The organism is Shimazuella sp. NTD248 (assembly GCF_059510395.1).
Genome location: NZ_JCAJZT010000002.1, coordinates 459,919 through 505,607 on the forward strand (window position 1 = coordinate 459,919; position 45,689 = coordinate 505,607).

The 45,689-nt window shown below is 36.9% G+C and carries 49 protein-coding genes, 4 tRNA genes and 1 pseudogene (1 of these 54 running past the window's edge); 21 read left to right on the top strand and 33 right to left on the bottom strand.

The window, feature by feature from the left end:
- Window positions 1-366 carry the final stretch of an alpha/beta fold hydrolase gene (locus tag AC5WOE_RS06970; RefSeq protein ID WP_496047917.1) on the top strand. It extends 417 nt beyond the left edge of the window, so only the last 366 of its 783 coding nucleotides appear in the window; its start codon lies off the left edge, out of view; the stop codon is at window positions 364-366.
- 227 nt (window positions 367-593) lie between these two features.
- On the opposite strand, the gene AC5WOE_RS06975 is transcribed toward AC5WOE_RS06970, so the two are convergent.
- The 4 genes from AC5WOE_RS06975 to AC5WOE_RS06990 form a co-directional block, all read right to left on the bottom strand.
- The gene (locus AC5WOE_RS06975) at window positions 594-1,841 is read right to left on the bottom strand and encodes a Glu/Leu/Phe/Val family dehydrogenase (RefSeq protein WP_496047918.1); all 1,248 of its coding nucleotides are present in this window, start codon (window positions 1,839-1,841) and stop codon (window positions 594-596) included.
- A 265-nt stretch (window positions 1,842-2,106) separates the two neighbouring features.
- Window positions 2,107-3,312: an S-methyl-5-thioribose kinase gene (gene mtnK, locus AC5WOE_RS06980; RefSeq protein WP_496052209.1), complete on the bottom strand. Its 1,206-nt coding sequence runs from the start codon at window positions 3,310-3,312 to the stop codon at window positions 2,107-2,109.
- A gap of 557 nt (window positions 3,313-3,869) precedes the next feature.
- Window positions 3,870-4,262 carry a RidA family protein gene (locus AC5WOE_RS06985; protein WP_496047920.1) on the bottom strand — a complete coding sequence of 131 codons (393 nt, stop codon included), beginning with the start codon at window positions 4,260-4,262 and terminating at the stop codon, window positions 3,870-3,872.
- A 120-nt stretch (window positions 4,263-4,382) separates the two neighbouring features.
- The gene (locus AC5WOE_RS06990) at window positions 4,383-5,033 is read right to left on the bottom strand and encodes a DsbA family oxidoreductase (protein ID WP_496047921.1); all 651 of its coding nucleotides are present in this window, start codon (window positions 5,031-5,033) and stop codon (window positions 4,383-4,385) included.
- 189 nt (window positions 5,034-5,222) lie between these two features.
- Between AC5WOE_RS06990 and AC5WOE_RS06995 the strand changes: the two genes are divergently transcribed.
- Window positions 5,223-6,089, top strand: coding sequence for a LysR family transcriptional regulator (locus tag AC5WOE_RS06995; RefSeq protein ID WP_496047922.1), 867 nt, complete (start codon window positions 5,223-5,225; stop codon window positions 6,087-6,089).
- A gap of 196 nt (window positions 6,090-6,285) precedes the next feature.
- On the opposite strand, the gene AC5WOE_RS07000 is transcribed toward AC5WOE_RS06995, so the two are convergent.
- Entirely contained in the window at window positions 6,286-7,116 is an 831-nt protein-coding gene (locus tag AC5WOE_RS07000; protein WP_496047923.1) for a carbon-nitrogen hydrolase family protein, read from the bottom strand.
- A gap of 216 nt (window positions 7,117-7,332) precedes the next feature.
- Between AC5WOE_RS07000 and AC5WOE_RS07005 the strand changes: the two genes are divergently transcribed.
- Window positions 7,333-7,935: a DUF1989 domain-containing protein gene (locus AC5WOE_RS07005; protein ID WP_496047924.1), complete on the top strand. Its 603-nt coding sequence runs from the start codon at window positions 7,333-7,335 to the stop codon at window positions 7,933-7,935.
- A 90-nt stretch (window positions 7,936-8,025) separates the two neighbouring features.
- On the opposite strand, the gene AC5WOE_RS07010 is transcribed toward AC5WOE_RS07005, so the two are convergent.
- Window positions 8,026-9,753: a sigma-54 interaction domain-containing protein gene (locus tag AC5WOE_RS07010; protein ID WP_496047925.1), complete on the bottom strand. Its 1,728-nt coding sequence runs from the start codon at window positions 9,751-9,753 to the stop codon at window positions 8,026-8,028.
- A gap of 107 nt (window positions 9,754-9,860) precedes the next feature.
- Window positions 9,861-10,982 (bottom strand): oxidoreductase, encoded by a 1,122-nt coding sequence (locus AC5WOE_RS07015; protein ID WP_496047926.1) that lies wholly within the window; start codon window positions 10,980-10,982, stop codon window positions 9,861-9,863.
- A 503-nt stretch (window positions 10,983-11,485) separates the two neighbouring features.
- Here AC5WOE_RS07015 and AC5WOE_RS07020 point away from each other — a divergent pair.
- The 6 genes from AC5WOE_RS07020 (at window position 11,486) to AC5WOE_RS07045 (ending at window position 17,939) form a co-directional block, all read left to right on the top strand.
- Window positions 11,486-13,009: a spore germination protein gene (locus AC5WOE_RS07020; protein WP_496052210.1), complete on the top strand. Its 1,524-nt coding sequence runs from the start codon at window positions 11,486-11,488 to the stop codon at window positions 13,007-13,009.
- Window positions 13,010-13,038: 29 nt separating this feature from the next.
- On the top strand, window positions 13,039-14,199 hold the full coding sequence (locus AC5WOE_RS07025; RefSeq protein WP_496052211.1) for a Ger(x)C family spore germination protein: 1,161 nt from the start codon (window positions 13,039-13,041) through the stop codon (window positions 14,197-14,199).
- A 22-nt stretch (window positions 14,200-14,221) separates the two neighbouring features.
- A complete protein-coding gene (locus AC5WOE_RS07030; protein WP_496052212.1) occupies window positions 14,222-15,316 on the top strand; it encodes a GerAB/ArcD/ProY family transporter in 1,095 nt (364 codons plus the stop codon).
- 265 nt (window positions 15,317-15,581) lie between these two features.
- On the top strand, window positions 15,582-16,466 hold the full coding sequence (locus tag AC5WOE_RS07035) for a polysaccharide deacetylase family protein (protein ID WP_496047930.1): 885 nt from the start codon (window positions 15,582-15,584) through the stop codon (window positions 16,464-16,466).
- A 77-nt stretch (window positions 16,467-16,543) separates the two neighbouring features.
- Window positions 16,544-16,894: a hypothetical protein gene (locus tag AC5WOE_RS07040; protein WP_496047931.1), complete on the top strand. Its 351-nt coding sequence runs from the start codon at window positions 16,544-16,546 to the stop codon at window positions 16,892-16,894.
- Between the two features lie 19 nt (window positions 16,895-16,913).
- On the top strand, window positions 16,914-17,939 hold the full coding sequence (locus AC5WOE_RS07045) for a CobW family GTP-binding protein (protein ID WP_496052213.1): 1,026 nt from the start codon (window positions 16,914-16,916) through the stop codon (window positions 17,937-17,939).
- A gap of 612 nt (window positions 17,940-18,551) precedes the next feature.
- Here AC5WOE_RS07045 and AC5WOE_RS07050 read toward each other — a convergent pair.
- The gene (locus AC5WOE_RS07050; protein WP_496047933.1) at window positions 18,552-19,031 is read right to left on the bottom strand and encodes a MarR family winged helix-turn-helix transcriptional regulator; all 480 of its coding nucleotides are present in this window, start codon (window positions 19,029-19,031) and stop codon (window positions 18,552-18,554) included.
- Window positions 19,032-19,182: 151 nt separating this feature from the next.
- On the opposite strand from AC5WOE_RS07050, the gene AC5WOE_RS07055 reads away from it, so the two are divergent.
- The 3 genes from AC5WOE_RS07055 to AC5WOE_RS07065 all read left to right on the top strand — a co-directional run bounded on the left by AC5WOE_RS07055 (window position 19,183) and on the right by AC5WOE_RS07065 (window position 22,389).
- On the top strand, window positions 19,183-20,793 hold the full coding sequence (locus tag AC5WOE_RS07055; protein ID WP_496052214.1) for an FAD-dependent oxidoreductase: 1,611 nt from the start codon (window positions 19,183-19,185) through the stop codon (window positions 20,791-20,793).
- 19 nt (window positions 20,794-20,812) lie between these two features.
- The gene (locus AC5WOE_RS07060; RefSeq protein WP_496047935.1) at window positions 20,813-21,196 is read left to right on the top strand and encodes a hypothetical protein; all 384 of its coding nucleotides are present in this window, start codon (window positions 20,813-20,815) and stop codon (window positions 21,194-21,196) included.
- A 62-nt stretch (window positions 21,197-21,258) separates the two neighbouring features.
- The gene (locus tag AC5WOE_RS07065) at window positions 21,259-22,389 is read left to right on the top strand and encodes an NADH:flavin oxidoreductase (protein ID WP_496047936.1); all 1,131 of its coding nucleotides are present in this window, start codon (window positions 21,259-21,261) and stop codon (window positions 22,387-22,389) included.
- 612 nt (window positions 22,390-23,001) lie between these two features.
- On the opposite strand, the gene AC5WOE_RS07070 is transcribed toward AC5WOE_RS07065, so the two are convergent.
- A complete protein-coding gene (locus AC5WOE_RS07070) occupies window positions 23,002-23,619 on the bottom strand; it encodes a flavin reductase family protein (RefSeq protein ID WP_496052215.1) in 618 nt (205 codons plus the stop codon).
- Window positions 23,620-23,684: 65 nt separating this feature from the next.
- The gene (locus AC5WOE_RS07075) at window positions 23,685-25,031 is read right to left on the bottom strand and encodes an MFS transporter (protein ID WP_496052216.1); all 1,347 of its coding nucleotides are present in this window, start codon (window positions 25,029-25,031) and stop codon (window positions 23,685-23,687) included.
- A gap of 840 nt (window positions 25,032-25,871) precedes the next feature.
- Between AC5WOE_RS07075 and AC5WOE_RS07080 the strand changes: the two genes are divergently transcribed.
- On the top strand, window positions 25,872-26,249 hold the full coding sequence (locus tag AC5WOE_RS07080) for a transporter associated domain-containing protein (protein ID WP_496052217.1): 378 nt from the start codon (window positions 25,872-25,874) through the stop codon (window positions 26,247-26,249).
- A 50-nt stretch (window positions 26,250-26,299) separates the two neighbouring features.
- Here the strand turns inward: AC5WOE_RS07080 and AC5WOE_RS07085 are convergent, their stop codons facing one another.
- Window positions 26,300-26,497 (bottom strand): hypothetical protein, encoded by a 198-nt coding sequence (locus AC5WOE_RS07085; RefSeq protein WP_496052218.1) that lies wholly within the window; start codon window positions 26,495-26,497, stop codon window positions 26,300-26,302.
- A gap of 471 nt (window positions 26,498-26,968) precedes the next feature.
- On the opposite strand from AC5WOE_RS07085, the gene AC5WOE_RS07090 reads away from it, so the two are divergent.
- On the top strand, window positions 26,969-27,214 hold the full coding sequence (locus AC5WOE_RS07090) for a hypothetical protein (RefSeq protein ID WP_496052219.1): 246 nt from the start codon (window positions 26,969-26,971) through the stop codon (window positions 27,212-27,214).
- A gap of 173 nt (window positions 27,215-27,387) precedes the next feature.
- Here the strand turns inward: AC5WOE_RS07090 and AC5WOE_RS07095 are convergent, their stop codons facing one another.
- On the bottom strand, window positions 27,388-28,227 hold the full coding sequence (locus AC5WOE_RS07095; protein ID WP_496052220.1) for a tyrosine-type recombinase/integrase: 840 nt from the start codon (window positions 28,225-28,227) through the stop codon (window positions 27,388-27,390).
- Window positions 28,228-28,593: 366 nt separating this feature from the next.
- Here AC5WOE_RS07095 and AC5WOE_RS07100 point away from each other — a divergent pair, with 366 nt between their 5' ends.
- The 4 genes from AC5WOE_RS07100 to AC5WOE_RS07115 all read left to right on the top strand — a co-directional run bounded on the left by AC5WOE_RS07100 (window position 28,594) and on the right by AC5WOE_RS07115 (window position 31,323).
- Window positions 28,594-29,328 (top strand): thermonuclease family protein, encoded by a 735-nt coding sequence (locus AC5WOE_RS07100; RefSeq protein WP_496052221.1) that lies wholly within the window; start codon window positions 28,594-28,596, stop codon window positions 29,326-29,328.
- A 78-nt stretch (window positions 29,329-29,406) separates the two neighbouring features.
- Entirely contained in the window at window positions 29,407-30,072 is a 666-nt protein-coding gene (locus AC5WOE_RS07105; protein WP_496052222.1) for a serine/threonine protein kinase, read from the top strand.
- A 38-nt stretch (window positions 30,073-30,110) separates the two neighbouring features.
- On the top strand, window positions 30,111-30,308 hold the full coding sequence (locus AC5WOE_RS07110) for a hypothetical protein (protein WP_496052223.1): 198 nt from the start codon (window positions 30,111-30,113) through the stop codon (window positions 30,306-30,308).
- A gap of 52 nt (window positions 30,309-30,360) precedes the next feature.
- Complete coding sequence (locus AC5WOE_RS07115) at window positions 30,361-31,323, top strand: sporulation protein (RefSeq protein ID WP_496052224.1); 963 nt, start codon at window positions 30,361-30,363, stop codon at window positions 31,321-31,323.
- A 192-nt stretch (window positions 31,324-31,515) separates the two neighbouring features.
- Here AC5WOE_RS07115 and AC5WOE_RS07120 read toward each other — a convergent pair whose 3' ends face one another.
- Both AC5WOE_RS07120 and AC5WOE_RS07125 read right to left on the bottom strand, forming a co-directional pair.
- On the bottom strand, window positions 31,516-31,767 hold the full coding sequence (locus AC5WOE_RS07120; protein ID WP_496052225.1) for a GNAT family protein: 252 nt from the start codon (window positions 31,765-31,767) through the stop codon (window positions 31,516-31,518).
- A 3-nt stretch (window positions 31,768-31,770) separates the two neighbouring features.
- Window positions 31,771-32,010 (bottom strand): hypothetical protein, encoded by a 240-nt coding sequence (locus tag AC5WOE_RS07125; RefSeq protein ID WP_496052226.1) that lies wholly within the window; start codon window positions 32,008-32,010, stop codon window positions 31,771-31,773.
- On the opposite strand from AC5WOE_RS07125, the pseudogene AC5WOE_RS07130 reads away from it, so the two are divergent.
- A pseudogene (locus AC5WOE_RS07130) lies at window positions 32,008-32,154 on the top strand (site-specific integrase); the annotation flags it as partial. The gene AC5WOE_RS07125 and the pseudogene AC5WOE_RS07130 overlap by 3 nt on opposite strands.
- A 137-nt stretch (window positions 32,155-32,291) precedes the next feature.
- Here the strand turns inward: AC5WOE_RS07130 and AC5WOE_RS07135 are convergent.
- The 12 genes from AC5WOE_RS07135 to AC5WOE_RS07190 all read right to left on the bottom strand — a co-directional run bounded on the left by AC5WOE_RS07135 (window position 32,292) and on the right by AC5WOE_RS07190 (window position 39,077).
- A tRNA-Val gene (locus tag AC5WOE_RS07135) sits at window positions 32,292-32,366 on the bottom strand.
- Window positions 32,367-32,379: 13 nt separating this feature from the next.
- Window positions 32,380-32,455, bottom strand: a tRNA-Ile gene (locus AC5WOE_RS07140).
- 36 nt (window positions 32,456-32,491) lie between these two features.
- A tRNA-Asp gene (locus tag AC5WOE_RS07145) sits at window positions 32,492-32,568 on the bottom strand.
- A 5-nt stretch (window positions 32,569-32,573) separates the two neighbouring features.
- A tRNA-Met gene (locus tag AC5WOE_RS07150) sits at window positions 32,574-32,650 on the bottom strand.
- 55 nt (window positions 32,651-32,705) lie between these two features.
- The gene (locus tag AC5WOE_RS07155) at window positions 32,706-32,888 is read right to left on the bottom strand and encodes a hypothetical protein (RefSeq protein WP_496047941.1); all 183 of its coding nucleotides are present in this window, start codon (window positions 32,886-32,888) and stop codon (window positions 32,706-32,708) included.
- A 338-nt stretch (window positions 32,889-33,226) separates the two neighbouring features.
- Window positions 33,227-33,763, bottom strand: coding sequence for a phosphatidylglycerophosphatase A family protein (locus AC5WOE_RS07160; RefSeq protein ID WP_496047942.1), 537 nt, complete (start codon window positions 33,761-33,763; stop codon window positions 33,227-33,229).
- Between the two features lie 97 nt (window positions 33,764-33,860).
- Complete coding sequence (locus AC5WOE_RS07165; protein ID WP_496052227.1) at window positions 33,861-34,700, bottom strand: PHP domain-containing protein; 840 nt, start codon at window positions 34,698-34,700, stop codon at window positions 33,861-33,863.
- Between the two features lie 68 nt (window positions 34,701-34,768).
- On the bottom strand, window positions 34,769-34,936 hold the full coding sequence (locus tag AC5WOE_RS07170; protein WP_240873712.1) for a hypothetical protein: 168 nt from the start codon (window positions 34,934-34,936) through the stop codon (window positions 34,769-34,771).
- 101 nt (window positions 34,937-35,037) lie between these two features.
- On the bottom strand, window positions 35,038-36,492 hold the full coding sequence (locus AC5WOE_RS07175) for a YecA family protein (protein ID WP_496052228.1): 1,455 nt from the start codon (window positions 36,490-36,492) through the stop codon (window positions 35,038-35,040).
- Between the two features lie 167 nt (window positions 36,493-36,659).
- Window positions 36,660-37,658: a 3D domain-containing protein gene (locus AC5WOE_RS07180; protein WP_496047945.1), complete on the bottom strand. Its 999-nt coding sequence runs from the start codon at window positions 37,656-37,658 to the stop codon at window positions 36,660-36,662.
- A 205-nt stretch (window positions 37,659-37,863) separates the two neighbouring features.
- The gene (locus AC5WOE_RS07185; RefSeq protein ID WP_496047946.1) at window positions 37,864-38,706 is read right to left on the bottom strand and encodes a VanW family protein; all 843 of its coding nucleotides are present in this window, start codon (window positions 38,704-38,706) and stop codon (window positions 37,864-37,866) included.
- 59 nt (window positions 38,707-38,765) lie between these two features.
- Entirely contained in the window at window positions 38,766-39,077 is a 312-nt protein-coding gene (locus AC5WOE_RS07190; protein WP_496047947.1) for a DUF1294 domain-containing protein, read from the bottom strand.
- 183 nt (window positions 39,078-39,260) lie between these two features.
- Here AC5WOE_RS07190 and AC5WOE_RS07195 point away from each other — a divergent pair, with 183 nt between their 5' ends.
- Both AC5WOE_RS07195 and AC5WOE_RS07200 read left to right on the top strand, forming a co-directional pair.
- Window positions 39,261-40,595 (top strand): cytochrome ubiquinol oxidase subunit I, encoded by a 1,335-nt coding sequence (locus tag AC5WOE_RS07195; RefSeq protein WP_496052229.1) that lies wholly within the window; start codon window positions 39,261-39,263, stop codon window positions 40,593-40,595.
- Complete coding sequence (locus AC5WOE_RS07200) at window positions 40,595-41,608, top strand: cytochrome d ubiquinol oxidase subunit II (protein WP_496052230.1); 1,014 nt, start codon at window positions 40,595-40,597, stop codon at window positions 41,606-41,608. The genes AC5WOE_RS07195 and AC5WOE_RS07200 overlap by 1 nt, the downstream gene beginning before the upstream one ends.
- Before the next feature lie 123 nt (window positions 41,609-41,731).
- Here the strand turns inward: AC5WOE_RS07200 and AC5WOE_RS07205 are convergent, their stop codons facing one another.
- The 7 genes from AC5WOE_RS07205 to AC5WOE_RS07235 form a co-directional block, all read right to left on the bottom strand.
- Entirely contained in the window at window positions 41,732-42,448 is a 717-nt protein-coding gene (locus AC5WOE_RS07205; RefSeq protein WP_496052231.1) for a gamma-glutamyl-gamma-aminobutyrate hydrolase family protein, read from the bottom strand.
- A gap of 83 nt (window positions 42,449-42,531) precedes the next feature.
- Window positions 42,532-42,753 carry a DUF378 domain-containing protein gene (locus AC5WOE_RS07210; protein ID WP_496047951.1) on the bottom strand — a complete coding sequence of 74 codons (222 nt, stop codon included), beginning with the start codon at window positions 42,751-42,753 and terminating at the stop codon, window positions 42,532-42,534.
- A gap of 139 nt (window positions 42,754-42,892) precedes the next feature.
- On the bottom strand, window positions 42,893-43,993 hold the full coding sequence (ispG, locus tag AC5WOE_RS07215) for a flavodoxin-dependent (E)-4-hydroxy-3-methylbut-2-enyl-diphosphate synthase (protein ID WP_496047952.1): 1,101 nt from the start codon (window positions 43,991-43,993) through the stop codon (window positions 42,893-42,895).
- Between the two features lie 263 nt (window positions 43,994-44,256).
- Window positions 44,257-44,433, bottom strand: a complete 177-nt coding sequence (locus AC5WOE_RS07220) for a YqzE family protein (RefSeq protein ID WP_496047953.1) — start codon at window positions 44,431-44,433, stop codon at window positions 44,257-44,259.
- A gap of 13 nt (window positions 44,434-44,446) precedes the next feature.
- Entirely contained in the window at window positions 44,447-44,980 is a 534-nt protein-coding gene (locus tag AC5WOE_RS07225) for a shikimate kinase (RefSeq protein ID WP_496047954.1), read from the bottom strand.
- Window positions 44,981-45,006: 26 nt separating this feature from the next.
- Window positions 45,007-45,381 carry a hypothetical protein gene (locus tag AC5WOE_RS07230; protein ID WP_496047955.1) on the bottom strand — a complete coding sequence of 125 codons (375 nt, stop codon included), beginning with the start codon at window positions 45,379-45,381 and terminating at the stop codon, window positions 45,007-45,009.
- The coding region (locus tag AC5WOE_RS07235) for a competence type IV pilus minor pilin ComGF (RefSeq protein ID WP_496052232.1) at window positions 45,374-45,689 on the bottom strand (316 nt) is incomplete at its 5' end. The genes AC5WOE_RS07235 and AC5WOE_RS07230, both read right to left, overlap by 8 nt.

Here is a 45,689-nt window from a genome sequence, read left to right on the forward strand (position 1 = left end):
AACGCTGGATTTTCCCCGCAAGACACGCTAAGTATGCTTTACTCCAAAGCCTATATCCAAAAGAATTCGGACTTAATCGCTTCGTTCGTGGAACGAATGCAGATCGCTCCTTCAAGCCCTAGAAGCATGGAAATTCATCGTGAGGCAAGCAAGAGTTTCGATTCGTACCATCGGATTGGAAGAATTTCGGCATCAACGCTTATTATTCACGGTAAGGATGATTGGGTCTTCAGCCCAAAGCATGCTAAAATCCTGAACCGTCGTATTCCAGATTCCGAGCTGATTCTATTTTCCCATTCCGGTCACGGGGTCTTTTCACAGGAGCATCGCAAGGTGTTGGGAGAGATCCATCGTTTCCTACATTGATCGGTATTAACGAAACAAAAAAACGACTCTTATTCATTTTGAATGAGTAGTCGTCTTTTCATTCAGTCCAACTTTCCTAGAGTTGGGAGTCTTCTTGTACAAATTATGACCGTTAATCTTATTTGAAGTCTGACAAAGGATGCACTATTCAACTTGCAAATTGGTGTTTGTTAAGTGGGAATCAATGAAAAAAGTACTACCATATTTATCAGTTCTTTCATACCCTTTTAAATCCAACCTCTCGCCTGCATTGCTTCCACTACTTTCTTAATTGACTTTATGTAGGCAGCAGTACGTAAATCGGTTTGATACCTTTTTGCAAGTTGACTTACTTGGTGATAGGAATCAACCATAATCACTTTTAATTTTCTGTTTACTTCTTCTTCACTCCAATAATAATTCATTGCATTTTGTACTCCTTCAAAATAGGAAACTGTCACACCCCCAGCATTTGCAAGAATATCTGGTATGACTAGCACCCCTTTCTCAAATAAGACTTTATCAGCATCCGGTATTGTCGGTCCATTTGCTGCTTCTGCCACAATTCTAGCCTGAATTCGATGAGCATTATCTAATGTAATTACATTTTCTAAAGCAGCAGGAACAAGGATATCCACATCCAGTTCAAACAGTTCCTCTGGGTTGATTTGATAATCAGCACCATAATCTCGAATATTTCCTTGCTCTTTCACCTTCATCAATCGTTGAAGGTTCAACCCTTTTGCATCATAAATAGCCCCTCTTGAATCACTAACAGCAACAACCTTACTTCCCAATTCGGTTAACAACTTAGCCACATTCCGCCCTGCATTACCGAAACCCTGAATAGCTACTGTTGCATTTTCTAATGGCTTTTTCAACTGCTTCATCGCTTCGATCACTGTAAATACAACACCCTGTGCAGTCGCTTCTCCTCGTCCTTTTGAACCTCCGATGCTCAAAGGTTTTCCTGTAATCACTCCTGGGGAGAACGAACCATTAAACCGACTGAACGTATCCATCATCCAACCCATAATCTGTGAATTCGTATATACATCTGGAGCTGGAATATCTTTATCTGGACCAATAATTTGGATAATTGCTTCAAAAAAACCCCGGCTGATCCGCTCTAGTTCATCTTGACTCAATGACCGAGGATCAACAATCACTCCGCCCTTTCCACCGCCGAGCGGTAAGCCAACAACACTGGATTTAAATGTCATCCACATAGACAATGCTTTCACTTCATCTTCATTCACATCTGGATGAAAACGAATCCCTCCTTTGGTTGGGCCCATAGCATCATTATGTTGCGAGCGGAATCCTTCAAAGACACGAATTGATCCATCATCCATTTTTACAGGAAATGCAACTTTTAGTACACGTTTGGGGTGCTTTAAGATTTCTATCACATGTCGTTCAAGTTCCAATTTCTGTGCTGCTGTTTCAATCTGTTTTTGTACTGTTAAAAATGGATTATTCTCTTTTGCCTTCATCTTCGGTTCCTCTTTTACTTTTTAGATTTTAGACATGTTCAAGGAATTTCAATCACACACTAGCTTTATTTCAAGGTATTGTTTTACATAATATATATATCTTAACGTCTTGTTTAAGTCTTTGTACAGCATATAATTTTAGACCTGTCAGTTGAGTTGAAATAAAAATACTTAAGGGCGGATTCAGCTGTTTTCTTAATCCTCCACCATTAAGTAGGCATTTCAAGGGTCACTTCAATCATGCATAAGTCATTCAAAGACTGGATTAGTTTACAACATTTAAAGCGATATCCAACACTTCCTCAATAGAGCGGGCGGAGCGATTCCGTTTGATCAACGCCACACCGATCTCCAATGCAATCCGCTGTGCTCGTTGGCGGGCATCCGCATCTTCGATGTGGTCGATGTCCGCAACATGGATAAAACCATAGACACGACACAACATTATCACCCCAGCAAATCCGATAGTGTCCTGCAGCAGTCCTGCCATATACAAATCTTGATATCCTCGGGTCTTCGCCATCCGGTCAGCAACATGCTCGTTCCAAAACTCGCGAAACTGAAACTCAAATTGTGTCCATAAGTTTTGTATGGTATCCAACAGGTAATCACGGTAATCGGTGCGCTCTAGCACATCCCGGCTCCAACCCTCTTGGCCTGAATAGTTCAACAGAAGATTGGCGATAACAGTCCCGATATCAAAGCCCATCGGACCGTAGTAAGCAAATTCGGGATCAATGACCTTTGTAGAATCCGGTCTGATAAAGATATTATCTGTATGCAAATCACCATGCAGCAAAGCCTGTGCTTTCGTCAGAAATTTCTCCCTCAGCAGCATGACCTCCAGATGCAGCTCCTCATCCGACCAAATTTGCTCAACGGCATCACGAATAGAAGGTTCCACGATATTCACCCGAGACTTTGTATAAGGAGCGTATAAGATGAGATCTTCGGTTATATTACAAAGCTCCGGATTGATGAACGATTTCACCCGCAGTTTCTTCTCCAGTTGGTCCATGGCCAGATCCGAGGTGAAGAACAACGTCCGCGCCAAAAATAATCCGATATGCGAGGCAAACAACGGATAACGCCCCAGCTCCATCAGTCCGTGGCGCATGACAGTGTGGTCGCCCAAGTCCTCCATGACCATCAGCGCTAAATTCAAATCATACGCATATACCTTTGGTGTCATATCAGGACAAAGCTCTCCGTGAATGCGTAATGCTTCACATTCGAGGCGTACTCTGTCCAGTGTCAAGGGAACCGATTCGCCAATCACCTTGACGTAAGGCAGCGCCTGCTTCAGAATCAAGGATCGCTCAGATACAGGGTCCGATATATGAAACACATGGTTAAGATTGCCGTCGCCGATGGCTCGAGACTTCAGCTGCACACCATCCGGGAATACATCCTCGATGCCGTGTACATACTCGACCGCTTCTGCTTGTGTTAAGGTGTGATAATTTGTCATTTTCGCATCCTTCCTAATACCAATTCTATCTAGCCTAATCGAACACCGGCTGATGGCGTTCCATAATGACAAGGATTTATTGGCGCACATTTGATATCTTGGCGACCGCCCACTAAGATAAACAGCGTAAACTCGTTAATGTTATTAATATGCTAAAAATATATACAAAGTGATTGTGGATTACCTAGACACTAGCTTTTCGATGGCTGCTTATTTAAGCAATTAGAGTTGGGCAGCGAAATTCGAATGATAGATTTGAGTTCCGAGGACGATTCTACCATTGAAGAAAGCAATTATTAATAAAGATCTGGAGAAGTGAAGTCTTGACATAGAACAAGGCTTAAAAGTTGCAGATTTTTTTAAAGGCACCGAATCCCTGTAAATCTAGCGATTCAGTGCCTTTTTTCTCTTCCTGAGAGATCATTTAAATTCCATCCAACAAAATTCCTACTTGTTCTGCTACTACTTGAGTTGGTTCTAGTATTTCAAAGTTCACCTGAGTTTACATGAACATGATACGTTTAGTAGTAGTATTGGTAGAATTAGAATTATGGTTATTAATCTTCATCCGCATGTGCAATAGCATCGATCTCAATCATTGCATCAGGCGAATAAAGAGAAGATACCTCAACGAGGGTGTCTGCTGGATAGGGTTGTGACCACCATTTGCGTCGAAGTTCTACGATTTTTTCAAAATGAGACATGGAAGTGAGATAAATGGTTACTTTAATCACTCGGTCAACACCTGATCCAGCAGCCTTTAATGCACGATCCAAATTCTGAAATGCTTGATCTGCTTGTTTATCGAAATCTCCAATGCCAACTAAATTTCCATCATCGCCGATCGCAGCTTGACCAGATACGAAAACCAATCCGTTAGCTTTGATCCCCTGTGAAATAAGAAATGGTGTGTATGGATCTGGTTGCGTGTGTACTTGTTTAAAAGACATGATCTTTCATCCTCTCCGTTATAAAAATATAATGTATCGAAATTTCCTATATTAGAATCGGGCATATACGTTTATGTGTTTATAAAATAGTTTATATGTCTATCCTTATCGTCGAGCGCTTTACTTACAATCATCAATTCCACAATATAATCCTTCCAAGTTACGTTCTGTTTTTTGTTTGTGTAATTCATCATTCATTACTTTTTCAAATGTGTCCTTCGAACGAACGCCTTTTACAACCGTTCTGCCTATTACGAGAGTGGGAACAGACCGAATATCAGCCTCCGTATAAGCATGATCAAGTATTTGTTGATGCACTTTTTTGTATTTTCTTGTTTCTAATGCCTTTCTATATTCTTGCCCATCCAGCCCAATTTCTTCTGCTAACTTAGTCAATACATCAATATCTCCAATATCTTTTTCTTCTTGAAAAAATGCACGAAACATTCGATGGTTGTATTGGTTTGATTTGTTATGTTCCTTAGCAAATTGATATCCTTCAAAGGCTAAATGTGTATATGGTTGAGGAGAAACTTTAGGTAATACAATGGGGATTCCCATCTTTTTAGCCATTGGATAAACCGCCTGCATCCAAATGTTTTGTAAATAATCACCTTCTGGTTTTAATGTCTCGTCAGGATATGGACGTAACTCGAAAGGCATCCACTCCACTTCGACATCTTTGCCTTGTATTGCTTCTTCAAGAGGTTTTTCTATTAACATACAAAACGGACATACATAATCAGAATAAATTCGGATTTTTAGTGACATAGTATCACCCCCAAATGATTGGTACTTCTTATCAAACATAAGCAAGGATATTTTTTCGATGATCTTCCTCCTTGTGTAGTTTTGTTTCTCCGTTGTCAGTAGCATTTTATCTCTCAAATGTTATATAGTAAAATGATCTATATTAATATATATATCAAAATTAATGATACCTAGAGGAGATAGATTGACATGGAGTTAGCAGATTTGCGAGTGATCAGGGCTATTATCGCTGAAGGTAGTATCTCTAAAGCGGCAAAAAAATTGGGTTATGTTCAATCGAATATTACGGCTCGTGTCCGCAAATTGGAAACAGAATTAGGAACCCCTTTGTTTCAACGACATCCAAAAGGTGTATTTCCTAACGAAAAAGGTCGCTTGTTAAATCAATATGCATCTGAAATCCTTCAACTTTCTCAAGAAGCCGTGATGGCAGTTAAAGAACCGAACTATCCAACTGGTGAGCTTAAAATTGGAGTCGTGGAAACAGTTAGTTCTTCTCAACTGTTTATCCAAGCCCTTTCTAATTTTCAACAACAGTATCCATCTGTTACTTTATCATTGGTAACAGGAACCTCACTACAAAATTACGAACGATTAGTAGATCAACAACTAGATGGTGCATTTTTTACAGGTGAACTAGAAAGTTCGAAGTTAGAAGTAGAATTGTTAATAGAGGATAAAGTCGTTCTCGTAAAAAGTGATGACAAGAACAAACCATGCGAATTTACAACTGCTCCTGCTACCACTTGGGTTGTATTTCCTAAAGGATGTCCGTTTCGAGCTATGATTGAAGAATGGGTTGAAAGAGATCGGGGAGAAAAAGCAAATATAATTGAAGTAAGTACAACCGAAACTATGCTAAATTGTGTGAGAGCAGGGATTGGATATACATTATTGCCAGAATCAACGCTTAAAGAAAAAGAAGGTATTCATACCCACATCATTCCTGAAAAGTATCGATATGCAACGACTCGGTTCGTCCGTCGATCAGAGAAATACTACAATAAATCATTCGCTGCATTTTCACAATGCTTGAAAGTCGTGGGTACTGTCTAATTGACACACCACACACGGCTGAAGCCGTGGAATTCTTGGAGTGATAGTCTTATAACTTCATTAGCGAGCTAACCCCATGAGCTCCACGGTTGAACCGAGTTTTTGTTGAAAGGCCAATCATTTGTTTTAAATATTTCTGCGGGTGTTGCATCATTATCAATCCATACATTCTAATAAATTGTCAGTAAAATACAGTTCAATCTTCATCTAAAATTTTTCTATATTCTTTGTGAAATAAGCTATGATCCAAATCTCGTATATATGGAATTTTTCTTCTTTGTTCTTGAACTTGTTTTAAATCGATAGTAGAAATAATCACCTCATCATCTTGAGAGGCTTCAGCCAATACCTGTCCTTTGGGATCAATAATTCGTGAATGACCAGCAAAAGTAGTTTCTCCCTTCTCTGTCCCACTTCGATTTGCCGCAATTAAAAAGACACCATTTTCAAGAGATCTGGCGCGAGTCGCCTGTTTCCAAGCATATAGTCTTTCTTTACCAAATGCTGATGGATAAAGTAATAAATTAGCACCTTTCATGCTAAGAATTCGTGCTCCTTCTGGAAACCCAACTTCATAGCAAATTTGCAATCCGATATGAAGTGATTCAATGGAAAATATCGGAATTTGATTCCCCGTTTTAAATCGATATTTCTCCTGATCCCATAATAAAGATTTACGGTAAGAACCGATGAATCCCTCAGGACCTACTATAACTGCAGTATCGTAGATGAAATCGGTTTCTATTTCTTTTTCTAAAATCGCCGCAACAAGTACTACTTGATATTTTTTTGCAACCGATTCCATCCAATCAGTGACAGGTCCAGGAATAGGCTGAGCTAACTCTGCATCTTGTTCTTCCACACGATATCCCGTATCAAATAGTTCGGGAAGCACGATGATCTTTGCTTTTTTCTCTGCTGCTTCCTCGATCAATTTACTTGCTTTTGCATAGTTCAGTTGTCGATTACCTAAAATGGTATTCATTTGAACTGCTGCTACATTTATATTTCTATCATCGTGAAACATGTTAAGGCCTCCAATTTACCTGTTTCTACCCTTATTTTGATTTTATCTATTTATAGCTTAGAAAAAAGTTTATGATTCAAAAAAGCTATGCTGATTCGCATAGGAGAATACAGCTCAATTCTTTTGTTTAAGTGGAAATCATCGTTATAATAAGTGTGATTTAAATGGGTAATTTTAATTGATAAAAATATAGATAACTAAATAAGGGGTATTCTCATGACGAAAAGAGAAATCTTAATACCAGGCGGAGAAGGGCGCTCATTTAGCGTATACAAAAACGAATTTATTGTGGTAACAGACGTAAAAGGAAAACAAGTGGCTGATTTCATTGCATTGAATAAAGACAAGAAAGAAGAGTATTTATCCACAGCTCATACTCGAACGATGAACGGTAGAGTTTCCATAAAGAAAGGAGACATCCTATACAGCAACTTGAGAAATCCAATGTTTGAATTAGTAGAAGATGTAGTGGGGGTGCATGATACCATGTTTCCTTGCTGTGATCCAATGCGATATCTATTGGATTTCGGAATTGAAAATCATAGAAATTGCAGAACAAACTTTGCTGAAGCTTTTAAGGAGTATGGAGTAGAATATGAAAAAATTCCCGATCCACTCAATTTGTTCCAAAATTCTCCGTTGAGGCCAGATGGTACTTTTGGTGAAGCACAAGAACCAAAATCCCATGCTGGAGATTATGTCATCTTTCAGGCATTGACTGATGTGATCGTAGGAGTCTCTGCATGCCCTCAAGATCAAACACCATTGTGTGGCTGGGTGATTACAGATATTAAAGCCACGATCGTTCAAGAAATTTAAACCTAAGTTGGACACTCGGAGACCTATCAAATTGAACAAGAAGAGATTCTTGAGGAGCAGAATCTCTCAACTCCTTTTTTGTCATACAACCTATTTTTCTGGAAATATATTTGCATTTAGTTGATATTGACGAAGTTTACGGCTAATAGTTGATTGATTTACACCAAGGATGTTAGCTATTCGGGTGGTAGAACCATATTTTTGTAGTGCCATTGCTAATAAATCTTTTTCTACCATTTCTACAGCCTCTTTTAATGGCATAATATTATTTACTTGAACTTCTTTGTATGGCATAGAAATACTTGTAATTTTTTTTGGCAAATCATAGGAACTAATTAGTTCATCATCAGAGGTTAAAAGCACACTTTCAATCGTATTTTGTAACTCTCTTATATTTCCTGGCCAATGATAAGCTTGTAATTTTTCAATAGAAGTATCAGTCAATTTCTTATTCAATTTATGTTTTTTGTTTGCTTTTTGCAAAAAATGAATAGCTAATACGAGAATATCATCTTTTCGTTGGCGTAATGGAGGGATGTTCATTTCAACCACATGTAACCGGTAATAAAGATCTGCACGAAACCTACCTGCAGCGATTTCTTCTTGAAGATCTCGATTGCTAGAAGCAATAATTCTTACATTCACTTTTGTATGTCTTCTTCCTTTTACCCGAACAACCTCCATTGTTTCTAAGACACGTAATAATTTTGCTTGTAATGAAAGAGACAAACTACTGATTTCATCTAGATATAATGTACCTTCATGAGCCATCTCAAAGAGACCTAACCTTGTTTTCTCAGGTTGATCTTCCTGTTCCTCGCCAAATAATTCTGTTTCAAGTAATTTTTCCGAGATAGAAGAACAGTGAAAAGTAACAAATGGTTTACTATGCCGTAGACTCCATTTATGAATAAAGGAAGCTAGAATTTCTTTTCCCACACCCGATTCACCAGTGAGTAAAACGGTCGTATCTGTTTTGGAGATTTTTTGAGCTAGATTGATGATCTTCTTCATGTGACTACTCCGATAAATGATATTGGTTTCAACCTCATCTTTTTTTCGTAATTCCATCAATTCTTGTTTATATCCATCGGATAATTTCTTAAGTGATTCCAGCTCCATCTGAAGTTGGCTTACTCTGGTAATATCACGAGAAGCATTTACAATACGAACAATATTTCCTTGGTCATCCTTGATCGGTGTACCTACTACCATCAGTTTACGTCCAGCTTTAGTTGTTTGGATTAATGACACCTTTTCTTTTTTTTCTAGTACTAATCTCGTAATAGATGGTTTAAAAACTTCTTTCTTCTCTAATTCATAGATACTTTTCCCTATTAAATCTCTTTTTTTAAGACCCCAGAGATTTTCACAAGCAGAACTTACTCGTAATGTAATACCATTTGCATCAGAAACATAGATCACATCATATGAAATATCAAAAATCGCTTGTAGATCAGCACTAAGATCTCGATAGTACTCGACTTCTTGCATTAACTCTTCAACTTCCATTGTTTTTTTGATAATAAATACAAAAGCCGTTTGTTCTTCTTTACTATACATAGGATGTATTTGTAAATGATAATTTATATTTCTATATTTAAATGGGAATATTTTTTGTTCCATTTGATGGATATCATTCGGAATGATCGAAGGAAACTTATTGAACCACATACGATGTAAAACTTGTTCTTTTGTACATAAAAGAGCTTCACAAGCATACTTATTCATATCTAAAATCGAAAAATATTTATCCAAAAAAACAATACCCAGAGGAATATCGTCCAAAGAAATAGTAGAAAACAAATTTTTATTCATTCCGTTCACATCCCTGCCTAGAATTAGATAATTGTCAAGGGTAAAAAGGAAAGACACAAAAAGCGTGCATTTATTTTTTGCACACTTTTTGTATTACATAAAGATTTTTATATTTTACTTAATTCTTCATCTTTGATAGTCGCGACTGGTTTAAAGAGATTTTCTAATGCATTTCCATCAAATGATTGAAGAACTTTTCCTTCCCGTACACGAATCGGCCAATCTCCATTGGTTAGAGCAGGTCTACCAAGTGCAATGAGATCTGTATCTCCATTGTTAAGGATTTCCTCTGCTTTTTTCGGATCACCTAAGTCTCCATTAGCGATAACAGGAACTTTGCCATATTTTTTGGCCAAAGCCGCAAAGGTTAGACCTGTTTCTCCAAATGCAGGTTTGGTAGCATCCAATTCTGTTGTAATATGAATGTAGTCTACACCTGCTTCTCCTAGACTTGAGAAAATTACAGCTGCATCTTTTTCTTCGCCAGCCCATTTATGATGAAAATCATTCACTTTTGATTGTGCGATCCGAATTCCAATCACAAATTTCGAATTAGCTTGGCGGCGCATTTCTTGGATCACTTCCACTAAAAGACGAACACGATTATGAACAGATCCACCATATTCATCCGTGCGTTGGTTTGTATAATCTGTTAAAAATTGATCTAACAAATAACCATTTGCTGCGTGAATTTCTACTCCATCAAATCCAGCTTCCATTGCCAGTTGCACAGATTTACCAAACGATAAGATGACATCATTAATCTCTTGTTTTGTTATTTCACGCGGTAAGGTCCACTTACTTTTGCCACCATGTGCAGCTAGTGGTTTTCCTTTTGGCATGATTGCTGAAGGGCCTACAGTTTCTTCTGTATAATAACTTCCCTGTGAAATTGCTCCAGCATGCATAATTTGTGCAAAAATACAGCCGCCTTCTTTATGAACTGATTCAGTTACTTTTTTCCATGCTTGTACATGTCTTTCATTCGTAAGTCCCGGTTGATTTGGATATCCTTGACTAAATGCTTCATCTGGATAAATTCCTTCTGTAATCAGTAATGCAAAATCACCACGAGCAAATTTTGTATAATATTGTGCCATTCGCTCTGTAGCTTGACCATCTTTTGTTGCACTGGTACGCGTCATCGGTGCTAAAGCAATCCGATTTTTCAAAGATACATTTTTCAATTTTATGTTTGAAAATAATTTTGTTTTAGATGCATTATTCATGAGTTATTTAGCTCCTTTAGGAATATGATTATTTATCTTAATTGAGATAAAAATATCACGGATCCATTCAAGCAAACAATACAGTCCCTTCACGAACTTATGCAAATTTGCATAAGTTCATCACGCTTATTTCTAAGGTTTAGCGGGATTGTTTGACACCTATGTTCAAATGAAAGGGAGTTGTACTAATCACAATCAAAAGAAAGCCTATCTTTTTCAATTACAAGATATACCTTCGCTTTGTTCTAATGCTATTCGTATCTAAAAACCTATCTAACAGAAAAAAACATCACTAATGTTGATAATCCAACAATAATCAGAAAACCAATTACCTTCCATACCATTCTTGTTCTTCCTTCAAATATACTAATTTAATTATTTTAGGTTACTAATAAAGAACTCTCCTTATACATCCAACCTCAGTTACATAATTTTTTTGCAACGAGGAGACACTTAGTCAAAGATATTGTTCTAAGAACTTTACTAGATCGATAGGTGAAACAATGATTTTCTTCAAAAAAAATTCAGAACAGATTTCGATTCCTCATCCAAACCTGTCTGAAAACCTTAGTCATTCACTAACAAAAAATGAAACACAAATTAAAAGTATATTATCTAACAGTTCAGATATCGTGATAAGAAAATTAAATTTAATGAATATGTATCCTTCATTGATTATCTATATCGACGGCATGACAGATACCAAACATCTCGATATGGTGTTACTAAAACAAGACAAGAGCAAAGAGATAAATGATAGTAAACCACTTAAATCGATTCATGATATTATCGATCAGCTAGAAACATCCTCAGAAATCAAAAAAATCCAGAAAATACAAGAGGTACTTCAATCCATTCTCAACGGAGAACTGGTGATATTACTGGATCAATTAAATGAAGCAATATCGATAAGCATGAAACAATGGCAAGAACGATCCGTTACAGAACCAAATACAGAAGCACTCATTCGAGGACCTCGTGAAGGCTTTATTGAAAATATCAGAGTCAATACCTCTTTAATTAGACGAAAATTACATACCCCGCTGCTCAAAATTCAATCGTTTACAATTGGTTCCATATCAAAAACGAGTATAGCGATGATCTATTTAGAGGGAATCGTTAACCAAAAAGTTTTAAAAGAACTGACCAAACGAATTAAAAAAATGGATATTAACAGTGTTTTGGAATCGAGTTATATCGATGAGATGATTCGCGATGCACCCTATTCCCCTTTTCCGTTAACACAAATAAGTGAAAGACCCGATACAGTTGTAGCATCACTACTTGAAGGGAGAGTCGCTATTCTGATCGACGGTACCCCTTTTTCAATTATTGTTCCTGTAACATTTTGGAGTTCGCTCCAAACTGCTGAAGACTACTATCAAGGTTTTTACATCACCATTTTGGTACGCTGGTTACGTTTTTTATTTTTCGGTTTAGCATTGATCTTACCTGCTTTTTATATCGCTGTTACTACCTTTCATCAAGAAATGATACCAACCAGTTTAATGCAAACCATCATTAGTTCAAGAGAACATGTACCATTCCCAACTATCATCGAAGCATTATTGATGGAAATCGTATTTGAAGCTCTAAGAGAAGCAGGGATTCGATTACCTCGCCCCATAGGTCAAGCAGTCAGTATTGTAGGAGCACTTGTACTAGGACAAGCAGCTGTTGAGGCAGGAATTGTCTCATCTCCTATGATTATTATTGTATCGATGACAGGAATAGCTTCCTTTGTTATCCCAAAAACAGAATTGACTGGAGCCATTCGATTGTTTCGATTTATTTTAATGGCCATGGCTAGTACTTTTGGACTTTTTGGTGTTGGCGCAGGTCTGATTGCATTATTAATTCATCTTGTTAGCTTAAAATCTTTTGGTATACCTTATTTTACCCCCATTGCTCCTTTTGATTGGGAAGGAATAAAAGATGTACTTATTCGATTACCTTGGAAAAGAAGAAAGTACCTTGAACAAAAATTAAACGAGCACTACTCATCATTTCGGGAAGAACGGCAATAATATAAGATTCTTAAACAAGGATGTTAACTATGCAAAAATGTTTAAACTTATTGATTTGTATAATGACGTGTCTTTTTCTAACTGGATGTTGGGACCGTATCGAAATCAATGATATTGCACTTGTAATGGCAAGTGGGTTTGATCTAACAAAAGATGACCAAATCGAAGCCACCATACAAATAGCTAATTATCAAAAGAAACAAGACGATAAAAAATCACAAACACTTGTATACACCGAAAGAGGAAAAAATTTCTACGATATCCGTCAAAAATTGCAGAGAAAGTTATCTAAACGCATTTTTTTGGGACATCGCCGAGTGATACTTGTTGGAGAAAATTTTGCAAAGCATGGAATTCACAATGTGATGGATACGTTGTCGAGACCACGGGATTCACGACTCCAAACATATATTTTGACCACTCGCAATGCTACTGCAAAAGAAATACTAGATACACCCTATTTATTTGAACAAATACCTGCGGAAGGAATCCGGGATTTAGAAAGATTCGGGTCAGGACAAGAGAGCAATTTAGTCGAACTTTTAAACAGTTTGTCGTCCTCCACAAACCAATCCGTCGTTACAGGTGCGATTCAGTTAGTGAATAAACAAGAAACGAAAGAAAAAAGTTTTAAGGTACAAGACGCAGCAGTATATCAAAATGGAAAGCTTGTAGGCTATCTGTCAAACAAAGAAGCTGCTATTTATAACCTTCTTAAAGATAAAACGATAAATAGTGGTATTTCAACTCCTATCTCCAAGCAAAAAAATGAAATTGTCAGCAGTGAGATTGTGAAAGTACACTCGAGCATAGATCCCGTTGTCGATAAGGAGCAAGTAAAACAGATAAATATTTCAATGGAAATCATTGCTATCCTCACAGAGAATATGACGAAACTTGACTTGGGAGATAAAAAAAATTTAGAACTTGTCCAACAAATGTTTTCTCAAGATATTAAAAGAAGAGTGGAATCGCTCGTTTTCCGATTACAACATGAATTGCGTGTAGATCCGATAGGACTTGGAGAAGCTATACATACGAAACACCCTGCCATTTGGAAGAAAACAAAAAGTAAATGGTTAAATATTTATACAGATATACCTGTAAATGTGCACATCAAATTCAATCTTGTTTGCACTGGCAGATCTACCGCCGCTGAATATCTAAAAGAACCGGAAATTAACAAATGATATATGAGGAAGGTAGATATCATTGAAAATATCAAATGTACAAATATTTTGGATGATGTTTTGTATGAATTTTGGTATGACAATGCTTCTTACATTGACACCTGCCATTGCTTTAGCCAAGCAAGATGCTTGGATTTCAACGATAGTGGCTGGGTTATTAGGCATGACTATTGCATATATTGCTACCAAACTAAGTCACCTCTATCCTAGAAAAACACTTGTTGAATATAGTGAAATTATTCTTGGAAAATGGATAGGGAAAATTTTTGTACTGGTTTATTTTATCCAATGGTACACAGTAATCGCGATAATTTTAAACCAAAGTGCTGAATTAATCCAAACTCTCATTCTCCCTAAAACTCCTATGTTCCCCGTCATGGCAATCATGTTATTACTAATCGTATATGTATCATATTTAGGAGGCATTACTTCCATCGGTCTTTGCAGTGAAGTGCTTGGTCCGATTGTCGCATTAATGGTATCCATTGTTATTTTGCTTAGTATAAATAATGTTAGTTTGCCAAATATATCACCTATTTACTATGATTCAGGATTGCTACAAATCATAAAGGGATCATTTCACCCAGCATCTTTTTTAGGAGAAAGTGTCATCTTAACAATGATTCTCGCATTTACCAGACAATCTGAAAAAAAAATCCCAAGTGGTGTTTGGGGTGTGGCGATTGCTAGTATATTTATAACCCTTTCGACTGTCATGATCTTGTTAACCTTAGGACCTAATGTTTCCGCAAAGATGTGGTACCCATTTTTTGAAATGACAAAAACTATTTCCGTATTTCAGTTTGTAGAAAATTTAGATGCTATCGTGATAATCGTATGGTTTGCCAGTGTTATTATTAAATTAAGTATCTATTTTTTTGTCACCTGTTATGGTACTGCACAATGGTTAAATGTAAAAAATTGGAGAAAATTAATGTGGTTTATTAGTCCTGTTGTTATTTTACTTGCCTACGTTCCAAAAAATATTGTAGAGGCTTCTATTTCATATCCTCGAAACTTATATCTAACCTATGTTTTTCCGATCGCTTTGTTTTCCCTCCCACTCTTACTTCTCATCATCGGCTATATCCGTAAATGTGGAAAAGCAAGTCATTAATCATGCTTTTCATCTATGCAAGAATGCATAAAATATTTGTTTTAATTAATTGTTTCAACGTATATGAATCAGTACAATTTTGTTAAGCGCTTACAATAACTTTTCAGGAGGATAATAAGTACCTAGTTGACCATGCATATTGGTAATCTAGGTAACCATCATGCTCACTTTTTAAAAATTGAAGGTTTCATTCCATAAAAAACCTCTTTAGAACATGTTATATGATTACACTTTCTAATTTAACAATTAAAGGAGTGTATAAATAATGGCGAAAAAGAAAGAAATTTTGGTAGCGTATGGTGTAGATGTTGATGCTGTAGCTGGTTGGCTTGGATCATATGGTGGTGAAGATTCTCCTGACGATATTTCCCGTGGAATGTTCGCAGGGGAAGTAGGCACTCTTCGCCTATTGAATTTATTTAAGAAATACAAGTTAAAAACAACTTGGTTTATACCCGGTCACTCCATCGAAACCTTTCCTGATCAAACACGCAAAGTAGTTGAATCTGGTCATGAGATCGGTATCCATGGTTATTCACATGAAAACCCGATTGCTATGACCGAACAACAAGAAGAAGCAGTATTGTTAAAATGCATAGAGTTAGTCGAAAAGATTTCTGGAAAAAGACCTACTGGCTATGTTGCTCCTTGGTGGGAATTCTCAAATCTCACAAACAAACTCTTGCTTAAAAATGGTATCAAATACGATCATAGCTTGATGCATAACGATTTCCACCCATACTATGTAAGAGTCGGAGATAGTTGGACACGCATTGATTATTCACAGCCGGCAGAAAACTGGATGAAACCGTTGGTTCGTGGGAAAGAGACAGATTTAATTGAAATTCCAGCCAATTGGTATTTAGATGATTTACCTCCTATGATGTTTATTAAAAAGTCTCCTAATAGCCATGGTTTTGTTAATCCGAGAGACATTGAACAGATGTGGCGGGATCAATTCGATTGGGTGTACCGTGAGAATGATTATGCTGTTTTCACCATGACAATCCACCCAGATGTTAGCGGTCGTCCCCAAGTTCTACTAATGCATGAACGCCTAATCGAGTATATCAACACACATGAAGGGGTTCGTTGGGTTACATTTGATGAAATTGCAAATGATTTTGCACAAAGAAATCCACGTAAATAATAGGTAAAATAATCTAATCGAGGAAAACAGAAAAATTCCTCGTTTTTCTTTATTTTTAAGAGGAGGTATTTAATTACATGTGTGTTCTATGTAGTGAATTTATTAACCAAGTACATTGGACTGATCGTTCCCGCGTAATGGAACAAGCTAACTCTACTATCATCGCTGAAAATGAATCAATAAGAAGAATTCGTCAACAAGAAAGAATTCGTCGAACAAAACTAGCCAATTGTATAATAAAATCTACTGGTTTAAAATTGGAAGAATGGAATGGAAGTAAATTTATACTTCGTGATAAAAAAGGTAACTCTGATATCATACATGATATGAGTCAACTGTGGCCTGCTGTCGATCAAATGCTCAAACGACAACTCGATCCACTTGATCCTGTTTTTTTGGAACAACTTTACACTACAAATTTAAGTTAAGAACAGGGGTGACAATAATATGTTAAACCATAAAGGGAAAATCCCCATTACGATCATCTCTGGTTTTTTAGGTAGCGGAAAGACAACTTTATTACGCAATGTTCTAAAAAAGTACCCAAATACTGCCGTTATTGTTAATGAATTTGGGAAAATAGGATTGGACCATCACTTATTGGAACGTAAAGAAGAAACCACCCTTTTATTAAAGGGTGGATGTATATGCTGCTCAACACGCCAAGATCTAGTAGAAGCACTCTCACTTTTGTTAAACAGAATGGAGAGCAATGAAATTGCCAAGGTAGAAAATATAATCATTGAAACGACTGGATTAGCTGATCCTGCTCCGATTTTGGTTACTGTTCTTACTCATTCAGTACTTCAACATCATTTTTACATCAGTCAGGTATTAACTACTGTAGATTCGGTAAATGGAGCGCTTCAGATGAATAATAATGGTGAGTTTGTTAAGCAAATTGTTTCTGCTGACAAAATATTATTCACAAAAACCGATATTGCTGAATCTAATCAGATTCGAGAATTAAAAGAAAAAATTGTTATCCTTAATCCAACAGCCGAGTTAATAGAAGTTGTTTTTGGACAAACCGATCCAAAAAATCTACTTCTGCCCTCATCTGAAAGTACACATGCTAAACCCGAAGTCACTTCTTTACAATCAAAATCACTGTCATTTGAAAATACCCATATGAATCCAATTCGCTCTCTTTCTATTGCCTTCGATCAACCTCTAGATTGGCAAGCATTTGGTCTTTGGCTCAGTATGCTACTTCACAGACATGGAAAAGATATTTGGAGAGTGAAAGGTTTCCTTGATATCGGTGAAATTGGTCCAGTGATGCTAAACGGTGTTCAACATATCATTCATCCGCCAATTCATCTTGATCATTGGCCACAAGATAATCATTTTTCTAATCTAGTTTTTATTATGCGCTCAGTTAATCCAGAGGCAATATTACATTCTTTACAATCGTTTCAACATATATTAGGCTCAACACCACAAAAGGTGGAACTCAAAGTGATTGCCTAGAATATAATACACAACTATTTTATCTTTAATCCTCCATATCAGACTGATTAAAGATACTAGTCCTTTTTAAGACAAATCAATCAATATAAAGAAACAACCGTGAACTGCACCCCAATTGTTGGACAGTTGAACTTAATCCCGTCAAGTAGACCGTTATAAAAAATGCGCTAGGCCGCCAGTGCGTTTCGGAATTCAACCGGAGCACACTGGTTTAACTTTTTCTGGAACCATTCATGATTGTAGAACCATGTATTCTTCCATTGCTTGATGGAGTTCATCTTCTATTTGACACTGAAAAAAGTACAACGTTTCAGTTTTGAAATGAGAAAAGAAGGACTCGATACAAGGCTCGGTATATGGAGTACAACTCCGAAAACGGGTATATTCCTGCTCTAACACAGTCTGTTAAGAAAGATACTTTTTGATTTGATTTCTGTCTTTTGCTGGATAGATAACACTCTATACTTCTATGATCTTTACTCTCTATAAGAGGGGATGTTAAAAACCAAATAATAATGCAAGTAATATTATCTAGCAAAACTCGTCATATTCTATTAGAGAACGTGACGAGTTTTCAATACTTTACATCTTAACAGTTTTTCCTTTAAGAAATCAGTTCATATCATCGTTCGATTCCTTAACATCCGCGAGTTGATACAAAAGATAAAGCAAATGTCTACGACTTTCTAAAGGAAAGGAAGCCAATACCTTTGTTGCTGCTTCGAGCATTGCAACCCCAGTTCTTTTTATAAGCGGTGCAGCAGTATCTGTAATCTGTATCAGTGTGGCACGACGGTCATTAGGATCAGGTATACGTACGATAATATTTTCTTTTTCTAAGGCATCAACAAATTGAGTTACGGTACGCTTTTTGATTCCTAATTTTGTTGCTAAATCACTCATTCTGATTTTTCCTGCTTCTTCAATACATATCAAAAATCGCATCCTCGGTCCAGTCAAATAGGTAGGCACATCTTGTGCAGACAGATGAGCCTCAAATTGAGAGTGAATAGAATGGGTAGTTTTGAACAATATTTCTAACAGAAACTCGGGTGTTGGTGGTTCTATTGGAAAAGGAACTTTTGTATCCATAAAATCCTCCTTGACGTCTTGTTATTTAGTGTGTATACTCACTTTATAATCATTTAGTGAGTATACACACTGTAACTATACTCCTAAAATGTATTCTACGCTTTCTGCTTATCTTTGAAAAGCACAAATATTGGAAAGGAGTTCAGCTAAGATGTCTAAAAAACAAACCCCTGTTTTGATTGTGGGTGGTGGTTTGGTAGGTTTATCTGCAGCACTTTGTCTAGCAAACCAAAACATTCCTTATATTCTTATAGAACGACATGCTGGTACCTCTATTCATCCCCGCGCAAATGGTATGAACATCCGTACCATGGAGATTTTCCGAGAACTTGGAATTGAAAAAGAGATTCGAGCAGCTGGGAAGGTACTAGAAAAAAGCAATGGTGCTATTGAAGTGAAGGTGCTAGCGGAGACAGATTTAAACGAGGTCAAACGAATAGCTCCTAATGGACATGAATTAGAAGAATTAATTGGAGAACAAGTAAAAAACATCAGTCCTATTAAAGGTTGCGCATGTTCTCAAGATCAGTCAGAACCTGTTTTGCTTAAGAAAGCACAACAACTAGGTGGAGATATTCGGTTTTATACTGAGCTCATTTCTTTTGAACAAACAAAAACTGGTGTTCAAGCGGTGATAAGAGATCGGAAAACGGGACAAGAAGAAACCGTTTATGCCAAATACATGATTGCCGCTGATGGAGCCAAAAGTCAAGTGCGTCAAGCTTTAGGGATTGAGTTTACAGAGGGAGGCTCTTTTGGGCATTACATCAATATTTATTTTCAAGCGGATCTGCGGAAATTGGTAGGAGGTAATGAATTTATTGTATGTAATATTACGAATCCTGAATCACCAGGCGGATTGCTATCTGTTAATAACAAGGATCGATGGTGTTTTCATATTGCCTACCATCCTGATAAAGGAGAATCACCAGATGATTTTCCACAGGATCGCTGCATTGATCTCATACGTAAGGCAATCGGTTTACCAAATTTAGATGTTACCATACTAAGCATTCTTCCATGGGAAGCTGCCTCACGAATTGCGAATCATTATCAAGTTGAACGTGTTTTCTTAGCAGGAGACGCAGCTCATGTCATGCCACCAAAAGGAGCATATGGTGCAAATACAGGAATACAAGATGCTCATAACTTAGCTTGGAAATTAGCTGCTGTTTTACGTGATGAAGCAAATACTGATTTGTTGACCACTTATGAACAGGAACGCAAACCTGTAGCTCAATTTGCTACAAATCAATCTGTTCTCAATCTTACAAATGGAAAGGGTCGCGTGCATTCTCTTATCCCTGCTATCGGTTATTTATACCAATCAGATGCAATTGTCACGGAAGAAAATATAGAGATTCGATTAGATGAACTACGATTAGATGGTATACCTGGCAAAAGAGCTCCACATGTTTGGTGCAGCTATCAAGGAAAACGCATCTCAACAATTGATTTACTAGGAAAAAACTTCGTATTGTTTTCAGGAGATAAAGGGAAAGAATGGTTACATGCAGCATCAGATGTTTCCTTACGTTTAGAAATTCCAATACAAGCATACCAAATAAGTAGGGATGAAGATTTAGTGGATAAAGACAACAATTGGCAAAAGGCATACGGGATACCTAGTGGAGGTGCTGTACTAATAAGACCTGATGGTTTTGTCGCTTGGCGCACAAATGAAGAGATAGAAAATAAAGCGGAGATTCTAGCAGAAGTATTTCGCCAGATTTTATTTCATAGAAAATCCAACATTAGTTAATACACAAGGAGTGAATAGGATGAAGGGGAAATCTACAACAGTTATTCGTGTTTTATTTGGGTTGATGTTATTAGGATTTGGTTTTTCTGGACTGCTAAATCTCATGCCTGCCCCACATTATGCTGGACCAGCTGCTGATTTTATGGATGCGCTAATAAAAACCGGTTATATCATGATTTTCGTAGTTCTAATGAAATTGTTAGTAGGAACATGCTTGCTGATAAATCGTTTTGTTCCACTTGCTTTAGTTTTGTTTATGCCCATTTCCGTGAATATGTTTTTCTTTCATTTATTTTTGGATATTGTTTCCATTTTACCTGCATTGGTTATCATTTGCCTAAATACCTATCTTCTTTTTGCTTATCTGGAGAAATATAAACCGTTTTTGGAAGCAAAAAATTAAATCATTTTCTTTACTTTTGATTAGAAGGACATAATATTCCCATTTTTAGGAGGATCATTATTGTGGAAAATAATAAAGAAATTCAATCGTCGACTACTGTTGAGTCGTTGTTTCAACCTTTTAGATTCGGTAATGTAACGCTATCAAATCGAATCGTAATGGCTCCAATGACTCGTAGTTTTTCTCCAGGAGGGATACCAGGACAGAATGTAGCAGACTATTATCGACGTCGAGCAGAAAATGGTGTTGGATTAATTGTGACAGAAGGAACTTTTATCAATCATCCAGCTGCCGGAAATGACCCTAATGTTCCTAATATCCATGATGAAGGCGCACTTAACGGATGGGCAAAGGTAGTTGATGAGGTTCACAAGGTAGATGGTCGAATCATATTGCAACTATGGCATGTTGGAATGCAACGTAATGCAGGAGACCATCCGAATCCACACGTGCAGCCTATTGGACCTTCAGGGCTTGCCGTATCTGGTGTAAAAGTAACGGAACCGATGACAAAATCAGAGATTCATACAGTGATTGAAGCTTATGCACAAGCTGCTTCCAATGCAAAGCGGCTAGGGTTTGATGGAATTGAAATACATGGAGGACATGGTTATTTAATTGATCAATTCTTTTGGGAAAAGACGAATCACCGTACAGATGATTATGGGGGTAACCTCGTTCGTCGTACCCGTTTTGCAGTAGAGGTGATTGAGGCTTGTCGACGTGCAGTAGGAACCGATTTTCCTATTTCGTTTCGTTTGTCCCAATGGAAGCAAGGAGATTATACAGCAAAATTAGTAGAAACTCCTGGCCAGTTAGAAGATTTTTTAACACCTTTAGTAAAAGCAGGTGTCGATTTCTTTCATTGCTCTACTCGTCGATTTTGGGAACCTGAGTTTGAGGGATCCTCTCTCAATCTAGCAGGTTGGGTCAAAAAGCTAACAGGAAAACCAACCATTACAGTTGGCTCAGTAGGTCTAGATCAAGACCTTATCAGTTCAGTATTCCAAGGAAAAGAGACAAACAACACCGATATCCAGAATCTAATTACGAGACTAGAACAAGGAGAATTTGACCTAGTTGCAGTTGGTCGTGCTCTGTTGGCTGATCCTTCGTGGGTTGTCAAAATTCGAGACAATCGTATTAGTGAGATTGTGCCCTTTACAAGGGAAGTATTGAAAACATTGTTTTAGTTAGAGTAAAAAGAAAAACATAACTGGTTGAATTCTATGTTCCGATATGGCATCTCAAGTTATTTTCTATTTACTAGGAAAACAATACTAAGTCGCCATTCACTCCCTCTGTTCAAATAAATTTATCCTATCTTTTTGTAAGTGGCCTAAAAAAGAACGAATCATTGCGGTATCTTTGTAACATCTCCTTCATCAACCATCTATTTACTAAACTCGTTCAGATCATACAGGTAGTCGGTTGTTTTGATATAGATAGCAATAACCATATTATCTCTAATTCCTTTACAGGATAACTCGATTTGTTGACAACTCTACATGGTTAAAGCCGTTGGATTCTTGGGTCGATAGCCTCCTATTTCATTACCAAGCTGACCCCGTGTGCCCCACGGTTTATGTATGTTGATTTCTTCTTTGCCGCGAGAAACTTGGTTTTTCGCCTTCTGAGACTATATATATAACTATAAGAACGCTAGTTTGTAAATTTACTTTTTTCAGAGGTTGGACTGGAGAAGGGAAATCCCTTCTCCTCGTCCAATTCTCGCTTTCATCCCACGATTTTTAAACGATGGGTTTTCTCATTCGTAATGCTATAAAGTCGTGTACTTGGGAACTTCATTTTAAACGAAAGAATTTGTCCACGTAACTATAATTTCCTGCAAGACGACCTATAACTTGTAGTTTTTTCAAATCGATCTTTCCATCAAAATATAGATCATCTCTTATATGGAAAAATACTACTTGTCCAATTACAAGAGTTTCAAATCCTAAATGAATGAGTTTTACTAATTTGCACTCTAAATTAATTGGAGATTCCTTCACTCTCGGAGGGACTACCATCTCACTTTTTTCTGAATTCACACCTGAAATCTTGAATTCATCTACATTCGGTTCATACTCTCCTGAACTTGCATGCATCTTTTGCGCCAAAGAATAAGTTACGATATTTACTACGAATTCTTCTAAGTCTACTATATTTTTTAAAGTATCCTTTGTTGTACCTTCTCTTTCCCCTTCTCCAGGCCCGATTGAAATACCTATCATTGGAGGATGAGTACACAATACCTGAAAAAAGCTGAAAGGTGCTAAATTCAATACATGATTGCTACTGAGTGTTGATACCCAGGCTATTGGCCTAGGAACAACTGATCCAGCTAATAATTTATACAATTGCTTTTGATTTAAATCTACAGGGTCGATCTTCAATGATAATAAAAACCTCACTTTCTCCATTAATTTGCATATTCAAACTAGTAAGTTTTACTCTACCTAAAATTCTAATTTAACTTAGCAGATGTTTACTTAGATATATTTTCTAGAGATCGTGAAGGTGAAATCGATCGCGCACCAAACATCAATAATCCTGAGAGTAATAAAGGTAATACTCCTGCCACAAAAGCAGCAATTATTATACTATTCGAACTTACAAATAATGTAAATATGAATGAACCCAATATTCCTCCAATAGGTCCTGTAGCATTGATGATTGCGGTGCCAGTGCCACGAATTCTTGTAGGAAAAGATTCGCCCATATAGGTAAACAAAGCAGAGTAGGATCCTATTAAGAAAAATAAGCCGATACTATAAGATATCAATACGGACCAATATCCTGATGCTACAAAAAGCATATAGGTATAAGAAAGACCTGACATAAACCAAGCGAAAATAATAACACCTCTTCTTCCAAATCGATCTCCGAGATAACCATGAATGATATATCCGACGTAAGCAAGAGCATTAGAAAGAATGAGTAAAAATAAAGAGTTATTAAATGAGATACCTTTACCTGCCGTAAGAACAGTGGTCGATAAAACACTAAATATTTGAATGGCAAACCAATTTAATAAAAATGCGAGCCCAAGAAAGATAGTATGACGTCTTATATCTGGTGCGAAAAGTTGTGCAATTGTTGATTTGTTCATTTTTTGTGTATCAATACCGCTTCTCTCACCAATTTGATTTGCTTCCTCCACTTTTCCTTCTTTTAAGAGTTTTCGAACGTGCTTAATTTCTTCAAACTTAGGAGATTCCTTTAACTTTAATCGTAACAAAATAATGATAATAGCTGGAATGGCACCTACAAAAAATACACCTTTCCAACCAACATACGGTAACAAGATAGAACTTGCAAATGCAGCAAGCAGAGCTCCAACTGGCCATCCACCTTGGATAAAACTGTAAAGAATACCTCTTCTTTTCTCTCCAGAAATTTCAGATAAATAGGTTGTATTAACTGCTTGTTCCGAGTAACCAAAACCAGATAACGCACGAACTAGAATGAGATACAAAGGACCAATTGTAAGAGCAGTTAATCCAGAACTCAAGGCTGCTCCAGCTGTGGTAATTACTAAAGCATTACGACGACCAAAGTAATCTGTAATTGGCCCTACCGTTAAGGCAATCAGAAACGTTCCCACCGATACCCATGTTGCAATTTGCGAACTTTCCACTGTGCTCCAATGAAATTGTTCCGCTATAACTGGTAGTAGCGTCCCAAATAAAATAAAGTCATATACAGAGAATACCCAAGCAAAAAAGGCAACAATAGATGCATAGATTAGCTGAGCTCTGGAAACAGGGGATTTCCTAGAGTATGATTCATTTTCCAATTGTAAAGGGGTTACTTTACGAACGTTTTGAGACATCATAAACCCTCCCAATGATAATTTTGATACACATCCTTACGAATAAATAATTCCTTTTTTCAGGAGAATACAGATCACGAAAACGCTTTCATAAACATCTCTCCTCTTTAGTTAAAATGTGAACAATTTTTAACTTTTCTTCTGTATTAAAAAAATATCAAAGTTAAAATATAGGAACAACCAAGTAAACGAATAAAATTATGCAGAATGGCATAATAAGAAACAGAATTCCCTTTTATACAAGAAGAAACTGTGAATCCATTTAAAAAAATGTTCCTAGAAAATAGCCATCCGTATATAACAAAAAAACTCCCTATATCCAAGGAGTTTGATTGGTGGACAGTAGAGGAATCGAACCTCTGACCTCTTCCATGTCTAGTAACGCAGCAAGTTAATCTAGTTATTCCGTGCAGGAAATCCAATAAAATTGCAGGTTTTCAAAATTCCATTTGCTACTTGATCCCTTCTAATTTACCTTAGTTCTCATAAGTGCGTGGTCAATTTGTGGTCAAATTCTTTCACTAAATTCAATTTGAAAAGTACAAATATGAATCTCTAGATAGAGTGGCCAGTCAGCACTGTTCATCGGTGTCTTGAAGTGCTATTTCGTTTTGGTTTATTTTGCACTAGTACTAGCTTGAATTTGAGAAGTGATTTGTTTATGTGTAATTGATTTTATAAGTCCATCAAAATAAGCGAATTTTTCCTCTTTATTCGCAGATATTATCGTATAATCTGCTATTAATTTCATATTACCTAATCCATGGGTCATAAGTACCTGTTTTGTTTTCCAGATTCGATCTTCCAACGTTTTTTTGCTAGATGAGTTTATAGGGGCATATGGCTATTGTCGTAGACGAGTATGGTGGAATATCGGGGCTCATTACAACAGAAGATATTATCGAAGAAATCTTTGGAGAAATACAGGACGAATATGACCAAGAAAAACCTTTCTTCCAAGACACAGATAATGGAGTGTCGATTGATGCTCGCTTATTAATTGAAGACGTGAATAAATACTTTCATCTTCAAATCATGGATGACGATAATGATACCATCGGTGGTTGGCTATTCTCCCAGTTTGGAAAAGTTCCAGCTCTTGACGAGCAACTTCAGTTTGAATCGGTATTATTTTCCGTAGAAAAGATGAGAAAACAAAGCATTGAACGTATTCTCGTTAAAAGTGCAGAGGCAAGCGAAATCACTATAGCTCATTAATTTTTTGATGACCCTTACTACTGAATAGGTGTTTGGGTCATTTTTTTATACTAATAAAAGGAGTAGCTTGCACTTATCACCATAAAAATACACCCTAGAAAAATAATAAATTCGGTAACAACAAACCAAAATACATTTTTACGAACCACAGAGAAATCGAACCGAAATATACGAAAAAAAGAATCTCCTATTTGGATGATTCCAAAACAAAATCCAAATAGGATGATGAGAATACCATACCACGTCATAGGGTAACTCCTTTTCCCAAGTAAAATTAATTTTCATTGCATCAGTCTATTTATCCATAATCTTAAAGCCTAAATCCACATTATGCTATTTTTTTCGAATTTTCCTCACACAAAAATTATCCCTTTGAAAAAAAGAACAGATATTCTCTGTATCTTTTCTCAAAAGGGATAATTTCACTAATTTGACGCAGAAACTTAATCATTATCACAACTACAATCACCGCAATCGCTACATACTTCTCCACTGAGGAAACCACAACACCCCAAACGAGAGAAAGAACAAGGCTATTCTCCTTTTCCTTCTGTGAGAATTATTTATATTATGCTATACTTTCATTCAGATAAGGCTTCTGTTCGAAAGTCAATTATATCATCGCAAATGATTATCTAATTATTCATAAGTTATTAGTTCATTTTGAATAAAAGTAATATATACTGAAATGGTACTATCGAATAAAGGAGAAATATGATATGTTTTTTGATGATGATGAGATAGAAATCGAAATTGGTGATGATGTAGAGGTCGAAATCGAATCTGATGGAGATGTAGAGATTGAAATTGGAGATCTCGAAATCGAGATCGATGATGCAGAAGAAGTAGAAATTGAAATAAATGAAGATGGCGAAATCGAAATTGAAATCACCGATGAAGATGGTAATGAAATCGAAATTGAGATTAATGAAGATGGAGAAGTTGAAATAGAATTTGAAGATTAAGGTACAAATGTGCCACTAAATAGTCTCAACAATGGACTAGAACTATTGGTTTCCTTATTTGATATCTTCTACTTTCTCTATACATATACAAAGATGGCTGATGATCATTTTGATACATCAGCCATTTTTATTGTATCAAACACAAAGAACTTTCCAGTTGTTCATCATTTCCTTTATCGATACTTCTGAAGACTTTCAGTTGTTTTAAGGCCAAGTAATTTCGATATGCTGGAAAGATCCATACCATTGTTTAAACATCGTTTGATAAATGTATTTCGTAAAGATTGGGCACTATGTTGGTCATTTCCAGAGGATTGAAGATACTTTTTCACAATATAATGCAGTGCTTGTCGAGTCATCTGCCTGCCCTCCACACCAGAGGGAAAAAGAAAGGAAGAAGGGTTAGAAAAAGTTATCCAATCGGATAATAAGTTGGTTAGAAAAGGAGTAAGCGAAAGATCCCTTACATTTCTATCCTCATCTTCTACTTTTAAAATCTGCTGCTTGGCTAAAAAATCATTTCTTTTTAATTGAATGACTTCTGATACTCGTAACCCGAGACACAGTATCACATATACCATGCAGATATTTCTCATTCTTTTCCATTCATTTTTTTCCTTCTCCACTTCCTTTATCAAACATTGTTCTTCTTCGTCAGATAAAGATAGGACTGATTTGGACGAAGATAAAGAACGTGGTAAACCAATGGCTTTCATCGGATTCGTTTTGGAGTATCCTTCCAGCTCGATAAAATTCCAATATGTTTTCAGTGCCGCTAATTTCTTATGGATCGTAGTAGGGGCTAGATTAAAGCTTCCTAAATATGCCAACCACTTAATAATATGCACAATGGTAATTTGGCTTGGGGTTGCTAAATCATCGTACTCTTCTTGTATCCAAAGCAAAAAGGAATTGACGACATGAAGATATTCATTAATCGTCCGAGACTTCTTATTTCGAAAAAGCAACCATTCCGTAAATTCATTTATTAGACCTTGATAATTAATCCTCATGATCATACCTTTCTTTTTTGGTTTCTTCTTCATACCGAGATTCGTACTTTATTAATTATTACATATTCCCATAGGAAAAGGATTACCTCGTATCGTACATAGGCGCTGTTACTTTGAAAAGATCATTTTACAATGATAAATATAAAAAGTTACCAAAACTTTCTTTCAGAAATTTCACATCCATTTCTTGCTTAATAAAGAAAAGGATGACTACGAAAGGATTACAAATAGATTGCTTTTCTGTTACGAAATATAACGTTTTGTATGAATAGAGAAAATCTATTGATATTTTTTACCGAACTCGTATACTAGTGATTAGTATGATCAAAAGCTAGACACATTTTATTTTTTGGAAAGGTGAACAAATTGAAATCAAAACCCCTCTTTATCCCGATTGCTGCCGTTTTTCTTGCTTCTCTTCTTCTAACTGCTTGCGGAAATCAAGATGCGGCAGATAATAAAAAAGTAGAGATTCCTACATCTGATGTTACCGTTATTGATGGAGATACCATCAAAGTGAAAATGAAGAAGAAAACCGAAACCGTTCGTCTGTTATTAGTGGATGCCCCAGAAATGAATGATCCGAAAGATGGAAAACAACCTTTTGCAGATGAAACAACCACCTTTCTTACCCATTTGATTCAGTCATCCAAAACATTGACATTAGAAAAAGACACCTCTTCTCGAGATCCATATAAACGATTTTTAGCTTATGCTTATGTTGATGGAAAAAGCGTAGAACAAACTCTATTAGAAAATGGATTGGTTCGTGTCTATCAAGATCCAAAAAACCACAAATACTTAGACACCTATAGACAAACAGAAACAAAGGCAAAACAAAAGAAAATCGGAATCTGGTCCTTAGATAACTATGTGCAGTCCGATGGATTTCATCCAGATGCTGTAAAATCCGACAAAATAAAAATCACGATTAACAAAAATGGATTTGTAGCAAGTTCAAACAGTGATGTGTATCATCCTGCTAGTTGTAAACAAGTAGTAGATACCATCAAAGATCAAAATCGAATCTATTTTAAAACTGAAGAAGATGCAAAAGCTAGCGGTCGTCATCGCAGTCAGGTACAAGATTGTTGGAACTAAAACAATGACGAATGGATACTCGGTCAGGCTTGGGAATACTTGACCATTCCTGAAATAGAAAGGAACTGAAACAAATAAATGGACCCTGACCCTTCTGAACAATCCAATATTATCAAGCAGCTAAACGAAATACAAATCCAGTTAGGAAACGACTCAAAAATCAAAATTCAACAGATCCCCTCTTCTTTTCAACTGATTGGAATTGGAACAGATGCGATTGTAGTCCAACATCAGACAGATCCTTCTTTTGTTTACAAAGTCTATACAGAAAGAGCCAAGTGGAAATGCAACCAAGAATTTCATATCTATCAGCAATTGAAAAATAAACGTTTCTTTGCAACTTGTTATGAACAAGGACCCCATTATTTAAAATTATCTTACGAAAGGGGTCCAACTTTGTATCAATGTCTGGAAAGAGGAATAGATATCCCTATCCAGATTATAGACGAGGTAGAAGAAGCAAGAGAATATATCCGTCTACAAGGATTAAATCCAAGAGATATTCACTTAAAAAACGTTATCCTTCAGGATAATCACGCTAGAATTGTGGATGTCTCGGAATACGCAAAATCGGGAAATGATCATCGCTGGGAGCATCTTGTCGAAGGGTATCATCGCTTCTATCCATTGATACGAAAGAAAAAGATCCCATCTTATTTACTGGAAAGAGTAAAAGCAAAGTATCAACAGGATCAGCATGTTTCTGACCTATTCTCTCAATTTCAAAACTTTATCTCTCTTTAAACCAAAAAAATCAATCACATCTAGAGGAGCTGAATGTCATGATTTGGTTAGGGATTGGATTAATTGTTGTAGCGGTTATCTTAGGAATCTTCAAATTAGGAAGTCAGTTTTTAGATATTTTAAAGCTGGACTTCTCGGAGGTGGGAGAAAATCTTTTATGGTTGATTTTCTCACTATTTTTAGCAGGTATTGGGATCATAGTTTTTATCATTGGTTTAGTAAAACTAATTTTCTAACAGGGTATGTCTCTACCATTAAGACAGATCAAAAAATCAGGAGGAGATTGGATTGTTTAAAAAGTTTATGGCTAGTCTTGGTCAAGGTGGAGCTAAGGTAGATCTTGTCCTGTACCAAGACCATTTTGCTCCGGGTGAAGAAGTAAAGGGAGAACTACACGTCTATGGGGGAACAGTGGAGCAATCGATTGATAAAATTGACGTGAAATTGGAGCTAGAAATACATGATCACGAACATCATTATCGTAATACCGTAAGTCGAATTCCATTTCATACCACTTTCTTGATTCTTCCTCATGAACAAAAAACTTTTCCATTTGATTTTCGTCTTCCAAGCAATCTACCGATATCTGGGCATACTGTTTCTTACTTTTTTGAAACCGAATTGGATATCATCGGTGGGAAAGATCATACGGATCATGATTTTATTTCTATCGTTCCTCCTCACGAATTACAGAATGTGCTTTCTGCACTTCAAAATCTTGGTTTTCATGAGAAGCAAGATTCACGATCCTTTAATGGACAGGTTCAAGAATTCGAGCTTTATCCAACAAGCTATTTTAGAGGGCAAGTCGAAGAAGTGGAATTTACGGTTGCCATTCTACCAGACGGATTAGATCTACGACTAGAAGTAGACATTTTATCCTATGGACATGAAAAAGAAATTAAACATCATGTATTTCTAGATCATCATTTACTCCACGACACCTATCGGTTGGAATCGTATTTTAAAGATTTGTTAGAAGAAATTGTTCATTCTCATGGTTCCCATTCTAGCCACCACGGTCATCATGAACATCATCACTACGATGAGCACCACCTCTATGATGATCATCATAGAGGTGGTGGAAGTGGTATAGGAGCTGCGGTTGGTGGATTCGCTGCAGGAGCTATCGGTGGATATGTTCTATCCGAAATGTTAGACAATGATGATGATGACGACGATGACGATAACAGTAGTTTTTTTGGTGACGATGATAATAATGTTGAAGACTTTTTCGATGAAGAAGACTAAAAAACGCCTACTAGGCGTTTTTGTCTTTTTCATACCCTGCACAAGTAGTATACATACTTTAAGAACATTTCATTTTGAAAAGCTGTCGTGAAGTCTTTTTCATTTGCTACTCTATTCCAGTATTCTTTTTGTAACCTCATCTGTGAAAACATTCCTCTCTTCTGACCAGAATGGTAGTAAGAACCCAAAATACTAATTTATAAAATACACTCTATGTTCTTCGTCGATATAACTTCCTTCTGTTTTCAATGCATTCTTTTCTATTCCAAATACTTGAAACCCAATAGATTGATAAAGAAAACTTGCAGCAGATCCTTTATTCACAGTCAGTTGATTTTGCTCCACATCTTTTTGTTGTGTGACAAATTGTATCATTCTCAATAAGAGTGACTTAGCAATTCTTTTTTTCTTTGTTCGGGAACCACATAAACTCCCCATATCCATGATTTATGGACGCACTTTAACTGCTTTCTCCCGTGTCCAACCCACTATTCCTTCCAACTGCCTACCAATAAAAGCTCCAAGAACCCTTTGATCTGTTGTTGGATTTAATCCCATTTTAATGAAAGTAATTTCTTTCGACTTATATTCTTCGTAAGAAATACCTTCAGGTGTTTCCTTAAGCCCTCTCAATCGTAAGGCCCAATAATCATCTACACCTTCTGTGTTTAAAAACCACATGTTCACACACACGCCACGTTGATGTTACAACAAGGAGAACACCCAAAGGTAATATCAGAACGACTTGGCCACTCAAACACAAGAATTACGATGGATATTTATAGCCACGTACTTCCCAACATGCAACAAGACGCTGTAGATCGGTTTTGAGCAAACCTTTTTAAACCTAAACAGAGCAAAAAAACACTTTAGTGTAATAAAGGTTAGAAATTCGTTAAAGTCTGCTCGTTTTCTCCTTCTAACATGTATACATAAAACAAAAAAACTCCCTATCCAAGGAGTTTGATTGGTGGGCAGTAGAGGAATCGAACCTCCGACCTCTTCCGTGTCAAGGAAGCGCTCTCCCCCTGAGCTAACCGCCCTTATGCAACTGTATGGTGGGCCCAACAGGACTCGAACCTGTGACCGATCGGTTATGAGCCGACTGCTCTACCAACTGAGCTATAGGCCCGGAATATTTGCAATAATTGGTAAACGTAAAACGAAATGGCGGGGCTGACGGGATTCGAACCCGCGGTCTCCTGCGTGACAGGCAGGCATGTTAGGCCTCTACACCACAGCCCCATATTTGGTTGCGGGGGCAGGATTTGAACCTGCGACCTTTGGGTTATGAGCCCAACGAGCTACCGAGCTGCTCCACCCCGCGTCAGTGGCGACATTTGTTATTATACTATGGGCACATCTAACATGCAAGTATAAGTTTATAAATTTTTTCTCCATATATATTTTACTCCAAACCGACCTTTACGAGAACGAAAAACTTCTACACGATCTGGACTATCGTAGCCATAAAGCCACCAGTCTTCTTCCATACGTGCAGCCAAACATCTCGCTTGGAATTTTGTCTCATATAATTTCAACCAATAAACCCAATTTGTTGACATTTGGATAGTTCACCTCTTACTTCTAGTGTACCTAATTACTATCTGTTTCATGCTTAACGGACGCTTCTCATCCGAATGTATGATTCCTCATCGCAAAAGGATATACCTTTAAAAATTAATATTTATTTCATTTGTTATTCTTAATCATTTATATTTTGGATAAAATGGACACCATGCTCCACTCCTGCACATACAAAAAAAATTCATCTCCATACCTTATTATTACAGGCAGATGCTTGTTAGCTGTTCCCTCCTCCATTTAACCGAGTTTAGACACTCGGTTTTTCTGTATAAAAAAAGAGGTTCCATTTAGATAGATGGAACCTCTACATCGTTTGCTACAAATAAGCATCAATATCTTCCATTTCTTCTTCGCCTTCTTCTTCATCCCTCAGTCTATGTGCAATTCGTCCTGAAGCTGCTGCTGCAATGCTTGCAACTAAATCATCGATAAAGGTATTTACTGGACCATTTTTTGTCGTGTCCAGTTCTTTTATAATGCCAATTTTATGTTTATCTAGGTGTCCGAAAGTAGTAACTGCAATACTTCCATACCCAAAAACAGAGCCAAGAGCTAGTGTTTCATCACACCCAAATAATCCTTCATCAGAGCGAACCAGTGATAGCAATGGTTCAGACAGCATATCTCGTTCAGCTAAAATGTCCAATTCGATTCCCACTAAAATAGCATGTTGAATTTCACGTTTTTTCAAAACCGCAAGGACACTTTCCACACAAGCTTCCAACTGTAGGTTTGGAGCATAAGGTTTCTGCATCTGATACACAATATCTGCGATGGCGGCTATCGAAACACCACGATCTTTTAGTTTTTGCATAACAGCCATTTTGATTTCCTTGTTTAAAACTTTTCTCATTTTTATACTCCCCCTGTTTCCAAATCATAAACGAAATACTTTAGAAAGGAAACCCAATAAATTAAAATAAAGCAGTGTCTGAAGGAGAGTATCAAACTTATTTATTCGCTGCTGCCCTGAGTCTTTCTACTGTACTATAAGGTGTGGTGCATGTGCCTAAATTGGCATGATGCATTTGACCATTTCGTACACCATGATAATCCGAACCTGCAGTCGGAATAAGATTAAATTGTTCAGCCAATGCCTCATATCGAATTTTATCTTCTTCCGTGTGATCAGGGTGATTCACTTCTATACCAGTGAGTCCCATTTCGACAATGGTTGGGATGAGATCATCGCGATGATATATCCCAGGATGGGCCATGACTGCTACTCCACCTGCTTCTTTGATTGCTTGAATGGCTTCATCTGGGGATGTATTATTTAGCCGAACAAACGCTACACCATCTGTACCTAAATATTTATCAAATGCTTCATTTAAATCTCTTACCAGTCCCCTTTCAACAAGTATTTGACCAATATGCACTCGACCTACATTTTTTTGTTCAGAGTTAATTTCTTGTTTGGACTCCACTTCATCGATTGTAATATAGATTCCTAATTGTTCTAACTTCTCTAAAACTAAGTGATTACGCTCTTTTCTCATGTTTTGTTGTCTATCCAAAAGTCGCTGAAATGCAGGATGATAGGGGTCAATAAAATATGCTAAGATATCGATTGCTTGTCCATCCAATACTGTACTCATTTCCACTGCGGGTACAATTTCTACTCCTAATTTTTGCCCAGCAATTAACGCTTCTTGATATCCTCCTGCGGTATCATGATCGGTAATTGCTATTGCTTCTAAACCCAGTTCGGCAGCAAGTTTCACAACTTCTGTCGGGGTTTGGGTTCCGTCTGACATTATCGTATGAGAATGTAAATCTGCTCTTTTCATCCTATCACCTCATCATCTATCATACCAAAAAAGGCACCCTTTCATGGGTGCCTACACTCAACTTCATCTTACTTCACTGCACGGATTAATCGTTTCAATCTGGAAGCAAATTTCTCGGGGTTTTCTTGAATATTACGTGTATCTGCTGATACTCCTAATTCATTTGCTGCTTCAACCATTAATTGTTCTACATTATCGTTTTTCTTGGTTTGTTCGACACGATTTTGCTTATCCACGAAAAACGCCCCCTTTTGCTGAGTGTAGGTTTAGTATGTGTGGAATATCCAAAAATTAAACATAAAAAGCAACCCCTTCTGCATTGGAGAGATTGCTTTTTTTATTTTTGAAGTAAAACTTCGATATGCTCGTTTTCTTCCATAGAAACAACAGGATACATATTCTCAACCTGTGTAAACGCATACTGATTGTTATCCGATTGGATGGTTCCTTTGATCCAAAATCTTTTTTCCGTCCACATACGAGGGAAACTTCGGAGTTGAATCGGTCTCCATTGCTCACCAATTAAAATTACAGGCCCAGCTGAGGTAACATGGAGCAAAAACATATTTCGTTGTTCTGCTTCATCTTGATTTTTTTTCGTAACTCCGTTTTCCATCATCCAAGTACGAGCTTCAATCGTTTCTGGGATCAATCGAATGAATGGTACATATACCTTTTTAAATGCTTGAAACACATTGGCATGACCAGCAGACTCTAGCCAACGAAATAGGTGTTTACACGTGTTTAAAAATATACGCGCTGATATTGGAGTAGATTGATGATGGTCCATATACCAAACACTGAAAAAACGCGCTAATACATCTTCATTTAGAAGAGACCATTCAAATGATTGTCCAAAACGAAGGGAGAGATATTGGAATAGCGTTTCTAACGAATGTGAATACCAAGCTTGCGTACCTTTTTGTAGTTTGGTAACTTCCGAAACGTAGAACTGCTCTAAATGATTCAAGACAGATACTGGTAGTCCAGGTCTCTCTGCTTGATGTTCCATGGCAGATAAAAAGAAGTCTTGATTACTGTCTAAACGCATTTCTGTTGGAGCACTTGTCAATTGTTGCTCCATTGTTTCTAATTCATTTGCTCTTTGAATCGACCAACCGAGTACTCTCCAGCTGGTTTCTCGAATCGTAAGTTCTTGTTGTTCATCATCATGGTGGTTGTATTTCTCTAGCTGCACGAGTATCTCCCCTCTCATCTCATGCACAAACGATGTATAAGGGCCAAATAGTTCATAGCGATTTCCTATCCGTATGAGCCTGGCGAACACCAGTTTGTCTCTTGGTATAGCATCTTGTTTCATCACCTCATAGTCTTTATTCGTCTGGAGCGAGCGAAATGTCATCGTCTCCTGATCAGAGTCCAACATTTCAAAACAAGAAAAAGTTAATTCTGATAGGCTTTGAATCACTCTTTCTCCATCCATTCGATGATGTCGAATAGTGGATGCCCAAAGTTCTACTGGCCGTCTTCCGTTCATGCATGGTGCATCAAATAGCAAATAATAATGAAACGAGAAAGCAAAGCTTTTGGGAATAGGTTGATCTAAAGGTAACTGTAATATTTCTTTAAATCGGGTAGCCCATTTATCTTGATCATCTACTTTGGCATATCGATGAAACCATTTATCTAGATCAGAGAGCAATTCCCCTTTCTGCCCTCTTTCTCGATTTTCTCTAGTCAATTCAGCTTGGTGAAAAACGATCACACGTTCACAACATTTTTTATACTTTTTACCACTGCCGCAAGTGCAGGGTTGATTTCGACCTACCATACTAACACCTCGGATGGAAATTTCCTTGTAATCCAGTATATCGGAAATAAGCATATAAGACAAAGAAAATTTCAAAAAAAGTCCACAGACAAAATATTTGTGTTATGTATCAGGTTCGATGAAAAACCAAAAAACCCTGCAATAAAATTTCATTGCAGGGTTTTCCATTACTTCACAATATGGACTTTTACATTTCGTCTGCCCCATTGTACACAATCAGCTTCACTTGAGAAATAAAGATCAATGATATGTCCTTTGATTCTTCCACCTGTATCTTCTGCAACACCGTATCCATAGCCTTCGATATAAAGTTTGGTGCCGAGTGGGATTACATCTGGATCAACAGCAACAGTTCCTTTATGAGGGGTGGTACCAGTTGCTGTTTTACTTCCATATGAAGTGTAAGCAGTTGATTCAAAGGTCATTGCTTGACCAGATAGTTCAACAGATGCAGAGATAGAACCTTCATCTTGTTTTTCTGGTTCTTTCGTTCCTAGTTTTACTAGTTCCATGACAGGAGCTACTTTATTGATTAATGTTTTGGTAAGGACAGGTTTTCCATCTTTTATCAATAGCTTCCCGTTTTTATAGAGAGCTACGATTTGATATTCTTCTTTTCCTGGTTTTCCTTTGGTTGTTACTTCTTTCTTTCCTTTTTCCAACTTGTCATCTTTTACTTCTTTGGTTGTGAATTTAATGGTTTTTGTTTCTTTTTTCACTCGCTGCTCTACTTTGTCCACAACGATCCTCATATTCTGGGTTATAGCTTCATTCATCGAAACATTTGGTTCATCCCAAGCAGATAAAAAAATCTTTCTCTCCTCTAAAAAGGAACCAACTGTTGTTTGAGAAGTGACGAAAGTACCTAGGTTCTTGCCGCCTAACTCAAGATTTACTTTACATTTACATTTTAGATCTACTGTTGTATCTCCATCTAATGATTTATTCCACGGGATAGAGGGTTGATAATTAGCTTTTAACTGTTGCACATTTTGTCCTGCACCAGCTAAAGCCTCTTCAAGTGTATTATGTAAACCCTCGCTCACAACTGTAGTTTTTCCATCACTAAATTTGACCGTCACTTTTGTCTCCATTGCAGCATAAGCGACAAAAGAACCTGATAAAAGTACTATTGCTATTACTCCTAATATTAGGAATTTCTTCATTGATCACTGTTACCGAAAAACTTAAAAATTCATTTTTAAGAAAAGGCACACTTAATTCGTATCGTCTAGACTGTCTGAAGTTTTCAGTAACAGCTTCGCACCTCCTTGTTAGGTGTACCTATTGTGTGTTGCCCATTATAACAGGACTTTTGGAGATATTCTATTTAAATGAAAAATGTTCCTTTTTTTTTCTTTTTTTTAGTTCTCATTTACTGGTAAAAACTTGTACAGTCACATATCCTTTTTTCGCTTCAGAAACAATGAGAATAGGGTTATTTCGGAGATTCTTAAACTTAAAATCAGGTCCTCCCCACGAAACAGTTGCATCTTTATTTTTGGGAACATATGGAACATTTCTGCTATGACTTTTACGTTCAATTATCGTGAGCTTTGCCTTATCTACACTGTTGAACAAGGTGGAAGATGTTTGGCATATCCCTCCTCCAATTCCTTCACTATATTCGCCTTTTACAATTATTTTGGCTTCCCGGTAACCTTTGGCTAAGGTACGCCTGCCAACGGTTTGATTGAAAGAAAAAATTTCTCCCGGCATCACCACAATATGATCAATAGCTTTAGCGGAAAGTTCAACATTATGAGATCGATTATCCATACTATTATTATAAAAAGTAGTATATGATGCTAATAATTTTCGTTTTAATTTACGAAGTTCTTTTGTAGTAAGTTTTGGACGTTGTATTTCAACGGGAATTTTTATTTTTTTCCCTATATATAAGTGAATTAAATCCATCCAACTATCCATTTCGGACAGGATGACTTTTCCCCCCGATTTTTCTGGTACAATTTGTCGATTTTCATAGTGTGCAGACGTGGGGTTGTGATTGATTTGTTTCGCAATTTTAGCAAACCAACGATGTAACTCCTGACGATCTAACGTCGTTGGATCTATGCCGTCAAAACCAGCTTGACGCAAATCCAAATACCACTGTTTTTCCCCATATGTTACATGAATGACTGGATTAGGAGACCCATCTTGAAAAATCGGGGGTAAAAGCAGAAGCATACAAGCATATAAATAAGTAAACAAAAAAATCCCCCCTTCTGTATATAGTTTGTACAAAGAAGACGGGACTTACCAAAACAAATTTATGCAATTAGAAAATGAATTACATAGGTGATCCAATAATTTATTCCAAAAATCGCCATTGGGTAAATAATTACAAGATTCAATACAAATAAGAAAGGAATAAAGATTAAAAAATTCCAATGTTTTGTCTTATGCCGAACAACTTGCATACCAATAAAAGAACCAAGCGCTCCTCCTAGCGCAGCAACGAGAAAAAGTCTCTTTTCAGGAATTCTTTGTTGACTCAGCTTTGCTTGTTTTTTATCATAAAGCATTTGAGAAAATCCAAATATATTGGCAACCACGATATAAATGATAACGAAGATATTCATAAAATTATTTTATCAGATAGACAAACTTGCATCAAGACATTGTGAATCACTTAACAAATTATGATCAATTAATGACGTTTTTCTTTATATATCATAAAAAGTATGTGAAACAGTGTACAAAGTTGTTCACAGAGAGTAAGATAATTGTATACAATTTAGACATTGATGAAGGAGGACTCAAAAATGGATTCTGCCTTTTGGAGTCGAATGCTTACTGAAGAGACACTTGCTTTTCACATTATCTGGGCTGCCATTGGAGTCGGAGTTCCTATATTTGTAAGTTTAGCAGAATTTATAGGTATTCGTAAGAAAGACATGCATTACACGATGATGGCAAAGCGCTGGACACGTGGATTTGTAATCACGGTTGCTGTCGGAGTAGTAACAGGTACATGTATCGGAGTACTGTTATCCTTGCTTTGGCCAACTTTTATGCAGTTAGTTGGAAATGTGATCAGTCTGCCATTATTTTTGGAAACATTCGCGTTCTTCTTCGAAGCGATATTTTTGGGAATATACCTGTATACTTGGGATCGTTTTAAAAATCCTTATTGGCATTGGTTAACTTCTATCCCTGTCATTATCGGATCTACTCTCTCTGCAGTATTTATAACTACAGTAAATTCGTTTATGAACACTCCTGCTGGTTTTAAATTAGATGAGGCTGGGAAGGTAGTGGATATTGACCCTATCGGCGCAATGTTGAATCCTGCAACACCCTCAAAAGTAGGGCATGTTGTCTCCTCCTCGTATTTGATATCTGGCCTATTGCTAGCAGGGCTGGCAGCGTTTTTCATATTACGTGGAAGACAACATATTTATTATAGAAAAGCATTGAAATTAACAATGGTCACCACATTCATCCTGTCCATAACCACCATTTTAATGGGGGATATATCTGCAAAATTTCTAGCAGAACACCAACCAGCAAAATTAGCAGCTGCGGAGTGGCATTTTGAAACCAAGAAAGGTGCACCTCTCGTCTTATTTGGATCATTGGATCCAAAAACAAATGAAGTAAAATATGCGATTGAAATTCCAAAAGCATTGAGTATTTTAGCAACAAATAACCCTAGCGGAACAGTGATTGGTTTGGATAGTATACCGAAAAATTTGTGGCCGCCTCTATATATTCATTACTTATTTGATACAAAAGTAAGTATTGGTTTCTACTTATTGTTCATAACTGCTGTATTTTTAATCCTTTGGATATGGAAAAAGGGAAATCCATTTCATCCCATCGTCTTATATGGAATCGTTATTGCAGCTCCATTGTCTTTCATCGCAATGGAACTGGGTTGGGTATTTGCGGAGGCTGGTCGTCTTCCATGGATCATAACAGGAATTATGAAAGTCGGTGAAGCAGCAACTACAGCAGCAAATGTGAAATTGATGTATTTCTTATTTACTGGACTTTATCTTTTACTGGCAATTGTTGCTTGTATTGTACTGTATCGATTATTTAAAGGAAAACCTGCTGAAGCAGAGATACAAGCTTTCGAAGGAGGTATCTCCTAATGCCACTTGAATTAATAGGTATAAGTGTACTGTGGACATTCCTCTATGGGTATATCATTGTTGCATCAATCGATTTTGGAGCTGGTTTTTTCTCCTATTACAGTTATCTGACGAAAAAAGAGCATGTCGTAAATAAAATTATTGATCGTTATCTGTCTCCTGTTTGGGAAGTTACCAATGTATTTCTCGTTTTTTTCATTGTTGGCATCGTCGGTTTTTTTCCTGACACAGCATATTATTATGGAACTGCTTTACTTATCCCTGGTGGCATTGCGTTAATTTTGCTCACCATTCGAGGCTCCTTTTATGCGTTTGCTAATTATGGCGGAAGAGATAGTAAATTTTTCTTGTTTCTATATGGAATGACCGGATTGTTTATTCCTGCGGCTCTCTCTACAGGTCTCACAATCTCAGAAGGTGGTTTTATTGTAGAGAACGGAAAGAAAATCGAGTTTTTATCTGGTGCATTATTTCGTAGCCCCTATTCATGGACAGTAGTTTTCTTAGCAATTGTAAGTATCTTGTATATCAGTGCTAGTTTTTTAACTTACTATGCAAAGAAAGCTGGAGATTTGCCTGCCATGGAACAATTGCGTAAATATGCGCTTTTTTGGAGTGGTCCTACAATACTTGCAAGTGTTCTTGTCTTTTGGGGATTATCCCAGCATAATCCTAATCATTTTGCAAAAGCATGGGACATCAGCCCTGTTTTTATTTGTTCCTTTCTTTGTTTTTTGGTGGCTGTGTTTTTTATCTGGAGGCGTAAATCACTTGGATTATCATTTATTGCTGTCATGATGCAATTCGCATTCGCCTTTTTTGGTTATGGTTACTCCCACTTACCTTATTTACTTTATCCGTACATCACATTGCAAGGCGGCTTAACTAATTCTACGATGGGATGGGCTTTAGTCCTTGCATTTATTGCTGGTTTGATCCTATTGATCCCATCTCTTGTTCTCTTAATGTGGTTGTTTTTATTTAATGCAAAATATGTGCGGAATGAAAAATAAAAATGCTGGGGACATCCCAGCATTTTCTAATTTATCATTCGCTTTGGTGATCAGATGGTAACCATCCAAAAATTAACAGGAGATACTTTCTTCACGCTTTTAAACCATATAATCTGTAAATTTTTAATGATATTTTTCTGCTAAATTACATGCATTTATAAAAGAAGAAAATAGTTTCATCGCATGCTTATCTTGCAAGATTGACATCCCTTCAGGATGCCATTGTACACCTAGCAAAAAAGGATGACTGATACTTTCAATAGCTTCTACTACACCATCAGCAGCAAAAGCACTGATGATTAATGGAGGACATACATTTTTAACAGATTGATGATGATAGGAATTTACTCGAATCTTCTTTTCCCCCATAATGTCAAAAAGCAGGCTTTCTTTTTTAATGTCAATCGAATGAGTTGGATAACCACGTGGTGCATGTTGGTCATGGTTTAGTGCCGGGGTTATTTGTGAAGGTATATCTTGGTAAAGATCTCCTCCTAAGGCGATATTCATTAGTTGGCATCCTCTGCAAATAGCTAAAATAGGTTTATTTTGCTGTATGAATAATTCAAAAACTTTCAATTCGATTTCGTCTCGTTCAGGAATGATTACACCTAGATTTAGCGAAGGTTCTTCACCATAGTAAAACGGATCTACATCTTTCCCACCAGTAAGAAGTAACCCTGAACATTGTTCGACCATTTTTTGTATCATGATTGGGTCCCGTAAAAATGGAATAAGTAATGGGATTCCACCAGCTTGTATAACGGATTGAACGTAATCATGATTGATAAAAAATTTTTGATCATCTTGATCAATTGTAATTCCAATTATGGGGTACAACATGATCTCTCCTTTGCTACATAAAAATCTTATATATCTTATGCAACAAAAAACTCCAGCTCTATATGAACTGGAGTTTGAAATTATTCCCTTACGTCCCTTGCATGTGAACGATCTTCAAACAGATATTTGATCGCATAAATACCTGATAACCCGACAATGGTGTAAATGATTCGACTAAGTAAAGATGATTCGCGGATTGCATCTCCACCAAAAATAGCAGATACAAGATCCCATTGAAATAAGCCAACAAGTAACCAATTCAGAGCGCCAATTATCACTAATGTAAGAGCAACTTTACCCACAATTTTGGTCCTCCTTCAACAGATTGTTTCTGTTAGTATGGTACTTAATTATCTTTTTCATACAGAACCATCTAGGAGGGCTATTGACTTTTGATCCCACAAAAAAGGTAAGTACGATGGATGTACTTACCTTTTTTTCTCAGGAAGAGCGTATATTAGTAGAATTTTCTTTCTGCTTATATTCTTCGGCTAATTTATCGATTTCCTTTTTCAACTCTTCTACCATTTGAGCTTCTGGGATTTTACGGATAATTTCTCCGTGACGGAAGAGTAATCCCTCGCCTCTTGCTCCCGCAATACCAATATCTGCTTCTTTTGCTTCTCCGGGACCATTTACAGCACAGCCTAGCACACTTACTTTGATTGGTGCTTTAATGGTGGAGATATAATCTTCAATTTCATTGGCAATCGAAATTAAATCTATTTCAATTCTTCCACAGGTAGGACAAGAAATTAAAGTAGCAGCATTTGCAGCTAATCCAAATGTTTTTAACAGTTCTCTAGCTACTTTTACTTCTTCAACGGGGTCCGCACTAAGTGAAATACGCAAAGTCGAACCTATCCCTTGAGCAAGGATTGCCCCTAATCCTGCTGCACTTTTGACTGTACCAGAAAATAATGTTCCAGACTCTGTAATACCAAGGTGCAATGGATAGTCAAATGCAGCTGATGCTTTCTGATAGGCTTCAATAGCCAAACGAACATCAGATGCTTTGAGGGAAACAATAATATCATGGAAATCGAGCTCTTCCAGTATACCAATATGGTACAAAGCACTTTCTACCATACCATCAGCAGTAGGATAACCATACTTTTCTAGAATCCTCTTTTCCAATGAACCAGCATTAACCCCAATACGAATAGGAATTCCACGCTCTTTAGCAGCTTTGACAACTGCTTCTACTTTTTCACGTCGCCCAATATTTCCAGGATTGATACGAATTTTATCAATTCCACCCTCAATTGCTTTTAATGCTAAACGGTAATCAAAATGAATATCTGCTACTAATGGAACCGTAATCCGCTTTTTAATCTCTGGAATAGCTTCAGCAGCCCGCATATCCGGAACAGCTACTCGTACTATTTGGCAACCTGCTTCGGTAAGTCTATTGATTTCTGCTACTGTAGCTTTCACATCATGTGTTTTTGTCGTGGCCATACTTTGAATAACAACTTGATCATTGCCACCTATTTGGAGATTTCCTACTTTTACTGGTCTTGTTTTCGTACGATGAATCATGAGCACTCGCTCCTTAAGAAGTTAAATCTTAATAGGAAGATATATTTCCCTCAAACCGCTACACTCAGATGGGTAATTTTCTCAACACAAAAAATACATACTTTCATCTTCACAACAGAAATATTAACAGATGGAAGTTTTCTACAAGTTCAGTTTAACATTATATCATATTCGGGCAAACCAAAAAGGGGCTTATGCCCCTTTTTAACGGATAATTTAATTTATCCTCTAATCCCAACACAAACGTTAAATACAAAAAAATGTTATCTTTTCCGTACTTTTTTCGCAGCTATCTTCATCGACATGGGAATCATACCAAACCAGCGATACGCCCATGGTTCTCTTCTTGCATACTTCATCGCTTTTCTATCTTTTTTTGGTGTTTCCATAAACCACACCATTTTTTCAATAACATAGGTAATCCAATCTTTAAAAGACATTATTCCCACCTCGTTAATTAGCATCACCGCTTTTCGCGAGATTAAACCAAATATCCATGATTTCCCGAGCAATCTGTTTAATTGATTTATGGTTCGTATCGATTTGAAAATCTGCAAATTGATACAAAGGTCCTCTGGTTTGATACAACTGGTGTACCTTTTCTTCTAAAGATCCTCCTTGCAATAATGGACGAGTGGTGTCCTCTTTCAAACGCCGAATAATCTCTTGTGGATCAGCATCCAGTGCAAAAACCCACCCATACTTATGCATCGTAATTCGGTTTTCAGCACGTAATACAATTCCACCTCCTGTTGTAATAATACTTGAACGTGTATTTTGTACATATTGTTCAAGAATACCTGTTTCTACATTTCGAAAAGTCATTTCTCCATAATTAGCAAAAATTTCTGGGATAGTGCAGCCTCTATCTCGCTGAATCATATCATCTGTATCAATATGCTCCATTTTGGTCAAAGCTGCGATCTGCTGTCCAATAGTTGATTTTCCTGTACCCATAAATCCAACAAGAATGAGATGTTTTTTCATAGTAAAAACTATTATAACGAACATTGTCATTCTAACCAATACAAGATATACATCGTTTTTTTATCTATCTCCACTGTTTTGGTCTGTTGAATGTTGTCTTTCCCTTTGGCGACAGCTTGAATGAAGATACTCTCAGGTATTGATTCCCAGACAGAAATATTTACCGTATACTCCCCATACTTCTTTTGTTCTGTACGATAATCATCTGGTCTATTTTGTAGTTCCTGTTGTCTTTCCGCTATTCCACTTTCAGCAGCATACCCAGCTTGGATCATTTTTAATCTTAGCAGGTCTTGCTTTTTCCATTTGCTCCATTCCATAGAAGCAAATAAAAACAAACTAGACATCAGAGCAATTAATACCATGACAACAGGAAGAATAAAGCCCTTTTCTTCATTCATTTATACGCCCCCAAATATAGGCAGATCCTGTGAACGTAGCATTTTGATTTGAGAGGATAACTGTCATTTTCACTCTATTTTGTAAATTCTGATAATAAACTCGTTTTACTTGATATAACAAAATGGTATTTCCACGATAAGAGGCAGATGAAGATTCTTTTACACTCCGTACTAATTGATCTTGTTTCCAGCGATAACGTACGCGTAACCCATCTTTCATGATCATCTCTAATTGATTTTGATCGATTAAGAATTTGACACCATTGGCTTCATCCTGCTGCAATTGCAAAGAAAAACGATCAAATTGA

Excerpts from the sequence above, each read along its gene's own strand:
- AC5WOE_RS06975 (WP_496047918.1), bottom strand. The coding sequence starts at position 1,841 with ATGAAGGCAAAAGAGAATAATCCATTTTTAACAGTACAAAAACAGATT.
- mtnK (WP_496052209.1), bottom strand. The coding sequence starts at position 3,312 with ATGACAAATTATCACACCTTAACACAAGCAGAAGCGGTCGAGTATGTA.
- AC5WOE_RS06985 (WP_496047920.1), bottom strand. The coding sequence starts at position 4,262 with ATGTCTTTTAAACAAGTACACACGCAACCAGATCCATACACACCATTT.
- AC5WOE_RS06990 (WP_496047921.1), bottom strand. The coding sequence starts at position 5,033 with ATGTCACTAAAAATCCGAATTTATTCTGATTATGTATGTCCGTTTTGT.
- AC5WOE_RS06995 (WP_496047922.1), top strand. The coding sequence starts at position 5,223 with ATGGAGTTAGCAGATTTGCGAGTGATCAGGGCTATTATCGCTGAAGGT.
- AC5WOE_RS07000 (WP_496047923.1), bottom strand. The coding sequence starts at position 7,116 with ATGTTTCACGATGATAGAAATATAAATGTAGCAGCAGTTCAAATGAAT.
- AC5WOE_RS07005 (WP_496047924.1), top strand. The coding sequence starts at position 7,333 with ATGACGAAAAGAGAAATCTTAATACCAGGCGGAGAAGGGCGCTCATTT.
- AC5WOE_RS07010 (WP_496047925.1), bottom strand. The coding sequence starts at position 9,753 with ATGAATAAAAATTTGTTTTCTACTATTTCTTTGGACGATATTCCTCTG.
- AC5WOE_RS07015 (WP_496047926.1), bottom strand. The coding sequence starts at position 10,982 with ATGAATAATGCATCTAAAACAAAATTATTTTCAAACATAAAATTGAAA.
- AC5WOE_RS07020 (WP_496052210.1), top strand. The coding sequence starts at position 11,486 with ATGATTTTCTTCAAAAAAAATTCAGAACAGATTTCGATTCCTCATCCA.
- AC5WOE_RS07025 (WP_496052211.1), top strand. The coding sequence starts at position 13,039 with ATGCAAAAATGTTTAAACTTATTGATTTGTATAATGACGTGTCTTTTT.
- AC5WOE_RS07035 (WP_496047930.1), top strand. The coding sequence starts at position 15,582 with ATGGCGAAAAAGAAAGAAATTTTGGTAGCGTATGGTGTAGATGTTGAT.
- AC5WOE_RS07040 (WP_496047931.1), top strand. The coding sequence starts at position 16,544 with ATGTGTGTTCTATGTAGTGAATTTATTAACCAAGTACATTGGACTGAT.
- AC5WOE_RS07045 (WP_496052213.1), top strand. The coding sequence starts at position 16,914 with ATGTTAAACCATAAAGGGAAAATCCCCATTACGATCATCTCTGGTTTT.
- AC5WOE_RS07050 (WP_496047933.1), bottom strand. The coding sequence starts at position 19,031 with ATGGATACAAAAGTTCCTTTTCCAATAGAACCACCAACACCCGAGTTT.
- AC5WOE_RS07055 (WP_496052214.1), top strand. The coding sequence starts at position 19,183 with ATGTCTAAAAAACAAACCCCTGTTTTGATTGTGGGTGGTGGTTTGGTA.
- AC5WOE_RS07060 (WP_496047935.1), top strand. The coding sequence starts at position 20,813 with ATGAAGGGGAAATCTACAACAGTTATTCGTGTTTTATTTGGGTTGATG.
- AC5WOE_RS07070 (WP_496052215.1), bottom strand. The coding sequence starts at position 23,619 with ATGGAGAAAGTGAGGTTTTTATTATCATTGAAGATCGACCCTGTAGAT.
- AC5WOE_RS07075 (WP_496052216.1), bottom strand. The coding sequence starts at position 25,031 with ATGTCTCAAAACGTTCGTAAAGTAACCCCTTTACAATTGGAAAATGAA.
- AC5WOE_RS07080 (WP_496052217.1), top strand. The coding sequence starts at position 25,872 with ATGGCTATTGTCGTAGACGAGTATGGTGGAATATCGGGGCTCATTACA.
- AC5WOE_RS07085 (WP_496052218.1), bottom strand. The coding sequence starts at position 26,497 with ATGACGTGGTATGGTATTCTCATCATCCTATTTGGATTTTGTTTTGGA.
- AC5WOE_RS07090 (WP_496052219.1), top strand. The coding sequence starts at position 26,969 with ATGTTTTTTGATGATGATGAGATAGAAATCGAAATTGGTGATGATGTA.
- AC5WOE_RS07095 (WP_496052220.1), bottom strand. The coding sequence starts at position 28,227 with ATGAGGATTAATTATCAAGGTCTAATAAATGAATTTACGGAATGGTTG.
- AC5WOE_RS07105 (WP_496052222.1), top strand. The coding sequence starts at position 29,407 with ATGGACCCTGACCCTTCTGAACAATCCAATATTATCAAGCAGCTAAAC.
- AC5WOE_RS07110 (WP_496052223.1), top strand. The coding sequence starts at position 30,111 with ATGATTTGGTTAGGGATTGGATTAATTGTTGTAGCGGTTATCTTAGGA.
- AC5WOE_RS07120 (WP_496052225.1), bottom strand. The coding sequence starts at position 31,767 with ATGGATATGGGGAGTTTATGTGGTTCCCGAACAAAGAAAAAAAGAATT.
- AC5WOE_RS07155 (WP_496047941.1), bottom strand. The coding sequence starts at position 32,888 with ATGTCAACAAATTGGGTTTATTGGTTGAAATTATATGAGACAAAATTC.
- AC5WOE_RS07160 (WP_496047942.1), bottom strand. The coding sequence starts at position 33,763 with ATGAGAAAAGTTTTAAACAAGGAAATCAAAATGGCTGTTATGCAAAAA.
- AC5WOE_RS07165 (WP_496052227.1), bottom strand. The coding sequence starts at position 34,700 with ATGAAAAGAGCAGATTTACATTCTCATACGATAATGTCAGACGGAACC.
- AC5WOE_RS07175 (WP_496052228.1), bottom strand. The coding sequence starts at position 36,492 with ATGGTAGGTCGAAATCAACCCTGCACTTGCGGCAGTGGTAAAAAGTAT.
- AC5WOE_RS07180 (WP_496047945.1), bottom strand. The coding sequence starts at position 37,658 with ATGAAGAAATTCCTAATATTAGGAGTAATAGCAATAGTACTTTTATCA.
- AC5WOE_RS07190 (WP_496047947.1), bottom strand. The coding sequence starts at position 39,077 with ATGAATATCTTCGTTATCATTTATATCGTGGTTGCCAATATATTTGGA.
- AC5WOE_RS07195 (WP_496052229.1), top strand. The coding sequence starts at position 39,261 with ATGGATTCTGCCTTTTGGAGTCGAATGCTTACTGAAGAGACACTTGCT.
- AC5WOE_RS07200 (WP_496052230.1), top strand. The coding sequence starts at position 40,595 with ATGCCACTTGAATTAATAGGTATAAGTGTACTGTGGACATTCCTCTAT.
- ispG (WP_496047952.1), bottom strand. The coding sequence starts at position 43,993 with ATGATTCATCGTACGAAAACAAGACCAGTAAAAGTAGGAAATCTCCAA.
- AC5WOE_RS07220 (WP_496047953.1), bottom strand. The coding sequence starts at position 44,433 with ATGTCTTTTAAAGATTGGATTACCTATGTTATTGAAAAAATGGTGTGG.
- AC5WOE_RS07225 (WP_496047954.1), bottom strand. The coding sequence starts at position 44,980 with ATGAAAAAACATCTCATTCTTGTTGGATTTATGGGTACAGGAAAATCA.
- AC5WOE_RS07230 (WP_496047955.1), bottom strand. The coding sequence starts at position 45,381 with ATGAATGAAGAAAAGGGCTTTATTCTTCCTGTTGTCATGGTATTAATT.